Source organism: Pseudomonas sp. GQ91 (genome assembly GCF_059758795.1).
The window spans coordinates 1-56253 of sequence record NZ_JCAXED010000023.1 but is presented as its reverse complement, the minus strand read 5'-3'; the positions used below and the strand labels follow the sequence as shown (position 1 = coordinate 56253).

Annotated in this window: 47 protein-coding genes and 2 pseudogenes; 17 read left to right on the top strand and 32 right to left on the bottom strand. The window is 60.7% G+C overall.

Features of this window, described 5'->3' with window-relative positions; all coding sequences use genetic code 11:
* Positions 1-145: 145 nt before the first annotated feature.
* The 4 genes from AC6CIA_RS25325 to AC6CIA_RS25310 all read right to left on the bottom strand — a co-directional run bounded on the left by AC6CIA_RS25325 (position 146) and on the right by AC6CIA_RS25310 (position 5011).
* Positions 146-1021 (bottom strand): SMP-30/gluconolactonase/LRE family protein, encoded by an 876-nt coding sequence (locus AC6CIA_RS25325; protein ID WP_498315828.1) that lies wholly within the window; start codon positions 1019-1021, stop codon positions 146-148.
* A gap of 62 nt (positions 1022-1083) precedes the next feature.
* Positions 1084-2664, bottom strand: coding sequence for an aldehyde dehydrogenase (NADP(+)) (locus AC6CIA_RS25320; protein WP_498315827.1), 1581 nt, complete (start codon positions 2662-2664; stop codon positions 1084-1086).
* A gap of 10 nt (positions 2665-2674) precedes the next feature.
* Positions 2675-3667 (bottom strand): AraD1 family protein, encoded by a 993-nt coding sequence (araD1, locus tag AC6CIA_RS25315; RefSeq protein WP_498315826.1) that lies wholly within the window; start codon positions 3665-3667, stop codon positions 2675-2677.
* A 21-nt stretch (positions 3668-3688) separates the two neighbouring features.
* Positions 3689-5011: an MFS transporter gene (locus AC6CIA_RS25310; RefSeq protein ID WP_498315825.1), complete on the bottom strand. Its 1323-nt coding sequence runs from the start codon at positions 5009-5011 to the stop codon at positions 3689-3691.
* Positions 5012-5202: 191 nt separating this feature from the next.
* Between AC6CIA_RS25310 and AC6CIA_RS25305 the strand changes: the two genes are divergently transcribed.
* Together AC6CIA_RS25305 and AC6CIA_RS25300 are read left to right on the top strand one after the other, a co-directional pair.
* Entirely contained in the window at positions 5203-6939 is a 1737-nt protein-coding gene (locus AC6CIA_RS25305) for an IlvD/Edd family dehydratase (RefSeq protein ID WP_498315824.1), read from the top strand.
* A 56-nt stretch (positions 6940-6995) separates the two neighbouring features.
* Positions 6996-7718, top strand: a complete 723-nt coding sequence (locus tag AC6CIA_RS25300) for a FadR/GntR family transcriptional regulator (protein WP_339532737.1) — start codon at positions 6996-6998, stop codon at positions 7716-7718.
* 23 nt (positions 7719-7741) lie between these two features.
* Here AC6CIA_RS25300 and AC6CIA_RS25295 read toward each other — a convergent pair whose 3' ends face one another.
* Positions 7742-9811 (bottom strand): TonB-dependent receptor, encoded by a 2070-nt coding sequence (locus AC6CIA_RS25295; protein WP_498315823.1) that lies wholly within the window; start codon positions 9809-9811, stop codon positions 7742-7744.
* Between the two features lie 575 nt (positions 9812-10386).
* Between AC6CIA_RS25295 and AC6CIA_RS25290 the strand changes: the two genes are divergently transcribed.
* A complete protein-coding gene (locus tag AC6CIA_RS25290) occupies positions 10387-12792 on the top strand; it encodes a glucose/quinate/shikimate family membrane-bound PQQ-dependent dehydrogenase (RefSeq protein WP_498315822.1) in 2406 nt (801 codons plus the stop codon).
* A gap of 51 nt (positions 12793-12843) precedes the next feature.
* Here AC6CIA_RS25290 and AC6CIA_RS25285 read toward each other — a convergent pair whose 3' ends face one another.
* A complete protein-coding gene (locus AC6CIA_RS25285) occupies positions 12844-14031 on the bottom strand; it encodes a XylR family transcriptional regulator (protein WP_498315821.1) in 1188 nt (395 codons plus the stop codon).
* 155 nt (positions 14032-14186) lie between these two features.
* On the opposite strand from AC6CIA_RS25285, the gene xylA reads away from it, so the two are divergent.
* From xylA to AC6CIA_RS25265, 4 genes are all read left to right on the top strand, one after another.
* Positions 14187-15503: a xylose isomerase gene (gene xylA / locus AC6CIA_RS25280; protein ID WP_498315820.1), complete on the top strand. Its 1317-nt coding sequence runs from the start codon at positions 14187-14189 to the stop codon at positions 15501-15503.
* Between the two features lie 123 nt (positions 15504-15626).
* On the top strand, positions 15627-16628 hold the full coding sequence (gene xylF / locus AC6CIA_RS25275) for a D-xylose ABC transporter substrate-binding protein (protein ID WP_339532744.1): 1002 nt from the start codon (positions 15627-15629) through the stop codon (positions 16626-16628).
* Positions 16629-16785: 157 nt separating this feature from the next.
* Positions 16786-18330 (top strand): D-xylose ABC transporter ATP-binding protein, encoded by a 1545-nt coding sequence (gene xylG, locus AC6CIA_RS25270; RefSeq protein ID WP_498315819.1) that lies wholly within the window; start codon positions 16786-16788, stop codon positions 18328-18330.
* Complete coding sequence (locus tag AC6CIA_RS25265; protein WP_498315818.1) at positions 18331-19467, top strand: sugar ABC transporter permease; 1137 nt, start codon at positions 18331-18333, stop codon at positions 19465-19467. It abuts the gene before it with no gap.
* Between the two features lie 45 nt (positions 19468-19512).
* On the opposite strand, the gene AC6CIA_RS25260 is transcribed toward AC6CIA_RS25265, so the two are convergent.
* From AC6CIA_RS25260 to AC6CIA_RS25240, 5 genes are all read right to left on the bottom strand, one after another.
* Positions 19513-20814 carry an Nramp family divalent metal transporter gene (locus AC6CIA_RS25260; RefSeq protein ID WP_498315817.1) on the bottom strand — a complete coding sequence of 434 codons (1302 nt, stop codon included), beginning with the start codon at positions 20812-20814 and terminating at the stop codon, positions 19513-19515.
* Between the two features lie 176 nt (positions 20815-20990).
* On the bottom strand, positions 20991-21707 hold the full coding sequence (gene arsH, locus AC6CIA_RS25255) for an arsenical resistance protein ArsH (protein ID WP_498315816.1): 717 nt from the start codon (positions 21705-21707) through the stop codon (positions 20991-20993).
* The gene (gene arsB / locus AC6CIA_RS25250) at positions 21700-22773 is read right to left on the bottom strand and encodes an ACR3 family arsenite efflux transporter (RefSeq protein ID WP_498315815.1); all 1074 of its coding nucleotides are present in this window, start codon (positions 22771-22773) and stop codon (positions 21700-21702) included. The genes arsH and arsB overlap by 8 nt, the downstream gene beginning before the upstream one ends.
* Positions 22774-22790: 17 nt before the next feature.
* Entirely contained in the window at positions 22791-23261 is a 471-nt protein-coding gene (locus AC6CIA_RS25245) for an arsenate reductase ArsC (protein WP_498315814.1), read from the bottom strand.
* 27 nt (positions 23262-23288) lie between these two features.
* Entirely contained in the window at positions 23289-23660 is a 372-nt protein-coding gene (locus AC6CIA_RS25240) for a metalloregulator ArsR/SmtB family transcription factor (protein ID WP_339532751.1), read from the bottom strand.
* A 49-nt stretch (positions 23661-23709) separates the two neighbouring features.
* On the opposite strand from AC6CIA_RS25240, the gene AC6CIA_RS25235 reads away from it, so the two are divergent.
* A complete protein-coding gene (locus AC6CIA_RS25235; protein WP_498315813.1) occupies positions 23710-23934 on the top strand; it encodes a hypothetical protein in 225 nt (74 codons plus the stop codon).
* A 255-nt stretch (positions 23935-24189) separates the two neighbouring features.
* Positions 24190-26226 (top strand): oxidoreductase, encoded by a 2037-nt coding sequence (locus AC6CIA_RS25230; protein ID WP_498315812.1) that lies wholly within the window; start codon positions 24190-24192, stop codon positions 26224-26226.
* Between the two features lie 43 nt (positions 26227-26269).
* Here the strand turns inward: AC6CIA_RS25230 and AC6CIA_RS25225 are convergent, their stop codons facing one another.
* The 13 genes from AC6CIA_RS25225 to AC6CIA_RS25165 all read right to left on the bottom strand — a co-directional run bounded on the left by AC6CIA_RS25225 (position 26270) and on the right by AC6CIA_RS25165 (position 37863).
* A complete protein-coding gene (locus tag AC6CIA_RS25225; RefSeq protein WP_498315811.1) occupies positions 26270-26977 on the bottom strand; it encodes a TetR/AcrR family transcriptional regulator in 708 nt (235 codons plus the stop codon).
* Between the two features lie 89 nt (positions 26978-27066).
* Positions 27067-27738 carry a type II secretion system protein N gene (gspN, locus tag AC6CIA_RS25220; protein WP_498315810.1) on the bottom strand — a complete coding sequence of 224 codons (672 nt, stop codon included), beginning with the start codon at positions 27736-27738 and terminating at the stop codon, positions 27067-27069.
* Positions 27735-28172 carry a type II secretion system protein GspM gene (gspM, locus tag AC6CIA_RS25215; RefSeq protein ID WP_498315809.1) on the bottom strand — a complete coding sequence of 146 codons (438 nt, stop codon included), beginning with the start codon at positions 28170-28172 and terminating at the stop codon, positions 27735-27737. Before gspM ends, gspN begins: the two co-directional genes overlap by 4 nt.
* On the bottom strand, positions 28169-29278 hold the full coding sequence (locus tag AC6CIA_RS25210) for a type II secretion system protein GspL (RefSeq protein WP_498315808.1): 1110 nt from the start codon (positions 29276-29278) through the stop codon (positions 28169-28171). Before AC6CIA_RS25210 ends, gspM begins: the two co-directional genes overlap by 4 nt.
* Before the next feature lie 14 nt (positions 29279-29292).
* A complete protein-coding gene (locus AC6CIA_RS25205) occupies positions 29293-29883 on the bottom strand; it encodes a prepilin-type N-terminal cleavage/methylation domain-containing protein (protein ID WP_498315807.1) in 591 nt (196 codons plus the stop codon).
* Positions 29880-30245 carry a type II secretion system protein gene (locus tag AC6CIA_RS25200; RefSeq protein ID WP_498315806.1) on the bottom strand — a complete coding sequence of 122 codons (366 nt, stop codon included), beginning with the start codon at positions 30243-30245 and terminating at the stop codon, positions 29880-29882. Before AC6CIA_RS25200 ends, AC6CIA_RS25205 begins: the two co-directional genes overlap by 4 nt.
* Positions 30242-30691, bottom strand: a complete 450-nt coding sequence (locus tag AC6CIA_RS25195) for a prepilin-type N-terminal cleavage/methylation domain-containing protein (protein ID WP_498315805.1) — start codon at positions 30689-30691, stop codon at positions 30242-30244. Before AC6CIA_RS25195 ends, AC6CIA_RS25200 begins: the two co-directional genes overlap by 4 nt.
* Positions 30692-30693: 2 nt before the next feature.
* On the bottom strand, positions 30694-31137 hold the full coding sequence (gene gspG / locus AC6CIA_RS25190) for a type II secretion system major pseudopilin GspG (RefSeq protein ID WP_422630809.1): 444 nt from the start codon (positions 31135-31137) through the stop codon (positions 30694-30696).
* A gap of 32 nt (positions 31138-31169) precedes the next feature.
* Positions 31170-32372, bottom strand: a complete 1203-nt coding sequence (gspF, locus tag AC6CIA_RS25185; RefSeq protein ID WP_498315804.1) for a type II secretion system inner membrane protein GspF — start codon at positions 32370-32372, stop codon at positions 31170-31172.
* The gene (locus tag AC6CIA_RS25180; RefSeq protein ID WP_498315830.1) at positions 32372-33820 is read right to left on the bottom strand and encodes a GspE/PulE family protein; all 1449 of its coding nucleotides are present in this window, start codon (positions 33818-33820) and stop codon (positions 32372-32374) included. The genes gspF and AC6CIA_RS25180 overlap by 1 nt, the downstream gene beginning before the upstream one ends.
* A gap of 5 nt (positions 33821-33825) precedes the next feature.
* The gene (gene gspD / locus AC6CIA_RS25175) at positions 33826-35775 is read right to left on the bottom strand and encodes a type II secretion system secretin GspD (protein ID WP_498315803.1); all 1950 of its coding nucleotides are present in this window, start codon (positions 35773-35775) and stop codon (positions 33826-33828) included.
* Positions 35759-36211, bottom strand: a complete 453-nt coding sequence (locus AC6CIA_RS25170; protein WP_498315802.1) for a pilus assembly protein PilZ — start codon at positions 36209-36211, stop codon at positions 35759-35761. Before AC6CIA_RS25170 ends, gspD begins: the two co-directional genes overlap by 17 nt.
* Positions 36208-37863 (bottom strand): bifunctional UDP-sugar hydrolase/5'-nucleotidase, encoded by a 1656-nt coding sequence (locus AC6CIA_RS25165; RefSeq protein ID WP_498315829.1) that lies wholly within the window; start codon positions 37861-37863, stop codon positions 36208-36210. Before AC6CIA_RS25165 ends, AC6CIA_RS25170 begins: the two co-directional genes overlap by 4 nt.
* Before the next feature lie 230 nt (positions 37864-38093).
* Here AC6CIA_RS25165 and AC6CIA_RS25160 point away from each other — a divergent pair, with 230 nt between their 5' ends.
* Positions 38094-40127: a PhoX family protein gene (locus AC6CIA_RS25160; RefSeq protein WP_498315801.1), complete on the top strand. Its 2034-nt coding sequence runs from the start codon at positions 38094-38096 to the stop codon at positions 40125-40127.
* Positions 40128-40408: 281 nt separating this feature from the next.
* On the opposite strand, the gene gspK is transcribed toward AC6CIA_RS25160, so the two are convergent.
* Entirely contained in the window at positions 40409-41374 is a 966-nt protein-coding gene (gene gspK / locus AC6CIA_RS25155) for a type II secretion system minor pseudopilin GspK (protein WP_498315800.1), read from the bottom strand.
* Positions 41375-41535: 161 nt separating this feature from the next.
* On the opposite strand from gspK, the gene tatA reads away from it, so the two are divergent.
* From tatA to AC6CIA_RS25135, 4 genes and pseudogenes are all read left to right on the top strand, one after another.
* Positions 41536-41754: a twin-arginine translocase TatA/TatE family subunit gene (gene tatA / locus AC6CIA_RS25150; protein ID WP_498315799.1), complete on the top strand. Its 219-nt coding sequence runs from the start codon at positions 41536-41538 to the stop codon at positions 41752-41754.
* Positions 41754-41886: pseudogene (gene tatB / locus AC6CIA_RS25145) on the top strand (Sec-independent protein translocase protein TatB); the annotation flags it as partial. The gene tatA and the pseudogene tatB, both read left to right, overlap by 1 nt.
* Positions 41887-42055: 169 nt before the next feature.
* Complete coding sequence (tatC, locus tag AC6CIA_RS25140) at positions 42056-42820, top strand: twin-arginine translocase subunit TatC (protein WP_498315798.1); 765 nt, start codon at positions 42056-42058, stop codon at positions 42818-42820.
* 183 nt (positions 42821-43003) lie between these two features.
* On the top strand, positions 43004-43954 hold the full coding sequence (locus AC6CIA_RS25135) for a DNA/RNA non-specific endonuclease (protein WP_498315797.1): 951 nt from the start codon (positions 43004-43006) through the stop codon (positions 43952-43954).
* A gap of 28 nt (positions 43955-43982) precedes the next feature.
* Here AC6CIA_RS25135 and AC6CIA_RS25130 read toward each other — a convergent pair whose 3' ends face one another.
* The 7 genes from AC6CIA_RS25130 to tssM form a co-directional block, all read right to left on the bottom strand.
* A complete protein-coding gene (locus tag AC6CIA_RS25130; RefSeq protein ID WP_498315796.1) occupies positions 43983-44618 on the bottom strand; it encodes a hypothetical protein in 636 nt (211 codons plus the stop codon).
* Positions 44615-45316: a hypothetical protein gene (locus tag AC6CIA_RS25125; RefSeq protein ID WP_498315795.1), complete on the bottom strand. Its 702-nt coding sequence runs from the start codon at positions 45314-45316 to the stop codon at positions 44615-44617. Before AC6CIA_RS25125 ends, AC6CIA_RS25130 begins: the two co-directional genes overlap by 4 nt.
* A 103-nt stretch (positions 45317-45419) precedes the next feature.
* Positions 45420-46181 carry a phosphate ABC transporter ATP-binding protein PstB gene (pstB, locus tag AC6CIA_RS25120; protein ID WP_218020870.1) on the bottom strand — a complete coding sequence of 254 codons (762 nt, stop codon included), beginning with the start codon at positions 46179-46181 and terminating at the stop codon, positions 45420-45422.
* 76 nt (positions 46182-46257) lie between these two features.
* Complete coding sequence (gene pstA / locus AC6CIA_RS25115) at positions 46258-47151, bottom strand: phosphate ABC transporter permease PstA (RefSeq protein ID WP_498315794.1); 894 nt, start codon at positions 47149-47151, stop codon at positions 46258-46260.
* Positions 47148-48116 carry a phosphate ABC transporter permease subunit PstC gene (pstC, locus tag AC6CIA_RS25110; RefSeq protein ID WP_498315793.1) on the bottom strand — a complete coding sequence of 323 codons (969 nt, stop codon included), beginning with the start codon at positions 48114-48116 and terminating at the stop codon, positions 47148-47150. Before pstC ends, pstA begins: the two co-directional genes overlap by 4 nt.
* A 73-nt stretch (positions 48117-48189) precedes the next feature.
* Positions 48190-49221 carry a phosphate ABC transporter substrate-binding protein PstS gene (gene pstS, locus AC6CIA_RS25105; RefSeq protein WP_498315792.1) on the bottom strand — a complete coding sequence of 344 codons (1032 nt, stop codon included), beginning with the start codon at positions 49219-49221 and terminating at the stop codon, positions 48190-48192.
* A gap of 97 nt (positions 49222-49318) precedes the next feature.
* On the bottom strand, positions 49319-52981 hold the full coding sequence (gene tssM / locus AC6CIA_RS25100) for a type VI secretion system membrane subunit TssM (protein ID WP_498315791.1): 3663 nt from the start codon (positions 52979-52981) through the stop codon (positions 49319-49321).
* A gap of 312 nt (positions 52982-53293) precedes the next feature.
* Between tssM and tssF the strand changes: the two genes are divergently transcribed.
* From tssF to AC6CIA_RS25085, 3 genes and pseudogenes are all read left to right on the top strand, one after another.
* Positions 53294-55060, top strand: a complete 1767-nt coding sequence (tssF, locus tag AC6CIA_RS25095) for a type VI secretion system baseplate subunit TssF (protein WP_498315790.1) — start codon at positions 53294-53296, stop codon at positions 55058-55060.
* Positions 55061-55075: 15 nt separating this feature from the next.
* Positions 55076-55873, top strand: a complete 798-nt coding sequence (icmH, locus tag AC6CIA_RS25090) for a type IVB secretion system protein IcmH/DotU (protein ID WP_498315789.1) — start codon at positions 55076-55078, stop codon at positions 55871-55873.
* A gap of 190 nt (positions 55874-56063) precedes the next feature.
* Positions 56064-56253: pseudogene (locus AC6CIA_RS25085) on the top strand (type VI secretion system tip protein TssI/VgrG); the annotation flags it as partial.

Sequence of the window (56253 nt, the reverse complement as noted above, 5' to 3'; positions counted from 1 at the left end):
GCCAGCAACAGCCCGCTCAGGCTCATGGCCGAGACCGCCACGGCGGCGCAACACAGGGAACGGATACCACGACGACGATTCATACGGTGACTCCTTGTTGTTTTTTTGAGAGTTCGTAGCACTGCGGTAGAGCAAAAAGTGTTTATTACCCGGCAAATCGATGGCAGGTTTTTCCGGCCACATCGACCTCAATCGCCAGTACCGCGCCATCCAACGGGTGATCCAATGGACTGGCGGCGCTGGTGATGTACAAGGTGCTGAGGTTCGGGCCGCCGAATACGCAGCTGGTCGGGCGACTGACTGGCAGCTCGATCACACGCTCGACTTCACCCTCCGGGGTCAGGCGCAGCAAGCAACTGCCGTCCCAGCGCGCGTTCCAGATATAACCCTCAGCGTCCATTGCCGAACCATCCGGACCACCACGTGCGTGCGGCCCGAACCACACTGCCGCGCGGCCAAGTTGGCCGTCGGCATGGATCGAATATTGATACAGCGTGCCGTCCAGGCTGTCGCCGAAGTGCACCTGAGTAGCCTCATCGTTCCAGAGCAAGGTGTTGGGGATCCCCAGACCTTGCAGTAAGCGCGTGACCCGCGCATCGGCATCCACGCGAAACAAGCCACCGGAACGGCGCAACACGGGCAAGTCTTCGCCATGTTCGCCGATGTTGTTCTGCATGGTGCCGAGCCACAGCCGCCCCTGGGCATCGCAGCGAGCTTCATTGCCACGATTGCCCGGTTGCGGGTCGGCCACACACAGCAAGGTCAAGCGCGGCGCGTGTTGCTCCGAGGCCAGATCAAGGCGATACACGCCGCTGCTCATGGTCACCAGCGCATCACCGCTGGCACATGGGATAAACGCCGACGCATGCTCGGGCAGTTGCCAGACCAGCAGGCTGTCGCCGATCAGGCGCAGCGCCTGTTTGCCGGCGATATCCACCCAATACAACGCCTGGCTGGGCGCGTCCCAGAACGGCCCTTCGCCCAATTGCGCGCGATGTGCGGTGACAGCGTTACACGACATGAAGCCTCCTGGATTATTGTTGTTCTCAGGTGCACGTTTTCAAGTAGCGAGTGCGGCCCGCCCTAAAGCGCTTCGCGGCTTGGCACGCCATCCACCAACCGCTGAATGCGCAGCGGATTAGTATTTTTCAACGCGTCAGGCAGCAAGCTGTCAGGGTAGTTCTGGAAGCACACGGGGCGTAGGAAACGGTCGATCGCCAGCGTGCCTACCGAGGTGCCGCGGGCATCGGACGTGGCCGGATAGGGTCCGCCGTGCACCATCGAATCGCAGACCTCGACCCCGGTCGGATAACCGTTGAGCAGAATGCGGCCGACCTTGTGTTCAAGCAAGGGCGTCAGCTCGGCAAATTGCGCCAGGTCCGAAGGTTCACCAATGATCGTCGCCGTCAGTTGACCGTGCAGGCCGTGCAAGGCCGCGCTGAGTTGCGCCTGGTCGGCGACTTCGACGAACACCGTGGTCGGGCCGAACACTTCTTCTTGCAACACTTCATCGCCATTGATCAACAAGCTGGCATCCGCCTTGAACAACTGTGGCTGGGCCTGATTGCCCGCTTGGGCATTGCCGGCCAAGTGCTGGATACCAGAATGCGCCAGGAGTTTTTCCAGGCCCTTGCCATAGCTGTTCAAGGTGCCCGCGTTGAGCATGGTCTGGGCCGGTTGATCACCGATCAGTTGCGCCACCTGTTGGGTGAACGCCGTGAACTGTGGCGAAGCAATGCCGATCACCAGGCCCGGATTGGTGCAGAACTGGCCGCAGCCCTGCACCACCGAGGCGGTCAAATCACGGGCCACGGTTTCCGCCCGCGTCTGCAGCGCCTGCGGCAGCACGATGACCGGGTTGATGCTGGACATCTCGGCAAACACCGGGATCGGTTGCGGACGTGCCGCCGCCATGTCGCACAAGGCACGCCCGCCTTTGAGCGAACCGGTGAAACCGACCGCCTGGATCGCCGGGTGCTTGACCAGCGCTTCACCGACGCCGCCGCCGAAGATCATGTTGAATACACCGTCCGGCATCCCCGTGGCATGGGCCGCACGCAAGATCGCGTCGGCCACCTGTTCTGCGGTCGCCATGTGCCCGCTGTGAGCCTTGAACACCACCGGACAGCCAGCGGCCAACGCGGCGGCGGTGTCGCCACCGGCCGTGGAAAAGGCCAGGGGAAAGTTGCTGGCGCCGAACACCGCCACCGGGCCCAGGCCGATGCGGTACTGACGCAGATCGGGACGCGGCAGCGGCTGCCGCTCAGGCAATGCCTTATCAATCCGCGCACCGTAGAAATCACCACGCCGCAGCACCGTGGCGAACAGACGCATCTGGCCGCTGGTACGTCCGCGCTCACCTTTGATACGCGCGGCGGGCAGCGCGGTTTCGCGGCAGACCAGCTCGACGAAGTCATCGCCCAACGCATCCAGTTCATCCGCCACCGCGTCCAGAAATTGCGCACGTCGCTGCGCACTCAGCGCCCGGTAGGCGGGGTAAGCCACTGCGGCAGCCTTGGCCGCCGCATCCACTTCCTGCTCGGTGGCCTGGTAAAAGACGTGAGGCAAGGTGTCGCCGGTGCTGGCATCGACGCTCTGCAGCGTGACACTGCCCGTAGCGCTGCGTTGCCCGCCGATGTAGTTGTGGCCGAGAAACTGGGTCATATGGGTCTCCTTAAAGCGGATTGACGTTGCCGGGTTCAAACACGGCATCGACAAGCTCGATACCGTTGATCAACGGTGCGCCGAATTCGGCTTGGCTGATTTCGAACACGTCCCCCGGTTGGGTACGTATACCGTCGGCAAATGACAGGGTGGCGGTGCCGAAAAAGTGAATGTGTACATCGCCCGGCTTGAGGAACTGACGGTATTTGAAATGGTGGTACTCGAGGTTTTCCAGGCTATGGCACATGTTCGCTTCGCCACTGAGGAATTCGTTTTCCCAGAGCGTCTGGCCGTCGCGCACAATGCGGCTGGTGCCGGCCAGATGCCGGGGCAACTCACCGACCCGCAACTCCGGACCGTAACTGCAACTGCGCAGTTTTGAGTGAGCCAGGTACAGGTAATTCTTGCGTTCCATCACGTGATCGGAAAACTCATTGCCTACCGCAAACCCCAAGCGGTATGGCTGGCCATCCTGGCCGATCACATACAGGCCGCCAATCTCCGGTTCTTCGCCAGCGTCTTCGGCAAACGGCGGCACCGGGAACGGCTGGCCTGGGCGCACGACAATACTGCCGTCGCCCTTGTAGAACCATTCCGGCTGCACCCCGGCCTGGCCAGGCGCCGGTCTACCGCCCTCCACGCCCCATTTGAAAATGCGCATGGTGTCGGTCATCGCGCTCTCGTCACCGGCTTGCTGATGCATCTTGTCACGCGCCGAGGCGCTGCCCAGGTGGGTCAGGCCGGTACCGCTGACCAGCATGTGCGCAGGGTCCGGATGGTCCAATGGTGGCAGAATTTTCAGCGCGGCCAACAACCCGGCGTAGTCATGACTGTCACCCAGGCCGAGGGTCTGTACTTGCTGCTGCAAACCAACCCCCGCCTCGATCGCCGCCAGCGCCAATTCGCGAGTGCTGCGGGCGTGCTGCACTTCACGCACCAGACTGCCTTCAACTACGCCTACCCGGCGCTCGCCGTTATGCAATTCGAACTGAACTAAACGCATGAATCTTCTCCTGTTAATCGATTAAGTCCGTGTTGCGCCGCGCGCACTGGCGGCAAACTGCTCGGCCGGCAGCACGTGCCTGCGCTCCAACAACCGATACACCACACCGGTCAGCAGCAGACCGAACACCATCACGCAAGACAGGAAGTACAAGCCCGAAGACAGGGAGCCGGTGTATTCCTTGAGCGCGCCGATCACAAACGGACCGATATACCCCCCGAGATTGCCCACCGAATTGATCAACGCAATGCCCGCCGCCGCACTGGCGCCGGCGAAGAAACGCCCGGGCAAGGTCCAGAACACCGCGGTGCAGGAAAACAGCGCAAACGCCACCAGGCACAACGCCGCCAATTGCAGCACCGGCACGCTCAGCCAGGCACTGAGGAACAAGCCGATCGCGCCCAGCACGTAGAGCACCGCCAAGTGTCCATAGCGATCGTTCAGGCGATCGGAACTGCGCGGAATGATCAACAAGCCGATAATTCCGAAGATATACGGCACCGACGATACGAAACCGGTAGTCAAGTCGCTGCCGCCAAACTGCTTGATCAAGGTCGGCAACCACAGCCCCAGCCCGTAGATACTCAAGGTCACCGGCAGATAAAACAGCGCCAGCAGCAACACACGCATGTCCTTGAGCGCATGCAGCGGATTGCCATGTCGAGTCTGGCCATAAGCTTGCAGGTCCTTGCTCAGCTCACCGGCCAACCAATCCTTCTCGGACTGGTTCATCCATTTGACCTGCTGCGGGCCATCCGGCAAGTAACGCAGCACCGGCCAGGTCAGGAGGATCGCCGGCATGCCGATCACGATGAACAACCATTGCCAGCCGTGCAGACCGAGAATTCCGTCCATGCCCAGCAGGCCGCCGGACACCGGCCCGGTGATCATCATCGCGATGGGTTGGGAGAGGATAAACAACCCAAGGATCTTGCCGCGATGGCGCACCGGAAACCATTGGGTGATGTAGTAGAGAACGCCCGGAAAGAACCCGGCCTCGGCCGCGCCCAGCAAAAAGCGCATCACATAGAAGCTATGAGGTCCTTGGACGAAAGCCATGCCGATGGTGATCGCGCCCCAGGTAATCATGATCCGCGCAAACCAGCGGCGGGCGCCGAAACGATCGAGCATCAGGTTGCTGGGGATTTCAAACAGGAAGTAACCAATAAAGAACAGCCCTGCCCCCAGGCCATAGGCCGCGTCGCCGATGCCGACGTCGGCGCCCATGTGCAACTTGGCAAAGCCCACGGCAGAACGATCCACGTAGGCGATCAGATACAGCAAGATCAGGAAGGGAATCAGTTTCAGCGTGATGCGACGTATAAGCCGCAGTTCCTGGCTCATGAGATCGATCTCCGATTGTTGTTTTTATAGAAGCTGCGGGGACGCCTCTCGCGGAAAACCGCCAGGGTCATACCTCAGTCAAAACCGACTATATAGTAATACTATTTACTCAACAACACTTCCAAACCGAAGATTTTGCGCTTATGTTAGCGCCATAGAGAACATATAGTCATACAATAAGAGAGTTGATCATGTCTGATAAAAAAACCGGCCTGCGCTCCGCCCAGTGGTTTGGTACCGCCGACAAAAACGGCTTCATGTACCGCAGCTGGATGAAGAACCAGGGGATTGCCGATCACCAGTTCCATGGCAAGCCGATTATCGGCATCTGCAACACCTGGTCGGAGCTGACGCCCTGCAACGCGCACTTCCGCCAGATTGCCGAGCACGTGAAACGCGGCGTGATCGAGGCCGGCGGTTTTCCTGTCGAGTTTCCGGTGTTCTCCAACGGCGAATCGAATCTGCGCCCCACCGCGATGCTCACCCGCAACCTGGCCAGCATGGATGTCGAGGAAGCCATTCGCGGCAACCCGATTGACGGCGTGGTGTTGCTGACCGGCTGCGACAAAACCACCCCGGCGCTGCTGATGGGTGCCGCCAGTTGTGACGTACCGGCCATCGTCGTCACCGGCGGGCCGATGCTTAACGGTAAACACAAAGGCCAGGACATCGGTTCGGGCACCGTGGTCTGGCAGCTCAGCGAGCAGGTCAAGGCCGGCACCATTACCTTGGACGATTTCCTCGCGGCCGAGGGCGGCATGTCGCGCTCGGCAGGCACCTGCAACACCATGGGCACCGCCTCGACCATGGCGTGCATGGCCGAAGCGCTCGGCACTTCCCTGCCCCACAACGCGGCGATCCCGGCGGTGGATGCGCGGCGTTATGTGCTGGCGCACATGTCCGGCATGCGCGCGGTAGAGATGGTCCGCGAAGATTTGAAACTGTCGAAGATTCTCACCAAGGAAGCTTTCGAAAATGCGATCCGCGTCAACGCCGCCATCGGCGGCTCGACCAACGCGGTGATTCACTTGAAGGCCATCGCCGGGCGTATCGGTGTCGAGCTCGACCTGGATGACTGGACCCGCATGGGCCGTGGCATGCCGACCATCGTCGACCTGCAGCCGTCCGGGCGTTTCCTGATGGAAGAGTTCTATTATGCCGGCGGCCTGCCCGCCGTATTGCGCCGCCTTGGCGAAGCCAACCTGATCCCGCACCCCGACGCGCTGACCGTCAACGGCAAGTCCTTGGGCGAAAACACCGAGCAAGCGCCGATCTATGGCGAGGACCAAGTGATCCGCACGCTCGACAACCCGATCCGCGCCGACGGCGGCATTTGCGTACTGCGCGGCAACCTCGCGCCGCTGGGTGCCGTGCTCAAGCCTTCGGCGGCCAGCCCCGAGCTGATGCAGCATCGCGGCCGCGCCGTGGTGTTCGAGAACTTCGACATGTACAAGGCGCGGATCAACGACCCGGAGCTGGACGTCGACGCCAGCTCGATCCTGGTCATGAAAAACTGCGGCCCCAAGGGATATCCCGGCATGGCCGAAGTCGGCAACATGGGCCTGCCGGCCAAGCTGCTGGCCCAGGGTGTGACCGACATGGTGCGTATTTCCGATGCACGCATGAGCGGCACGGCTTACGGCACGGTCGTGTTGCATGTCGCGCCGGAAGCGGCGGCCGGTGGACCGCTGGCAACCGTGAAGGAAGGTGACTGGATTGAACTCGATTGCGCCAACGGGCGCCTGCACCTGGATATCCCGGAGGCCGAACTGGCAGCACGCATGGCTGACTTGCCACCGCCCGAGCAACTGATCGTGGGCGGCTATCGCCAGTTGTATATCGACCATGTGCTGCAGGCCGACCAAGGCTGTGACTTCGACTTCCTGGTCGGTTGCCGTGGCGCCGAAGTCCCGCGTCATTCCCACTGACAGTCACGGGAGCAATGCTATGATGCGCCGTATTTCGTCAGAGTAACCTCCCAGCTATGGATCACCAGCCGCCCAAGCCACGCAAGAGCATGCATGCCCAGATCGTTCAGGACCTGGGCATGCACATTGTCTCCGGACGCTTCAAGCCGGAAGAACGATTGCCCATGGAGGCGACACTCTGCGAAGAGTACAAGGTCAGTCGCTCGGTGCTGCGCGAGGCGACCCGGGTGCTCAGCGCCAAGGGGCTGGTGTATTCCAAGCCGCGGGTGGGCGCGGTGGTACGTCCGCGCGTGAAATGGCATTTGCTCGACCCGGACGTCCTGTCATGGCTGATGCAGTCGACACCCCACAGCGAGTTCTTCAACACCCTTGCCGGCGTACGCCGCATCCTCGAGCCGGAAATCGCCGCCATGGCCGCCACCACGGCGACCGACGCGGACATCGGCATTATCGAAAAAGCCTATCGGTCCATGGAAACCGCCCAGACCCACGAGGAGCTGTTGCAGGCTGACCTGGATTTCCACCGCGCAATCGCCGACGCGACCCGCAATGACTTGCTCGCGTATATGTGCAACATGCTGTCGTTGCCGCTTCGCGAGTCGATCAACATCACCAACCGGCGCCCCGATATCCAACGCCTGAGCCTGCCCCGGCACAAGGCGATACTCACCGCCATCAAAAACCGCGACGCACTCGGCGCACGGCACGCTTCGCTGGTGCAGCTTGATGACACCCGCGTGGCGCTCGATACGGTCATGAATGTACTGACGCCGCTGTAACGCGGCGTCAGGCACGCCAGGCTCTACAGGTCGTAACGCAACACCATGCCCACGGTGCGTGGCGCGCCGACGTCAATGATGTCGTCGTTACGATTGTTGGTGACATATTGCTTGTCGAACGCATTTTTTACGTAGGCGGACACCGCGACGTTTTGGGTGACTTTGTACTCGGTGTTGAAGTTCACCAGCACATAGTTGTCGCTCCTGCGCTCGTTGACCACCTTGCCACTGGCGTCAAACTCGTACTCCGAGGGCGCAGCGCTCTGGTACGTCACGTCGGAGGCGAACGTCAGGCGATCGTCGAGACGATAGGTGCCCCCCACCGAGACCTTGTATTTAGGCGAGTACAGGAACGACTCGCCGCTCCTGTCCTGCCCATCGCCGGTGACAAAGTCCTTGTATTTGCCATCGGTGTAGGCGCCCCCGGCGGTCAGGGTCAACTGCTCGGTCAGGTCTTTTTCGACGAAGACTTCCAGCCCCTTGATGTCGCTGCGACCGGCGTTGTAGATCTGCGAGAAATTGCTGCCGTCGCGCCGGATATTGACTTGCTGGTCCTTCCAGTCGGTGTAATACAGGTTGGCACGGGTACGCAGGCTTTTGTCGAAGAACGAGCCGCGATAGGACAGCTCGTAGTTGGTGGTGTATTCCGGATCATAGGCCTGGTGACCGCCACCGGCGCGCACGTTGACACCACCCCCGCGATAGCCCTTCTGCACCATGAAACCGAGGTATTGGTCCGCGGCCAGCTCGTGGTCGATGCCGAGTTTGGGCAGCAAGGCATCAAACGATTTGCTGACCTGCCCCGCGCTGGAAAAATCGTCCTGATCAATATCGGTATCGTTGCTTTCGTGGTCGTAGCGCAGGCCAGTGATCAAGGTCCAGCGCGGGGCGAAGGTCCAGTTGATCTCGCCGAACAGCGCCTTGTTTTCGATGTGGGTATCGCCCTTGACCGTGCCGAACAGCGCGTTATCGAACAACAGGCGGTCGTGGAAATTATTGGTGTTATGGCCGTAGTAGGCTCCGACGAAGCTCTTGAGCGTATCCGAGGTGTAATTCAGGCGCAGTTCCTGACTGAAAAGATCGCCGTCCTGCTTGCGCAATGTCACCTGGTTGTCGTCGGCCGTCTGGTCAAAGTCCAGTCGCGCGCTGTAGGTCGTACGGGTGTTGGCGGTGAGGCTGGTGAGCGTCCAGGCGTCGTTCAGGCGATAGTCGACCTTGGCGCTGAGGGTGTCTTGCTTGAGGTTGTCGAAGGCTTTGGTGTTGGACGAAATGTCGTAATAGCTGGGACGACCGTTGACGCGCATCGTCGAGCGGTCGCCCTGGCGGTGTTCACTGTGGGCGTAGGTCAGCAGCACGTCGGTGTCGTCATTGGGCAGAATCAGCAATTTGCCCCGGGTGTTGCTGGTGCGGCGTGGGTTGGCGTCGTCATTGAGCGCGGTGTTGCGGATATAACCGTCGCCTTCAGAATAATCCACGGCGATACGCCCGGCGATCTTGTCGTCGATGATTGCCCCGCCACCGGCCACGGCTGCGCCATGCTCCCCGTAATTGCCGACATTGGTTTGCGCCGAGAAACTCGGTTCGAACGTTGGATTGCGGGTCTGGATAACCACCGCGCCGGCAAGGGAGTTGCGGCCCTGGGTGGTGGATTGCGGGCCGAGAAACACTTCCACCTGCTCTGCATCCCAAAGCGGGACCGGGCTGAGGGTCAGCGCGCGATTCGGCTGCTGGGCGCCGTCTACGTAAACCGAGACCGCACCATTGAGGGTGGCCGGGCCCTGATCGTCAAAACCGGACACTGGCACACCACGAATCCCCCAATTCTCATTGCCGGCCTGGCTATATACGCCGGGGGTTCGAGCAAACACGTCCACCAGGTCGTTGTCGCCGTGTTCACGCAGTTGCTCAGCGGTCACCACAACGACGCTGGACTGAGTCTGTTCCAGGGTACGGTTGATTTTCTCGCCCGTGACCATGACAGGCCCGAGTTCCAACGAGTTGCTCGTACTGGTTTGCTCAGCGGCCCAGACGCAAGGGCTCAACCCCAGTGCCGTGCCTACAGCCAATGCGATTGTGTTCTTTTTGAAATTCACGCCCCGCTCCCCTGCGACAAGTATTTTTAGTTTTTCGGGCTGACAACATGCCGATCGACGCCAGCGGAGCGGAGTTTAATCGCAAAAAACCATTAGATAAACAGATTGATAACAACTCTCATTTACATGCATGTGAAGCCGCCATATATCCGAGTCAAGACACTTTCCCCCTGCGACATAGGTATCTACACAACTATTGGGTACTGCGGTAAATCTGTGGGGAGGAAGCTTGCTGTCGTGGCGAATGCACAGGCGACAGAGATGTATCAGGTGTAAGCATTGCAAATGCGGGCTTGCTCGCGAATGCAGAGTGTCAGTCAGCCTATTCTTCTCTGGCACACCGCTTTCGCGAGCAAGCCCGCTCCCACATTTACCAGGGTGCATCAGGCCGATATCCGACAACTTCAGGCCGTCACGGGAGCACGCTCGCTTGCCACAGGTGCAAGGCCCAACCAAAGTTGTGTAGATACCTATGCCCCTGCACAGAAGGGACGGCTCATCGCAACAATGTACTAACTGGTTACTTATCTTGTTAACATTGCATCTTTGCCCTCTCTCACTCGAGTCCTTTCGATATGAAACGAGCATCGCGCGCCGCTGGCGCCTCTAGATTCTTACTGCTGGGCCTGGGGGTGATCATCGCCCTGCTCGGCGTGGCCCTGGCGGTTGGTGGGGTAAAACTCGTCAGCCTGGGGGGCTCGCTGTACTTCCTGATCGGCGGCATGGCGATGGCCCTCGCCGGCTTGCTGATTGCCCAGCGCAAAGCCGCGGGTGCCTGGTTGTTCGCCGGTTTCCTGATCGGTACGGCCGTGTGGGCGGTAGCGGATGTGGGCCTGGTATTCTGGCCACTGTTTTCGCGACTGTTCATGTTCGCGGTGATTGGCCTGGCGGTGGCGCTGGTGTATCCGCTGCTTTCCCCTGATACGGGGCGCAGCGCGTATGGCATCGCGGGCGTGCTGGCAGTGATGTTGGCTGTGACGGCGGGCAATATGTTTGTCGCCCATCCCAGCGTTGCCCCCACCGGTAATGGCCCCGGCTTGACGCCCGTGGACCCGGCCGATGCGCAGAAAGACTGGGCGCACTACGGCAACACCGAAGGTGGCAGCCGCTTTGCGGCGCTGGATCAGATCAACCGTGACAACATCGACTCACTCAAAGTCGCCTGGACCTATCACACCGGTGACGTGGCGATCAGCGACGGTAACGGCGCGGAAGATCAATTGACGCCGCTGCAGATCGGCAACAAGGTGTTCATCTGTACGCCTCACAACAACCTGATCGCACTGGATGCCGACACCGGCAAAGAGCTGTGGAAGAACCCGATCAACGCCAAGTCAGCCGTGTGGCAGCGCTGCCGTGGCATGGCGTATTTCGATGCCAGCGCGCCGATTGCCCAGCCGACCCAGCCGAACAGCTCGCCGATCATTACGGTCACCGTTCCGGCCGGTGCCCAATGCCAACGCCGCCTGCTGACCAACACCATCGACGCACGACTGATCGCGGTCGATGCCGACACCGGTGAGTTCTGCCAGGACTTCGGCAACCACGGCCAAGTGGATTTGAAAGCAGGATTGGGCAATGTCCCGGACAGCTATTACCAATTGTCCTCGGCGCCCTTGATCGCCGGCACCACGGTGGTGGTCGGCGGACGCGTGGCCGATAACATACAGGCCGACATGCCCGGCGGCGTGATCCGTGGCTTCGATGTGATCAGCGGTGACATGCGCTGGGCCTTCGACCCAGGCAACCCGCAGGACAAGCAGGCACCGGCAGCCGACAGCACCTATGTGCGCAGCACGCCCAACAGCTGGGCGCCAATGTCCTACGATCCGTTGATGAACAGCGTGTTTTTGCCCATGGGCAGCTCGTCCACCGATATCTACGGTGTCGAGCGCACGGCGCTGGACCACACATACGGCGCTTCGGTGCTGGCGCTGGACGCCTCCACCGGCGAGGAAAAATGGGTCTACCAGACGGTTCATAACGACCTGTGGGACTTCGACCTGCCGATGCAGCCAAGCCTGATCGACTTCACCCTGGCAGACGGCAAGAGCGTGCCCGCCGTGGTGATTGGCACCAAGGCCGGGCAGATTTTTGTCCTCGACCGCGCCACCGGAAAACCCCTGACCCAGGTCGCAGAGGTGCCGGTCAAGGCCGCAAACATTCCCAACGAACCCTACTCACCGACCCAGCCTAAATCCGTCGGCATGCCGCAGATCGGTGCGCAGACGCTCACCGAGTCAGACATGTGGGGCGCCACGCCATATGACCAGTTGCTATGCCGCATAGATTTCAAGAGCATGCGCTACGACGGCCTGTACACGGCGCCGGGGACCGATAAATCGTTGAGCTTTCCCGGCTCCCTGGGCGGCATGAACTGGGGCAGTATTTCTACCGACCCGGTGAACGGCTTCATCTTCGTCAATGACATGCGCCTTGGCCTGTGGATTCAGATGATCCCCTCGCAAAACCGGGCTCAGGCCGCGTCCGGCGGCGAAGCGCTGAACACCGGGATGGGCGCGGTGCCACTCAAGGGCACGCCGTATGCGGTGAACAAGAACCGCTTCCTGTCGGTGGCCGGCATTCCGTGCCAGGCACCGCCGTTCGGCACGCTGACCGCGATCGACATGAAGACCCAGAAAATTGCCTGGCAAGTGCCGGTCGGCACGGTGGAGGACACGGGGCCATTGGGTATTCGCATGCACCTGCCGATCAAGGTCGGCTTGCCAACCCTCGGCGGCACCCTGGCGACCCAGGGCGGCCTGATCTTTATCGCCGGCACCCAGGACTTTTACCTGCGCGCGTTCAACAGCGGCAATGGCAAAGAAATCTGGAAAGCCCGCCTGCCCGTCGGCAGCCAAGGCGGTCCGATGACCTATGTGTCGCCAAAAACCGGCAAACAGTACGTCGTCATCACGGCTGGCGGCGCTCGCCAGTCGACTGACCGTGGCGACTACGTGATCGCCTACGCGCTGCCATAACGCCTTCAAGCCACATCCGGGCGGCGCATCGACACCGCCCGGAGATGGCTGCTAATGCGCTACCGCGTGGGCACCTTGCTGATACTCGCGTGGCGTGCAGCCAAACTCGCGCCGAAACACCGTGTGCAGGTACTGCGCCGATTTGAAGCCGCACTTGCGTGCAATATCAGCAATCGCCAGGCCGGTGTCCTCCAGCCCCTTGGCCGCCGCCGCCAGTTTGAAGCGCAGGATCTCATCGTGCACGCTGCAGCCGCGTACCTGGCGAAAGTGCGACTCCAGGGAGGAGCGCGACACGCCCACATACCCCGCCACCTGGGCGGTCTTGATGCCCTGGCAAGCGTATTGCCGGATAAACAGCAGCGCCTGCATCACATAAGGATTGCCCAAGGGTTGATGCAAGCTGGAGGCCTGAACGTTAATTGCCTCCGGCGGCACCAGGATCTGCGTCCCCGTGGCTGGCTTCCCGTGCAGCATCTGGTGCAGCAGGCCCGCGGCGGTGCGGCCCATGGTTTCCGTGCCCTGGATCACTGAACTCAGCGGCACCCGCGTCAGGGTACGAGTCAACGGATCATTGTCGATGCCGATCAACGCGACTTGTTCCGGCACGGCAATTCCGGCGGTCAGACAGGCTTGCAGCAGTTGGCGCGCCCGAGCGTCACTGACGGCGATGATGCCGATGGGCTTGGGCAGGCTTTGCAACCAGGCTATCTGCTGTTCCACCGCGCTGTCCCACAGCGGCGCGCTAGTGCCCATGCCACGATAAACCTCGGCGTGCAGGCCATCGCGCTGCAACAAGTGGCGAAAGGCCTGTTCGCGCTCCTGCGCCCAGCGATTGGCTTGAGCTTCGGGCAGGCTGAAACAGGCAAACCGCGTCAATCCGGCTTCGATCAGGTGCGCGTAGGCCAACTTCATCAACGCTTCATTATCGGTGGCGACATACGGAATGCCCTTGGGGTAGGCGCGTTCATCCTGATACGACCCGCCCACCGCCACGACCGGCAGCTTGATCCCTGCCAACGCCTCGCCGATCAGTGGGTCATCGAAATCGGCAATGATGCCGTCGCCCTGCCAGCGTTCGATACCTCTCAAGCGACAGAGAAAATCCTCCTCCAGGAACAAGTCCCAGGACGCGCGGGTGCTGCTCAGGTAATTGCCGATGCCGGCGATGATGCCGCGGTCGTAGATTTTGCTGCCGTTGAAGAGCAAGGCTATGCGGTGCACGGGCGGTAGGGTTTTCATTGTTGTTGTCCTGGGGCCGGTCTGCACAGACTAGGCCCGCGCACGCCATAGCTCAATACTCAAAATCGCACTACACCCTGGTGGTTTTCATAATCAGCGCCCCCTGAGCCGTTGCTAGTATCCAGACACCGTCAAGAACAATAAGGAAACCGCACATGCCGTACTTCCCCGGTGTCGACAAGATCCGCTACGAAGGCCCCGACAGCGACTCGCCCCTGGCCTTCCGTCATTACGATGCCAACCAACTGGTGCTCGGCAAACCCATGCGTGAGCACCTGCGCATGGCGGCCTGCTATTGGCACACATTTGTCTGGCCGGGTGCCGACATGTTCGGCATGGGCACTTTCAAGCGTACCTGGCAGCACGCCGGCGACCCCATGGAACTGGCGATCGGCAAGGCTGAAGCGGCGTTTGAATTCTTTTCCAAACTGGGTATCGATTACTACAGCTTCCACGACACAGACGTTGCGCCCGAAGGCAGTTCGCTCAAGGAATACCGCAACCACTTCGCGCAAATGGTCGACCACCTCGAACGCCACCAGGAACAGACCGGCATCAAGCTGCTGTGGGGCACCGCCAACTGTTTCAGCCACCCGCGTTTTGCCGCCGGTGCCGCGAGCAACCCGGACCCGGAAGTGTTCGCCTACGCCGCCGCCCAGGTGTTCAGCGCCATGAATGCCACCCAACGCCTCAAAGGCGCCAACTATGTACTGTGGGGCGGACGCGAAGGCTATGAAACCCTGCTCAATACCGACCTCAAACGTGAGCGTGAACAGCTCGGGCGTTTTATGCGCATGGTGGTCGAGCACAAGCACAAAATCGGTTTCAAGGGCGACCTGCTGATCGAACCCAAGCCGCAGGAACCCACCAAACACCAATACGACTACGACAGCGCCACGGTCTTCGGTTTTCTGCATGAATACGGTCTGGAGCACGAGATCAAGGTCAATATCGAGGCCAACCACGCGACCTTGGCCGGGCACAGTTTCCATCATGAAATTGCCACGGCGCTCTCGCTGGGGATCTTCGGCAGCATTGACGCCAACCGTGGCGACCCGCAGAACGGCTGGGACACCGACCAGTTCCCCAACAGCGTCGAGGAGATGACCCTCGCCACCTACGAAATCCTCAAGGCCGGTGGATTCACCCATGGCGGCTACAACTTCGATTCCAAGGTACGACGCCAGAGCCTGGACGAGATCGACCTGTTCCACGGCCACGTTGCCGCCATGGATGTACTCGCCCTGGCGCTGGAACGTGCGGCGGCGATGGTGCAGAACGATCGGCTCCAGCACTTCAAGGACCAGCGTTACGCCGGCTGGCAGCAGCCGCTGGGCCAGGCAGTGCTCGCCGGGGAGTTCAGTCTCCAGTCACTCGCCGAGCACGCGTTTGCAGGCGAGCTGAACCCCCAGGCCGTGAGCGGCCGGCAGGAGATGCTCGAAGGTGTGGTCAACCGGTTTATCTACACCTGATGACGCTGTGACATTTGCGCGACAAATCTATGCGCGCAACGTACGGCGACGCTCTACAGTTCTACCGGCATCGATTCATCGTCAGGCAGTGTCTTTCAAACAACAATAAGAGGACGCACCATCATGAACACGTTAAAACGCACGCTGCTCGCCAGTGCCCTGGCCCTGCTCGCCCTTCCCGTCATGGCCGATCCAGCCCACCCGAAAATCGGTTTTTCCATCGATGACCTACGCCTGGAACGCTGGTCGCGCGACCGCGATTACTTCGTCGCGGCGGCGGAAAAAATGGACGCAAAGGTCTATGTACAGTCAGCCGATGCCAACGAGCAGAAGCAGATATCGCAGATCGAAAACCTGATCTCCCGCGGTGTCGATGTGATCGTCATCGTACCGTTCAACGCCACCGTGCTGACCAACGCCGTCGCCGAAGCCAAGAAGGCCGGGATCAAGGTGGTGTCTTATGATCGGCTGATCCTCAATGCCGATATTGACGCCTACATCTCCTTCGATAACGAAAAAGTCGGCGAGATGCAGGCCAGCGGCGTTTTGCAAGCAGCGCCCAAGGGCAATTACTTTCTGCTCGGCGGTGCCCCCACCGACAACAACGCCAAGGTCCTGCGCGAAGGGCAGATGAAAGTCCTGCAACCGGCGATCGACAAGGGTGATATCAAGATTGTCGGGCAACAATGGGTCAAGGAATGGAACCCCACCGAAGCCCTGAGCATTGTTGAAAATGCCCTGACCCGCAACGACAACAAAATCGACGCTATCGTTGCCTCGAACGACGCCACCGCGGGCGGTGCGATCCAGGCCCTGGCCGCGCAGAAGCTCGCCGGCAAGGTGCCGATCTCCGGTCAGGACGCCGATCTGGCCGCGATCAAACGCGTGATCGATGGTACCCAGACCATGACCGTCTACAAGCCACTCAAACTGATTGCCTCTGAAGCCGCCAAGCTCTCGGTGCAATTGGCACGTAACGAAAAACCTACCTACAGCTCGCAATATGACAATGGCAGCAAAAAGGTCGACACCATCCTGCTGACGCCCACCGCCTTGACCAAGAACAACATCGACCTGCTGGAAAAGGACGGGTTTTACACCAAAGAGCAAATGGCCGGGAAGTAATCCTTCGGTAAATCTCCGTGCCCACCCCCTGTAGAAGCGAGCTTGCTCGCGAAAAACCTGAGCGCAACACGTTTATCCAGGAAGCATGCGTTAGCGTTGACGTTTTTCGCGAGCAAGCTCGCTCCTGCAGGGGACGGCCGTCTTGTGAGCGTCTGCCATGTCCGATTACCTGCTGCAAATGAACGGCATCGTCAAGACCTTTGGCGGTGTCAACGCCCTGAATGGCATCGATATCAAGGTCAAGCCGGGTGAATGCGTCGGTTTGTGCGGCGAGAACGGTGCCGGTAAATCCACGCTGATGAAAGTCTTGTCGGCGGTCTATCCCCACGGCACCTGGGACGGTGAAATTCTCTGGGACGGCAAGCCGCTCAAGGCGCAGTCGATCCGCGATAGCGAAGCCGCCGGGATTGTCATCATTCACCAGGAACTGACCCTGGTCCCCGACCTGTCGGTGGCCGAGAACATTTTCATGGGGCACGAACTGACCTTGCCCGGCGGGCGCATGAACTACCCGGCGATGATCCACCGCGCCGAAGCCCTGATGCGCGAGCTCAAAGTGCCGGACATGAATGTCTCGCTGCCGGTTTCGCAGTATGGCGGTGGCTACCAGCAACTGGTGGAGATCGCCAAGGCCCTGAACAAGCAGGCACGCCTGCTGATTCTCGACGAACCCTCGTCAGCCTTGACCCGCTCGGAAATCGAGGTGCTGCTGGACATCATCCGTGACCTCAAGGCCAAGGGCGTAGCCTGCGTGTATATCTCGCACAAGCTCGACGAGGTGGCCGCCGTGTGCGACACCATCTCGGTGATCCGCGATGGCAAACACATCGCAACCACGGCCATGGCCGATCTGGACATCACGCAGATCATCACACAAATGGTCGGTCGGGAAATGAGCAACCTTTACCCTGCCCTGCCCCATGGCATCGGCGAGGTGATTTTCGAGGCGCGCCACGTCACCTGCTACGACGTCGACAACCCAAGGCGCAAACGTGTCGACGATATTTCGTTCGTGCTCAAGCGCGGCGAGATCCTCGGCATCGCCGGGCTGGTGGGCGCCGGACGCACGGAGCTGGTGTCAGCCCTGTTCGGTGCCTACCCCGGCCGCTACAGCGCTGAAGTCTGGCTGGACGGCCAGTTGATCGATACGCGCACGCCGCTCAAGTCGATTCGCGCCGGGCTGTGCATGGTCCCTGAAGACCGCAAGCGCCAAGGCATCATTCCCGACCTCGGCGTCGGTCAGAACATCACCCTGGCCGTGCTGGATAGCTACTCGAACCTGAGCCGTATCGACGCCGAAGCCGAATTGGGCAGCATTGAGCGGGAAATTTCGCGCATGCACCTCAAGACCGCGAGCCCGTTCCTGCCCATCACCAGTCTGTCCGGCGGCAATCAGCAAAAAGCCGTGCTGGCAAAAATGCTGATGGCCAAACCTCGCGTGCTGATTCTGGATGAGCCTACCCGTGGCGTGGATGTGGGCGCCAAGTATGAAATCTACAAATTGATCGGCGCGCTGGCGGCCGAAGGCGTGTCGATCATCATGGTGTCTTCGGAACTGGCCGAAGTGCTGGGCGTTTCCAACCGCGTGCTGGTGATCGGCGAAGGTCAGTTGCGCGGCGACTTCATCAACCAGGGACTCACCCAGGAACAGGTGCTCGCCGCCGCGCTCAGTCATAACAATAACGATCGGAAGACTGCGTAGATGAATCAGCTCAAACACTTTTTCACCCGCTACAAAATGCTTGCGCTGGTGATTGCCGTAGCGGTGATCTGGCTGTTCTTCAGTTGGCAGACCGAAGGCGGGTTCCTGACCCCGCGCAACCTCTCCAACCTGCTGCGGCAGATGTCGATCACCGGGATTCTCGCCTGCGGCATGGTCCTGGTGATCATCAGCGGCGAGATCGACTTGTCGGTGGGCTCTCTGCTGGGCTTGCTGGGCGGCCTGGCGGCGATTCTCGACGTTGTCTATCAAATACCCTTGCTCGCCAACCTGAGCCTGGTAGCACTGTGTGGCTTGATGATTGGCTTGGCCAACGGTTACATGACTGCTTACCTGCGCATCCCTTCGTTCATTGTCGGCCTGGGCGGCATGCTGGCGTTTCGCGGGATTTTGCTGGGCATTACCGGTGGCACCACTATCGCCCCGGTATCGCCGTCGCTGGTGTATGTCGGGCAAGGCTATCTGCCGCATACGGTGGGCACCGGGCTCGGTGTGCTGTTGTTTGCCTTGACGTTGTTTCTGACCTGGAAACAGCGGCGCAACCGTGCCCTGCATGGCCTGGCGGCGCACTCGCTGATGCGTGACGGCTCGCGCGTGGTGGTGATTGGCGCAGTGCTGGCGGGGTTCGTCTATACCCTGAACAGCTACGACGGCATCCCGGTGCCGGTGCTGCTGCTACTGATTCTGCTGGGCGTGTTCAGCTACGTCACCAGCCAAACCGTGTTCGGCCGTCGCGTCTATGCCGTGGGCAGCAATATGGAAGCCACGCGCCTGTCCGGCATCAACGTACAGGCGGTGAAACTGTGGATTTTCGGCATCATGGGCGTGATGTGCGCGCTCGCCGGCATGGTCAACACCGCGCGCCTGGCAGCCGGCTCACCCTCGGCCGGCAGCATGGGCGAACTCGACGCGATCGCCGCCTGCTTCATCGGCGGCACCTCCATGCGCGGCGGTTCCGGCACTGTATACGGCGCGTTGCTGGGTGCGCTGGTGATCACCAGCCTGGACAACGGCATGTCCATGCTCGACGTGGACAGTTACTGGCAGATGATTGTGAAGGGCAGCATTCTGGTGCTGGCGGTGTGGGTGGATGTGAGCACCCGTACGGGTCGGCGGTAAAACTCGTCGTCGAGGAGGCAGGACGCCCGCCTCGACGACGCGGTTTCAGGCAAACAGATCAACCCCCAGTTGGAAAGCCACCCACAACGCCAGGCCTGTGGCGAACAGCAGCGCGATGTTCTCGAAGAGGTTGTTGCGGTACTTCTTGTCCAGCAGCGACTTCTGGTTGGACATGATCAACAGGCCCAGGGAAATCACCGGCAAACCGACAATGTTCAACGCGCTGACGCCAATGGTCAGGGTCACGAAGTCCGGCATGCCGGGCAATGACCAGATCAACGGCGTGACCAGAATAAACAGCATGAACCACTTGTGCATCGGGTCATGGTGGAACTCTTTGCCGTATTTCTCGCGACGCTCGGGGCGCACGTGTTGGAACGCGTCGGTAATCAGCATCGGGAACGCTGTGGTTTTGCCGGAAATACTCGCGAACAGCGTGGCAAACACGCCGACAAAGAACACGTACCAACCGATCGCGCCAAAGTATATTTCCAGCGCCTTGCCCAGGTCGCTCAGGGTTTTCACCTCGATGCCGTTGGGCCGCAGGATTTCCGCGCCGACGATCCAGATCGCCAGGTTGATGACGATCCCGACAAACACCGCGAACAGCAGATCATTACGTTGAATACGCTTGTGTTGCGGCCCTACCCAGCCCTTTTGGCGCATCACATACGGATGCACGAAATTGGCAATCGAACCGGCCACGGCGCCAATCACCGAGACCGCGACCAGCAAGGCACCGTGCACGCCTTCATCGGGCGGGATGCTGAAGCCAATGGTGCCTTTGACGATGCCGACCACATCCGGCCCGGACATCACCGCCAACGCAATGAACGCCAGGGTCATGATCGCCAGCAGCACCTTCATCACGCCCTCGATCATCGAGTAGATATTGCGGCCGACCAACATCCACACCGCCAGCACCACCGCGAAGGAACATAACAATGGTTGGTCGATTTTCAGCAACATCGCCAACGACTCACCCGCGCCCTTGATCATATAGGCGTTCATCAAGTGCCCCATCAACAAGGCATAGACGAGCATGAACCAGGCGAAAAACGGGTTCAGTTGCGCATAGCCCTGCAGGATGGTCATGCCTTGGTTATTGCACAGTTGGAAGCGCGCAATGATGTTGACGATCAGGTATCTCAACAGCAGAGACACGGCCAGCACCCACATCATGGCGTAACCATAATTGGCACCGGCCACGGATGAAGTGATCAGATCGCCCGCACCCAACCAGGACAACACGGCAATGATGCCGGGGCCCAAGAGCTTGAGTGTGCGGGCAAATCGGTTTTGCGTGGGCGCCGCAGCCTGGCCTTCGGCCGAAGGGATGCTGGTCATAGCGGGTATCTCCGATTATTTTTTTTGTGAGAACCCGCGTAGTCGAACACAGTAGGTACGACGTCGTACAACCATTATTTAAACTAGTTGTGTGGAAATGTTTCAGCTTTGCCCCCGCTGTTTGTTTCGCCAAGCGCGCAGCCTGTGACTGTCCATTGAGATGGGGATCGAACCTGTTAGAGGGCGCGTTGATTGACACGCTGGATGAGTTCTTCCGCCGACTCCTTGCGCTCGGAATAGCGGTCCACCAGATAGTCCTGCCGATCACGCAGCAGCAGCGTGAACTTGACCAACTCTTCCATTACATCCACGACACGGTCGTAGAACGGGGAAGGTTTCATCCGGCCGTCGTCGTCGAACTCCATGTAGGCCTTGGGCACGGAGGATTGGTTGGGGATGGTGAACATGCGCATCCAGCGCCCCAACACCCGCAGTTGATTGACCACGTTGAAGGACTGCGAACCACCGCACACTTGCATGACGGCGAGGGTTTTGCCCTGGGTCGGACGTACAGCGCCCATCGCCAGTGGCACCCAGTCGATCTGTGCCTTGAAGACCGCACTCATGGCGCCGTGACGCTCCGGCGAGCACCAGACCTGCCCTTCCGACCATTGCATCAACTCACGCAGCGCCTGAACCCGAGGGTGATCGACAGGCGCGTCATCTGGCAGCGGCAGGCCTGAGGGGTCGAAGATCCGGGCCTCGGCGCCAAAATGCTGCAGCAGTCGCGCAGCCTCCTCGACCATCAAGCGACTGAAGGAGCGCTCACGGGTCGATCCGTACAACAGCAAAATGCGCGGTTTATGCAGGGAGGTCTTTTCGACACCCAGCTTATCTGCAGATGGAAGATCAACCAGATCGATATCGAGTTGGGGGATTGCGTCATCAAACATAGTCTTTGTCCTGCGCAACGGCGCTCTTGGAGTCATCGAACCAGCGGCGCTTCAACCAGAGGGCAACACCGACCAGGGAAATCAGTACCGGCACTTCCACCAACGGGCCAATCACCGTGGCAAACGCGACCGGGGAAGCCAGGCCGAAGGTGGCAATGGCCACGGCAATCGCCAGTTCGAAGTTGTTGCTGGCGGCGGTAAACGCCAATGCGGTGGTGCGTGGATAATCGGCGTTGAGCAATTTGCCCATCCAGAAGCTGATGAAGAACATCACCACGAAATAAATCGTCAGGGGGATCGCAATACGCAATACGTCCAATGGCAACTGCAGCACCACGTCACCCTTGAGGCTGAACATGGCCACGATGGTCAACAACAATGCCACCAGCGTCAGCGGGCTGATCCTCGGAATGAAACGCTCCTGGAACCAGGTTTCGCCTTTGCGTGCGATGAGTATCTTGCGTGTCAGGTAGCCCGCCAGGAACGGCACGCCCAAGTAAATCAGGACCGACTCGGCAATGCTGATAAAGCTGGTTTCAATCACACTGCCTTCAACCCCGAACAGCGGCGGCAACAGTCCAAGAAAGACCCAGGCGTACACGCTGAAAAACAGGATCTGGAAGATGCTGTTGAAAGCCACCAGACCGGCGACGTACTGATTGTTGCCCCCCGCGATCTGATTCCAGACCAGCACCATCGCGATGCACCGCGCCAGGCCGATCAGAATCAGACCGGTCATGTACTCCGGCTGGTCGCGCAGGAAGATGATCGCCAACCCGAACATCAGCACCGGGCCGATGATCCAGTTCTGGACCAGGGACAACACCAGGATTCGCTTGTCCTTGAAGACCTCGGGCAGTTCTTCATAACGCACCTTGGCCAGTGGCGGATACATCATCACGATCAGCCCGATAGCGATGGGAATGTTGGTTGTGCCCACGGCCAGACTGTTGAGCCACTGCGGCCAACCTTCAAACAGGCTGCCCAGACCGATGCCCAGGGCCATGGCGAGAAAAATCCACAGCGTCAGATAGCGATCCAGGAAAGACAGGCGGCTTTTACCCATGATCATCGCTCCTTTGCTTACAACGTGCCTATCAAGGTCAGCTCAGCCTTGAGCTGTTCTGCACTCAACTGGGAAAGCGGCAATGCCAGGAACGCGTTAATGCGGGTTTTGATCTGTTCCACGGTGGCGTCAAAAGCAGCCTCGATCTCCTCTTGTGTGCCGTGGTACTCGGAAGGGTCCGCCAATCCCCAGTGTCCTTTAACCGAAGGGCCGAAAAATACCGGGCACGCTTCGCCAGCCGCTTTATCACACACCGTAATGACAAAGTCAGGCGCCAGATTTTCGTGTGCATCATTGGCTTTGCTGAACAGGCCTTCGGTGGAAATACCGGCTTTATTCAGGGTCTTGAGGCTGAGCGGATGCACCTCCCCCTTCGGCTGACTGCCGGCACTGAAAGCGGTCATGCCGGGTGGCGCCAGATGATTGAATAGCGCCTCGCAGAGAATGCTGCGGCAGCTGTTGGCAGTGCATAGAAACAGGATCTTCATCGGGAGGTCTCGTAGTCGAAGGAGGAATCAGGCGTCGCTGCTTTCACAGCAAGTTGTGGCGCGCTCGGGGCGGCCAGCCATTTCATCAAGGCGTTTGGCATCGGGGCTCAACCAATGTTTGTTGGTATCAAGAACCACGCTCAGCACCTGATACACCCAGTCGGGGAGATTCGGGTGCAGCCGGTAATAGACCCATTGACCTTGCCGACGATCTGACAGCAAACCGCATGTGCGCAACTGCGCCAGGTGCCTGGAGACCTTCGGCTGACTTTCATTCAACGCGCAGGTCAATTCGCAGACGCATAACTCGCCCTCTCGGGCAATGAGCAGCATCATGCGCACCCGATTGTCATCAGCCAGGCATTTGAAAACGGTGGTCGGGGTCAGGTGGTCAGCCATTGCAGTTCTCAGTGTCTGGTTTCACCCAGACAAACATCTCGATGCGATCATGGATTTCGTGAAGCCTGTGCCGGAATGCCTCGGAAACGCTTCAGCTCATACAGGTCAAAATGAATATATGATTTTCCGCATATCACTGCAACACACCACCTCACTTTTATTTGAAGAAATCAATCAACAAGAAAAAACATTCAGCATAATCCCCTATAAAACTGCTGCTCGTCACCTGGAAGCACCAGCAACACCTGACAATCAATACATATGGATAATGTAATAAACCTATCATCAATCTTGCCCCCGAGCTTTTCTCATGCCTCTGGCTTGGATCGATTGTTTGAGGTGATCTTCAAGAGCGGTATTGGCTGGCAGCAGATATGCCTATCCCTGCCCCCGCTCCGAGCCGAGATCTGCGCTATTTTCTGATTACGCCCTCAAAATGTACATTCACGTCACTCACATTGACACACATGTACATTCTGCATATTTTCATATCCACACACGCCTGATGTTCTGTTCCCGGAGCAACTAAATGTCCAGCGATCCCTTGCTGCAGCCCTATAAGATCAAGAACCTGGTCCTCAGAAACCGGATCATGACCACCTCCCATGAGCCCGCTTATCCTGTCGATGGCATGCCGAAGGAGCTGTACCGCGCTTATCACGTGGAACGCGCAAAGGCCGGGGTGGCGCTGACCATGACCGCAGGCTCCGCCGCTGTTTCCCGCGACAGCCCTCCGGTGTTCAACAATGTGCTGGCGTACAAGGACGAGGTGGTCAAATGGATGAAGGACTTGACCGACGAGTGCCACGAACACGGCGCGGCGGTGATGATTCAATTGACTCACCTGGGCAGGCGCACGCGCTGGGACAAATCTGACTGGCTCCCGGTCGTATCACCTTCGCACCGCCGCGAAGCTTCTCACCGGGCCTTTCCGAAAAAGCTGGAAGACTGGGACATCGACCGAATCATCAAAGACTACGTAGACGCCGCCGAGCGCATGAAAGCGGCGGGCCTCGACGGTTTGGAGTTGCAGGCATACGGTCATCTGATGGACCAATTCTGGTCGCCCCTGACCAACGATCTCGACGGCCCTTACGGGGGCTCGCTGGACAATCGGTTACGTTTCACCTTTGATGTGTTGCGCGGCATCCGCCAGCGCTGCGGCGAGGACTTCCTGCTGGGAGTTCGCTATACCGGTGATGAAGACCTGTCGGGTGGTTTCGATGCCAAGGACGGCATACAGATTTCCCATAGGCTCAAGGACAGTGGCCTGGTCGACTTCCTCAACGTTGTTCGCGGACATATTGATACCGATGCCGGACTCACGGATGTGATTCCGATCCAGGGCATGCGTAATTCTCCGCACCTGGATTTTGCCGGCGAGATCCGCTCGGCCACCGGTTTTCCGACTTTCCACGCCGCCAAGATTCCGGACGTGGCCACGGCACGCCATGCCATCGCCTCCGGCAAAGTCGACATGGTCGGCATGACTCGGGCGCACATGACCGATCCGCACATCGTGCGCAAGATCATCGAAAAGCGCGAAGAGGACATTCGCCCCTGCGTCGGCGCTAACTACTGCCTTGACCGTATCTACCAGGGTGGCGCGGCGTATTGCATCCACAACGCCGCAACCGGGCGCGAAACCAGCATGCCCCACGAGATCCCCAAGGCGCCCACCAAGCGCAAGGTGGTGGTGATCGGTAGCGGCCCGGCGGGCCTCGAGGCAGCCCGGGTTGCCGGTGAGCGCGGCCACGAGGTTACGGTATTCGAAGTCGCCGACCAACCCGGCGGGCAAATCCGCCTGACCGCCCTGAGTGAGCGTCGTCGCGAGATGATCAGCATCATCGATTGGCGCATGGCGCAATGCGAACGCCTGGGGGTGAGGTTCCACTTCAACACCTGGGCCGACGCCGAGACAGTGCTGGCTGCAGAGCCGGATGTAGTGATCGTCGCGACCGGCGGCCTGCCGCACACCGAGGTTCTCAAACAGGGTAATGAACTGGTGGTGTCGACCTGGGATATCATTTCTGGCGACGTCAAGCCCGGCAACACCGTGCTGATTTTCGACGACGCTGGCGACCACGCGGCACTCCAGGCTGCCGAGGTCATCGCCAACAGCGGCGCGACGCTGGAAATCGTTACGCCTGACCGCTCGTTTTCGCCGGAAGTGATGGCGATGAACCTGGTGCCGTACATGCGCAGCCTGCAAGACTTGAACGTTACCTTTACGGTCACGTATCGGGTTGACTCGGTAGAAAAACGTGAGGGTCGGTTGGTGGCACATTTCGCTAGCGACTATGGGCCGGTGCACAAACAGAGAGTGGTCGATCAGGTGGTGGTCAACCACGGCACCCTGCCCCTGGACGAGTTGTACTTCGACCTGCGCGCCCATGCGAGCAACAACGGCGCGGTCGACCAGCAGGATCTGATCGCCGGAAAGCCGCAACATATCGTGAGCAACCCGCAAGGCCGCTTCCAGTTGTTCCGGATTGGCGATGCGGTGTCGGCGCGCAATACCCATGCCGCCATCTACGATGCACTGCGACTACTCAAAGACATCTGATGTCATGCTTGAGAGGCTCCGGGTTATCAAGCCTTAAACCGCGTCATTGAGCCTCGGTGGATGTCTCATCGAAGGTGTCCAGCAGCGGCACAAACACCCCAGGCTCTTTTTCGGCGTAACCGAACTTCCCGTAGAAGCGATCCAACTCGCGCGGCTTGGGTACTTTCCCGGTGAAAATACTCACGTAATGCGGAATGCGCTGAAAACGCACCGTGATCAGCTCACCGGTGTTCATGGTGATATAGCCGATCTGGGTCAGGTAAATCGTTCGGGCCCGGGTATCGGCGCCTTGGCTGTCATAACCAAAACGCTTGAACATACTCGCCAAGGCGCTCATGCGCTGTTCGTCAACGACCGAGACTTCTCGGGCGACCTCATCCGACTGCAACGCCCAGCTGCGCACGGCGAACTCGAACGGCGAATCGAACAATTCAGGGTTCAGCCAGCACTCGAAAACATTCAGGATCGCCTCGGAGATGCTTTCCGCATAGCTTTCGGTTTGCCGGATCAGCCCCCCTGTATTGGTCTCCCGCCAGCGCGCCAGCAACGCGGCCAACAACTGTTCGCGATCCTCGAAAAACCAGTAGAAGCTGGTGCGTGACAGGCCGAGGCGCTTGGCCAGCGGCATCACCCGGACCGCATCGATACCCGACTCTTTGAGGGCATCATAAGCGGCCTCCAGCCAGCCCTCGGCAGATCCCCGCCAACCGGCCTCCTGAGCCTTACCTCGTGCCTTCCCTAACTGGGGCATCGCGCTTACCTTGTTCAAAAATGCGTAGCGCGAATGTAGCCCGGCGAGCGCAAAATGTACATCCAAGTACAGTTTACTGACGTTTTGCCTCAGCGTTTGCCTAGCACCTTGCTGAAGCTCTGCTCAGGTGGCTGCAACCAGCGCGCCTGCACCAACAGCGGTGTCACCGCTGCGTCCGGTTCGACCTGCCCATCCACCTGCAAGCGCTGGCGCTGCAGGTCGGCTTCGATCTGGAACTGGTGCTCAGCCGGTAATTGCAGGCTCGCCGACAACCGCAGCCCGTCCCGACACTTCAGCTCAAGTCGGGTGTTTCCGAGGTTGAGCGTCCACGGGCTCAGTAGCGCCAGATCGCGCCCCAACAGCTCGCCCTCCGCGCTGCGGCAGGTGCGCCCTGCTCCGCTGACCTGCAAGTGTCCCGCCCAACTGCCATCCAGCACGAACATCGACGGGGGCATCGTGTTGACCGCCTGGGGCGCCAGCGTCGCCTGCCAGTTCCAGGGCCAGCCGTGAATCGACAAGGCCCAGATTCGCTGCTGAAAGCCCAGGTTCAATTGCGCCTCTCGCGTCCAGGGCCGGACCGTCCACTGCACCGGTCCAAAGGCGCCGAGCCGGAGGGCACGGCCATTCCACAGGCTGCCGGAGATTCCGACAGGCTGCCAACCGGAAGGCCAAGCCAACTGCCGTGCGACAAAAGCCGCCGGCACGTTCAGCAGCAAGGTCAGGACAAACACCAAAGCTCCCCATGCAATGACGCGACTCATGGCCCAACCGCCCCATTCGCCACTTCCAGGCTGAACGCATAGCCTTGGCCGCCCTGCGTCAGGCTCCACTGCAACGGCCGTCCGCCTTGTTCCTGCACGGTGCGTAGCAATTGCTGCAAGGCCTCGGGCCCAGGCAGTTCGCCTTGCAGTTGCCACCGGCCGTCCCGCTGTTCGACATGGGTCAGTACCCACTGTCGCGACGCCGCCAGCGCCTGCCATTGCTCGTTGGAAAACACGGCGGGCGGCGCCAGTGCGTGGGCCTGTTGCGCCAAGGCCTGCCATTCCCGCGCGTCCTGCCAGGCCGCCAGTAGCGGCCGTGTCATAAGTACCAGCAGCAACAGCAGGACCATTGACCAGCCTGCCAGCAGACAATAGCGACGCACTCGCGGCAGTTGCTTGAAATGGGCCAGGTACTCAAGCAGCCGGGCGTTCATGGTTGCTCTCCCAAATCGAAACTCAACTGCAAATCAGCAGCTCCGCCCTGCGGCTCGCCACTCAATTGGGCACCGGCGGCCTGGGCCATTGCCTGCCACTCGGCTGCCGCAGGTCGAGGCCCGCTGCCACTCAGGCCGAGACGCCATAAGCGCCCGTCAAAATGATTGCTCGAGACTGACCAACCGGGCTGTTGTTGCAGCCACGCCGAGAGCGCCTGCTCCATGGCCACCACTTGTTGCTGACGCACCCGCCAGTCGGTCTCCTGGCTCTTCAGGCGCGCGAGCGCCACGCGGGCCTGAGACAGGTTATTGGACGCGCCGGCCACGACCCGGACCTGGGTTTTCCAGGCATCCAGCTGGCGCAGTGTGTGGAATAAATAGACGGCACTCCAGCAGCTCGCCAGTAATGCGCAACCGAGCAGCAAGCGTCGCTGCACGCGGCTCACCGCCGGGACACGACGCTCGCGTGTGCGCACCGGGCGCGCATCTTCGAGCACGCTGGGCAGCTGTTCCAGGCGGGCCAGGCGCGATGGCCAGGACCCTTCCATCTGTTCGACAGGCCATTCACGCCAGGCCTGGGGCAAGCGTTCACCGAGCACCTGCGGCCACACCAGCCATTGTCGGGGATGCGCCTTCAGGCACAGCAACCGTTCGCGTTGCCAGCGGATGGCATGCCCGGGCTCGGGTTGCGCCAACAACTGCAGTTCCGCCCAGCCGTGGCTGACCTGCAGCCCAAGCGCTGCACACTCGGCCAGCCAATCCTGCACTTGCTGGCGCTGCATCACCAGCAGCTCAAGGTGCCCGGCCTCGCGGGACAGGCAGCTGACCAGCAACGCTTCGGCGGGCTGTTGTGCGTACTCTTCGAACAGTTGCGGCCACTCATGGCGCTTGAGCCCTGGCGGCGCCGGCAGACAGAAATGACTGCAATCGAGCGCCGGAATGATCAAGGCCGCCGGCAGCGCCAAATACGCTGCCGGCGGCGGCCAGGTGCCGTTGGATTGAGCGCGCTGCGCGGCATAGTGCAACCATTGCCATGCGCCTTCGGGCGTGGCCGGCGGACGTACCAGCAACCACTCGCGCGGTGTCGCCCGCAAACGCTCAAACATGCGCGCGCTCCGACTCATGGCTGGGTATCGGGCAAGACGAAGGTACAGACATACGGTGCTCCATGGTGCTCGAACTCGATCCGCACGCCGCGATTGGGCTGGGCGGCAACAGTGGAAGGAAAGGCCAGCCAGCGCGTGCCCTGATAAAAACTGAAAACGGCATGCTCGATAGGCGCCAGTGACTCCCTGAGTTCCCAGCGCGGTTTCCCGGCGGCATACAGGTCCACTGAAGTAAACAGGCTCAAACGCCCTTGCCGGGCATCAAACAGCAGGCGCTGGCGTTGCTCCCGCGAGTGGGCCTGCGCTGGCGGCCAGGCCGTCAACGCGACCCATTGCAATTGCCCGGACGCGGGTTGCCAATCCAGCCAGGCGAGTTTTTCCGGCAGACGCTGCTCGTATAACTGGCGCAACACCAGCGCGTCGAAACGGCGCTCCAGGGCCAGGCAAAACTCCAGCACCTGTGGCTCGCTGCCGGGTTCGTCAAGACGCTCGCGAACCTTGACCCAGCCATTGACCAACGCCGCCAGCAACACCCCGATCACCGCCGTCAGCGCCATCGCCACCAGCAATTCGATCAGGGTCAAACCACGCTGCGCGGTCTTCACGGGCGCACCAGGAACAGACTGAACTGGCCCAGCGGGTGGCGCTGCTGGGGATCGGCGAACAACGACAACTCGCCACGCCGCAAGCGACTGACGCCGGTGTTGCCCAGTTGCAAATACCAGTGACAGGTGGTGTGCCCCTGCCGCAGTTCCCCCGCCACCGCATTGATCTGCGGCCAGTACCGCTCCACGCCAAACCGCGCTTCCAGTTCCCGCGCGCACAGATTGCCAATACGGTGTTGCGCTACCGCCTGGTGAGTGGCGATGCGCTGCCGCAATAGCTGGCTGACCATCACCGCCATCAGCGCGGCGATTCCCAGGGCGACCATCACCTCCAGCAAGGTGAACCCACGTTGGCGCTTCATGGCGAGGTCACAATCTGCAGCGTGTTGTCCGTATGCCATTGCCAGCGCTGGCGGCCTTCGGCCCAGTGCCAGGTCACCGAAACAGGCTGGGCCAGCCCCGCGGGTGTGAACATCACCTGCGGCGCTGCGCTCACCGGCCAGTCAGGCTGCAGCCCCGCTGGCCAGGACAACGCACGCGACGACTCGAGCCGCCACGTCGGTCGCCCACGCTCCGATTGCCAGCGCACGAACTCCGGCTGTCGGCCGTTCCAGCGCATGCCCAGCACTTGCCCGCTATGCCGTGCCACAGCAGCGTGCGTGCGGGCCTCGTTGGCCAGCTGTGCCAAGGCTTGGTGCATTGGCGCCTGGCCCGCATCCAGCGAAGCCACGCCCAGCGCGCTGAACAAACCGACGATCAACAAGACCACCAGCATTTCCAGCAGCGAGAATCCATGGCAGCGCTGCATGCCTAGAGGTCCCAGTTACCGATGTCGGCATCGGTGCCTTCGCCACCTTCCTGACCGTCAGCGCCCAACGAAAAGATATCCACCCGGCCATGCTGACCCGGTGTGCGATAGCCATAGGCATTGCCCCACGGATCTTCAGGCAGGCGGCGAATGTAGCCGTCGGCGCGCCAGCTGCGGGGCAGCGGTTCCACGCCCGGTTTCTTGACCAAGGCCTGCAAGCCCTGGTCGGAACTGGGGAAACGCAAGTTGTCGAGCCGGTACATGTCCAGCGCCTGTTCCAGGGTCGCCAGGTCAGCCAGGACTTTCTGGCGCATGGCTTTGTCCTGGCTGCCGAGCACGCTGGGCGCAACCACGGCAATCAACAGGCCGATGATAAAAATCACCACCATGATTTCCATCAGGGTGAAACCGCGCTCACGACGCTTGGACATACGCTTGCCGGACATGGCTTGGGTCTCCATTTTCAGGTTCTCTACTTTCAAAAGCTGAGGCCTTGGTTGAGTTGCATGATCGGCAGCAGCACCGCCAATACGATAAACAGCACCACCGCGCCCATCAGCAGAATCATCAAGGGTTCGAACAACGCCAGCAGCAGGTCGACCTGCCGCGCGAAACCGCGCTCCTGGTTGTCGGCAACTCGCTCGAGCATGTCAGGCAAGGTGCCGCTGGCCTCGCCACTGGCGACCATGTTCAACAACATGGGCGGGAAGTGCCCGCTGGCGCTCAACGCGCGGTACAGGGTCACGCCGCCTTCCACTTGCTCGCGCACCGTATCCAGGGCCTGGTGGATCTGGCGGTTACCGACAGTCGCGGTCGCGACCTCGAGTGATTCGAGCAACGGCACACCGCTGCCCAGCAAAATCGCCAGGCTGCGCGATACCCGCGCGCTTTCCAGCACGGACAACAGCGCACCGATCCGCGGCAGGCGCAAAGCCAGGCGGTCGCGACGCAAGCGCCAGATCGTCTGGCGCAGCAACAACCGAGCGACCAGCCCCGACAGCATGCCCAATGCCAACAACCACGGACCCAGCAGCACCAAGCCTTCGCTGGCGCCGATCAGCACGCGGGTGATCAACGGCAGACTCTGTCCGGTATGGCTGAACTGTTCGGTGAGCTTGGGCACGACAAAGGTCATCAGGCCGATCACCACGGCCATCGACACCAGGATCAGCACCGCAGGGTAAATCAGCGCGGTGCGGGCCTTGTGCCGTTGTTTCTGGACTTGTTCCAGGTGCTCGGCCAGTCGCTCCAGCACCGGCGCCAATTTGCCGGAGCGCTCCCCGGCCTCGACCAGCGCGCAATACAACGTGTTGAACTGCCCGCCCTGGCGCCGCAGGCTCTGGGCCAGGCTCAAGCCTTCACCCAAGGCGCCGCGTACCGCCACCAGCAAGTTGCGAATGGCAGGTTCCGCCAGTTGGCGTTCGAGGGTAGCCAGGGCATCCACCAGCGGAATGCCGGCACTCAATAAGGTGGCGAGCTGGCGCGTCAATTCACACAGTTGTCCGTGGTTCAAGCGTTGCCCACGCGGGCTGGCCAAGCTTGCGTCTTGCACCTGTAACTCGCGGGCAAAGAGTCCCTGTTCGCGCAGCAATTGCCGGGCATGGCGCTCGCTTTCGGCCTGGATGCTGGCTTTGCGGCGGCGCCCGAGCAGGTCCAGCGCCTGATAGCGATACGTCGGCATCAGTCGCGCACCGCACGCAGCACTTGCTCAAGGCTGGTTTCGCCACGGCGCATGCAATCGGTGGCCATGGCGGTCAGGCTCTGGCGCTTGTCCGCCAGGTATTCATGCATGGCCATCTCGCTGGCGCCGTCGTACAGCAGGCTGATCAGCCCGGCGTCCAGGGTGATGAATTCGTAGAGCCCGATGCGCCCGTTGTAGCCCGTGCCCTGACAGTCGTCGCAGCCCTGGGGATGAAAGCTCTGCTGCAGTTGCTCCAATTCCGGCCACAGCTGACGCTCGGCCGCCTGCAATGGAGCGGGCGTGGCGCAATGGCACAAGCGCCGCACCAAACGCTGGGCCATCACACCCTTGAGGCTCGAAGCGATGAGGAACGGCTCGATGCCCATGTCGCGCAATCGGGTCACCGCGCCCACCGCGCTGTTGGTGTGCAGCGTCGACAGCACCAAGTGCCCGGTAAGGCTCGCCTGCACCGCGATCTGCGCGGTTTCCTGGTCGCGGATTTCCCCGAGCATGATCACGTCCGGATCCTGACGCAGAATCGCCCGCAGTCCGCTGGCGAAGGTCATGCCGGCGCGAGGGTTGATCGCGGTCTGGCCGATGCCGGTAATCGCGTACTCCACCGGGTCTTCGACGGTGAGGATATTGCACGAACCATCGTTCAACGCATTGAGGCTGGCATACAGCGTGGTGGTCTTGCCCGAGCCGGTCGGCCCGGTGCTCAGCAAAATCCCGTTGGGCCGCGACAGGCAGGCACGCAAGGCCTGCTCGACTGCGGCGGGCATGCCCAGGTTGCTCAGATCCAACAGGTTGGCCTGCTTGTCCAGTACACGCATCACCACCCGCTCGCCGTGGATGCCGGGCAAGGTCGAGACGCGAATATCCACTTCCCGGCCGCCCGAACGCAGGGTGATGCGCCCGTCCTGAGGCTGACGCTTTTCGGCGATATCCAGCCGTGCCATGACCTTGATCCGCGACACCAGCATCGCCGACAAGGCTCGCGGCGGACGCAATATCTCGCGCAGATGACCATCGACCCGCAGGCGCACCACCAGGCTCTGCTCGAAGGTCTCGATGTGAATATCCGAGGCGCGCAAACGCAAGCCCTCGGCGAACAGCCCGTTGATCAGACGGATCACCGGCGCTTCGTTGTCGCTTTCGAGCAAGTCTTCGATGCGTGGCAGTTCGTTGATCAGGCTGTCGAGGTCGACCTGCTCGCCAATGCCTTCGATCAAGGCCGCAGTGGCCGACTCGCCAGCCTGGTACAGGCTACCCAGGCGCAGTTCGTACTGGGCCGTGTCGAGGTGCTCGACCGCCGACGGCAGGCCGTGGACCCGCAGCACTTCCTGCAAGGCATCGGTGTCGACATCCTCGCGCAGCCACAAGGTCCAACCTTCCGGGCCCGGCGCCCGCGCCAATCCCGCCTGACGCGCCAGCCGATAGGGCAACAGCGTACTCACCACGGGCCCTCGCCCAGACGCTCGCGACTGGCAGGAAACAACTGCAGCAAGCCGTTGCTCTCCGAGAGCGCCGGCAACGCCAGTGACGAGTTGGCCTTGATATTGCGGTACTTCTCGTTGCTGAGATTGGCCAGAGAGTCTCCGTCGCGCACGATTCGAGGGCGGATAAACACCATCAGGTTCTGTTTGGTGCGCTGGCTGTTGGTGGAACGAAACAGCCGGCCCAGACCCGGGATATCGCCGAGCCACGGCACGCGCTGGTCACCGGTCTTGGCCTCGTCACCGATCAAACCGCCGAGCACCACCAGGCCGTTGTCTTCGACCATGACCTTGGTCTTGATCTCGCGCTTGTTGGTGATCACATCGCTGGCACCGCTGCTGTCGGCGATCGACGAAACCTCTTGAACGATGTCCAGGCGCACGGTGTTGTCGATATTGATCTGCGGTTTGATTCGCAGCTTGATCCCGACTTCCTTGCGCTCGATGGTCTGGTAGGGGTTGGTGTTGTTTTGCGTCACCGAACCGGTAACGAAAGGCACTTCCTGGCCCACCAGAATCGACGCCTCGGCGTTGTCCAGGGTCAGCAAGGTCGGGGTCGAAAGCAGGTTGAAGCCACTCTCGCTTTTCAACGCATTGAGCAGCGCGAGGAAGTTCAGGCCGCCGCCGTTCAGGTTGCCGACGCCGGCGGTCACTCCCGGCACCGCCGCCAGCAGTTTACTCAAGCCTGCGGTGTCGTTGCTTGACGCGGCCGCCGCCAGGCTGGTGATGCTCGCACCGCTGTTGGTGAAGTTGACCGTGCCGCCGCCAAAGGAGTTGCCCATGAACAGCCATTGCACCCCCAACTCCTGGGCGCGGGTATCGGAGACCTCGGCAATGATCGCTTCAACCACCACCTGGGCGCGACGGATGTCCAACTGTTCGACGATGGTTCGGTAGGCGGCGATTTCGCTGTCCGGCCCCACCATCACCACGGCATTGGTGCCCTCCTCCGACTCCATGCGAATCCCCGAGGAACTGGTCGCGACCGGCTTTTGCTCGCCCTCGGCCGCGATGCCGTCGGCTGCTGCCCCCATCGAATCCTGACTCAAGCCACGCAGCACCTTGACCACTTCGGCCGCGTTGGCATGGCGCAGATACATCACCACCGTGTTCGAACTGCGCAACGCACTTTGCGGTTGATCCAATTGTTTGAGCAACGTACGCACCCGCTGGCGACTGTCGGCGCTGCCACGCACCAGCAACGCGTTACTGCGTGGATCGGCGATCACTTGGGCACCATCGGCGCCCTGCTCGCGGGCCAGCAGACGGGTCATCAATTGTGCCGTGTCGTTGGCGCTGGCGTTGGTCAGGGGCAACACCTCCAGGGGTTCCTGACTGACCTGGTCGAGCTGCAGCAGCAGGCTGTCGATACGGTCCAGGTTGCTGCGCCAGTCGGTGATCACCAGCAGGTTGGCCGACGGATAGGGCGTAATCACTCCGACACGGGGATCGATCAGCGGCTTGAGGATATTGAGCATCTGTTCGCTGGCGGCGTTGCGCACACTGAATACACGGGTGGCCATGCCGTCATTGGTCTGTGCATCCTGGCGCGAGGATTCCACCGGCACCGGCTCCAGGCGCGCGGCCTGGTCCGGTACGATCTTCACGCTGCCGTTGGGCAGGTCGACCGCGGCGAAACCCTGGGCACGCAGCTGGGCAAGAAAGATGTCGTAGATTTCTTCGCTGCCCAGCATCTCGATGCTGCGCACCGTGACCTTGCCCTTGACCCGCGGGTCGATGATGAAGGTGGTGTTGGTGATGCGCGATACGCTGTCGATAAACTCCGTCAATTCGGTGTCGATGAAATTGACCTCGTACAGCGCCTGCTCGTCTTCGGCGCCGGCCGGGGTAAAGCTCAAGGCCAGGTAGAGCGCCGTCAGGCCCAGGCATTTATTGATCATGTGCATAGTCGGTTGATTCCTGGCGCTTGAGACCGATTACCGGCCGCCGCGGCGGCCACGGCAGGCGCTCGTGCTGTCCTTGATTGTCGAAAATCAGCCCGCGCTCATCGATGTCGTGCAAAACGATGCCCGGAGCCAGGCGCTGACCCAGGGTCAGCGTCCGTTCTTGTTGTTGGTAACGCAGCACCACCACCGTGGCGCGTAACTGGCTGGCTTTGAGGCTGCCCAGGTAATCGACTTTGAGCGAGGTCAGCGGCAAGTCATCGCTCAGCGCCCGACGCGGCGTCCAGTGGCCACTTAACAGGGCGGGCACCGGTGCCGCTGCCGGGTACGGCTCAATCGGCTGTGCAACGCCGTGCCAGAGCTGCAGCACACAGCGCGCCGCCAGCCAGGCAAAAAGCGTCACCAGCAATAGGTTGAACAGGCCGCCAGCACGACTCAACTGACCAGGCTCCGTGGATGCCATCCAGGATGCCCCAGCACGTAGCGCACCTCGGGCAATTGCAACGGCGGCAGTTGCCAGTCTGTCGGCTGCTCGCGCAACCAACCCTCCACGTGCTGCCACAGCGGCTGCCCGGCATTCGCGTCAAAGCCCAGGCTAAAGGTGCGACACGTGCCGACCGGTTCGGCAAACTCACCGACCCGCTTGCCACCCGGGCTATACGTGACTTGCCAAGGCTGGCCGAGCCAGCGCGGCAAGTCCTGGCTGTTATCCAGCAGCAACGGTTCGCCGAACAATTGCTCGGCGGCGTTCTCCAGCACCTGGCGCACTTGCTGCGCGGGTACGTCAACCACCGGCGCCGGGTAGCTGGCGCTCAGGCTGATCAAGTGTTCGCGGGTAATCATCTGGCCACGCGCCAACGGACTGTCGTAGCGCAACCCGGGCAGCAGCACCGCACTTTCGGGCTCCCGGGCCAGGGCCTGGTGCAACAAACGGTCCCAACTGCCGGCGCGCACATCGCGGCGCCAGAGGTTTTCCGGGGCGCGGGCCAAGGGTTGATCCAACCAGCCCGCATGGGCCGCACGTTGTTGTTGCAAGGGTTGTTGCAGACGCTGGGCATGGGCTTGGCCGGCGGCATCCAGGGCAACGCTCTGGGCCGGATAAAAACGTGCATCAAAACGCCAATGCCCGGCTTGCGCCTGGCAGCGGATGCGAAACGCGCCGCTGGCCCGGGTCCCGCCCAGCACCACCGGTACCCGTTTCCCTGAACTTTGCAGGATTTCGACCGGTTGCGGCCACAGGTCCTGGCCGCGCGCGCAGAGCACCAGGTCGACCTGGCTCATGCGCTCGGCCAGCCAGAACCCGGGGCCCGTACCGACGTCTGCGAGGGCCACCACCAGGTCGGCTTCCGCCCGAGCTTGAGTCAGCACCGGCTGCAGACTGTGCAGCCATTGTTTCAAGGAAGCTTTTTGATCTCGCGCATAAGGGTCGGTGATACCGACCACAGCGATGCGCACGCCGCCGCGACGGAACACGCTCATGCCAGGCGTGGCCAGGCGTTGCGCGCTGTCGCTGGCCAACCCGGCGCCGAGCACCGGATGCCCGAACTGCTGGTACAACCCCTGGCATTGCTCCGGCCAGAGCACGCGTTCATCGCTGCTGACCCGCACTTCGCTGCCAAGCATCTGGCTGCCCTGAACCCCGGACAGACCTCGAGTCAGGTACGCCAGGCCGCTGCCGTTCCAGCATTGGCCGTTTTCCAGGGTCAGACTGTTGTCCTCGCCTGCCGCATCCCGCAAACGTTGCAGCACCGCACCGAGCACCGCGTAGCCGCCGGTTTCCACGGTGTCACTCAGGGTCGAATCGAGCAAACCATCCAATTGGCTGCCATCGACTTGACGAAAACGTGCATTGGCCCCGGTGATCCAAGGCGCCTGGCCGATCCGCGTGGCCGGTCCCAGGCGTGTGGCGGGCACCACCGGGCGACCTGGCTGGCGCGCATCGAGGGTGTCGGCGATATACAACAGATCCACCGGCTGGCTGTCGCTCGGCCCCGCTGCCGCCCCCAGGCTGGAGCAGCCGGCAAGCCAGGGCGCGCAGGCGCCCAGCGTCATCCATCCGAGTACATCGCGCCGCACCATTGAAACCATTATTCCCTCACCCTGAAGCTAACTCTGCACAGGGGCGGCATAGTGGGGGGCAATTAATGACAGTTTAATGTCAGTTTTTTAACGCTCGTGTAATGCAGGGTTCTGTAACAAAAGGAAATAAAAGAAATGCACTTAAATCCATTTTTAACAAAACCGCCAAAGAATCATCACACTTGCCTCTTACAGTTCCGGCTCCTTTCAAACCAATCGTGATCTAAAAAGGACCTGATGAAATGAGTCGAGAGACTGGCGACAACCAGAATCGCAACCTGAGCCTCAACGAACCGATGGAGTCGGTACTCACTACCTACCTGAGCCGACGCAGTGTGGTACGTGGCGGGCTCGGCGCCGCGATCGCCATGATTGCCGGTACCGGACTGACGGGCTGCTTTGACAGCGGCGGCGGTTCAGACGACCCCGCCCCTACTACTCCGCCCAAGCCTGCGCTGAAGCTGGGCTTCAACTCGATCCCCGGTTCCCTCACCGACGCCTGCAGTGTGGCGGCCGGCTATACCGCCCATGTCCTGGCACCTTGGGGCACGCCGCTGAACAGCAACGCCGCCGCCTGGAAAAGCGACGGCAGCAATACCTCGACCGATCAGGCCAACGCCGTTGGCATGCACCACGACGGCATGCACTTCTTCCCGATCAATGGCAGCTCAACGGATGGCCTGCTCGCGATCAACCACGAATACATCGACGCGTCGGCACTGCACCCGGCGGGCCCGACCCTGGTTGGCGGCGTTCGCCCGGCCGAGGAAGTGCGCAAGGAAATCAACGCCCACGGCGCTGGCGTGATGCGCGTGAGCAAAGTCAACGGTCGCTGGCAGGTGATCGAAAATGATCCGTTGAACCGCCGCTTCACCACCGCCTCGGTCATGGACCTCGCGGGGCCGATGAAAGGCACCGATCACGTCAAGACCAAGTTCTCGCCGACCGGCACCCAGACCCGCGGCACCAACAACAACTGCGGCAATGGCTATACACCGTGGGGCACTTACCTCACCTGCGAGGAAAACTGGCCAGGGATTTTCGTCAACAAAAGCGGGAACCGCCCGGCAGACCAAGTGCGCATCGGTGTAGGCACCGGCAACGGCAACTATCGCTGGGAGACTGCCGCTGGCGACCCGAGCGAAGTGAACGACGAATTCAGCCGTTTCGACGTGACACCCACCGGCGCCACGGCGACTGACGACTACCGTAACGAAGCCAGCACCTATGGCTACATCGTCGAGATCGACCCCTACGACGCCACGACCCGCGCAGTAAAACGCACCGCCCTGGGTCGTTTCCGTCACGAAGGCTGCTGGCCAGGCCTGACCACCGCCGGCAAGCCGGTGGTGTTCTACAGCGGTGACGACTCGCAAAACGAATACCTGTACAAGTTCGTCTCCACCGCAATGTGGGACCCGGCCGACGCCAATCCAAGCGATCGCCTGGCGACGGGCGCCAAGTACATGGACAGCGGCAAGCTCTACGTAGCGCGCTTCAATGCCGACGGTAGTGGCGATTGGCTGCTGCTCGACGTAGCCAGCAGCACCACCGACGGCAGCACCCTGGGTGCGAAGTTCACCGACCTGCCGGGAATCATCCTCAACACCCGTGGCGCGGCCGACGCCGTGGGCGCCACACCGATGGACCGTCCGGAATGGACATCGGTCAATCCACTCACTGGCGACGTCTACCTGACGCTCACCAACAACACCAGTCGTACCACCGCCAACGCCGCCAACCCGCGCGTCAACAACAAGCACGGTCACATCATTCGTTGGCATGAAGCCGACAGCCAGGCGTCTTTCACGTGGGACATCTTCGTCTTTGGCGCCAACGCCGCCGGCACTCCCGACCTCAACCGTTCCGGCCTGACCGAGCTGAACCAGTTCGCCAGCCCGGACGGCATGAGCTTCGACAGCCGTGGTGTGATGTGGATCCAGACTGACAATGGCGAATCGACCATCACCAGCTACACCAACGACCAGATGCTGGTGGTAATCCCCACCAACCTGGTCGATGCCCAAGGCAAGCAGGTGCCGGTCAACGCTCAGAACCAGGCCGATCTGCGACGCTTTTTCGTCGGGCCAAACGGTGCGGAAGTGACCGGCGTAACCTTTACCCCGGACAACAAGACGGTGTTCATCAACATCCAGCACCCGGAGAACTGGCCGTCCACCGACGTGGCCACCGACGTCACCGTCGGCACCGTGCGCCCGCGCGCGTCCACCGTGGTGATCCAGCGCACCGATGGTGGTGAACTGGCGATCGGCTAACACCCGGCAATCAACAAAAGCCCCGACTGGTTCGTAATGCTGTTCAGTTAAGAAAGTCGCGTGCCGAACACCGCCTGTGGCGAGGGGGCTTGTCCCCCGTTGGGCTGCGCAGCAGCCCTGAAACCTGCCCCCCGGTTTGACTGGACGACCGGGGAGGCCTTTGGGGCTGCTACGCAGCCCAACGAGGGACAAGCCCCCTCGCCACACAAGCGGTATCAGGCGCTTCACTTGCTTAACTGAACAGCATTGCGACTGGTTCGGGGCTTTTGTTTGTCTGCAGTCTAGAGCGGCAGCGGCTCGCGCGAGCGCAGCAGCATGCCCTGTGCGGGTACCCGGGCGTGCCATTTGACCACGCCCTGGGCCTCGACCTGGTACTGGCTGCGAAACCGCTGGCCGTCCAGATCAATGTCCAGTTGCAGCAGGAAATGATCGCCGTTGAGCTGCAGACCTTCGCTCAAACGCTCGAACGTCGCGTCATCCAGCGCTCCCAGCGCCTGGCGCAGGTCGCTGGCGTCGCGATAACCGCCCGCAGGTCGCGCACTGACCAGGCGCGTCAGCAACGAGCGTGACACCTCGCCTTCATACAACGCATCCAGCAGCGGCAACATATCCAGGCTCAGCGCATTGGCGTTGAGGCGCCAGCCGGAGGTCTCGGCCAGGCTGCATAGCTGCGGATAGCGCAAGGCCCGAACGGCGTCGGGGGCCGATAACAGGTTCAACTCGCTGATGTCGCGCATCAGTTGATTGGCCGCCAGGCGCGGCGGCGACTGGCGCAGGTACTCATTGCTTTCCGCACCTTGCAGGCGCGTTTGCTGATCGGCGTCCAGCCAATCGGCCAGGGTCTGGGTCAAACGCTCGGCGGCCATGTCGGCACCCAGCAGATGCACCAACTGGCGTTGCGCACGTTCGGCTTCTGGGCCAATCAGCGCGTTGACGTTGAAACAGCTGTGCAGGTCGCGAATACGAATACTCGCTTTGCCGCCCTTGAAGTCATAACTCAAGGGTTGCCCGCGCATGGCTTGCCAGAACAGCGGGCTCGCGCGCCACAGCGGATCACGCAGCGCCTGTTCGGTAAAGGCCAGCGCCGCCCGCTCGATCGCCCGCGCCTGCACCCGCTGCTGGACCAAACGCACGCTGTCGACCTCCTGGCGTCCTTGTTCGACCATCCAGGCCATGCCGCCCGCCAGCATCGCCAGGGCCACCAAGACCATCAACAATGCCGCCCCTTGCTGTCGCTTTCTGAACATTGCCACGCCGCTTGCGTTAAAGAACCAGACAACATTCAACAGAGTGGATGTTTCAGCCAAGTGGCAGGCTCACACAAATTGCCCGAAATCGTCACCGCAGCGTCATAAAGCCTCGGCAAACTGCGCCCTCATATTTCAAATCAATGGCTTGGAGTGTCGGTATGGGTGGTATAGGGATTTGGCAACTGGTCATCGTGCTGTTGATCGTGGTCATGCTGTTTGGCACCCGACGCCTCAAAGGGTTGGGCTCCGATGTAGGCGAGGCCATCAAGGGGTTTCGCTCCTCCATGGGCAGTGAACCCAACGCGCAGCCAGACCCGACGAAATCCAGCCTCGAGGCGGATCTCGCCCACACCCGATCCGCAGAAAGCAAACACTGATGTTCGATATCGGCTTCAGCGAACTGCTGCTGGTCGGCCTGGTGGGACTGTTGGTGCTGGGCCCTGAGCGCCTGCCGATAGCCGCGCGCAACGCTGGCCTGTGGTTGGGCCGGGCGAAGCGCGCGATGAACATGCTCAAGGCCCAGGTGACCCAGGAGCTGGACAACGAACACCTGCTCAAGGGCCTCGATCAACCGCCACTGCGTCAACTGGAACAGCAACTGCGCGACGGTATCCGCCTGGAGGTCACCCCGCCCTCCACGCCGCAGCCAGAGAGCAGCACCCCACCTGGACAAACCTCATGAGCGACCTGCCCCTGCCTGCCCCGCCCCTGTCGGTGACCACGCACCTGACCCGGCTGCGCTCGCGCCTGCTGCGTTGTGCCCTGGCGATTGTCTTGGTGTTTGGCGCACTGTTTCCGTTTGCCCAACGCCTGTACAGCTTCGTCTCCCAGCCGCTGCGCGAGTTCCTGCCCGAAGGCGCCAGCATGATCGCCACCGGAGTGACCTCGCCCTTTTTGGCGCCGCTCAAGCTGACGATGATGCTTGCCCTGTTTATCAGCATGCCGTTGTTGCTGCATCAGGCCTGGGGCTTGATCGCGCCGGCGGTGTATCGCCAGGAACGACGGATTGCCGCGTGGTTGCTGGCGGTCAGCGTGCTGCTGTTTTACGCCGGCATGGCGTTTGCGTTTTTCCTGGTGTTTCCGATGATGTTCGGCTTCTTTACCAGCGTCACGCCGGACGGCGTGGAGATGATGACCGATATCGCCCTGTACCTGGATTTCATTCTTGCGCTGCTGCTGGCGTTCGGCCTGGCCTTTGAAATCCCGGTGGCCACCTTCCTGGTGATCTGGGCCGGTGTCACTGACGTGCAAACCCTGCAAAAAAGCCGACCCTATGTCATCGTCGGCTGCTTCGTAGTGGGCATGATACTGACGCCACCCGACGTGTTCTCGCAAACCATGCTGGCGGTGCCGATGTGGCTGCTGTTTGAGCTGGGTCTGTTGGCCAGCAGGTCGGTCAGCAAGCCACGTACGCAGGAGTCGGCTACGCAAGCCGTGGGTTGAAAGGCCGCCGAAGCGGCTGCTCGGCCTGTTCACTGCGCCCGTGATGACCTAAGGCCTCCACCGCTAGCGTAAACACTGGACCGCTCCATGAATTGGCGCCACGTATAAGTTCATATACGGGGTATCAATTGTCATGAATCGGTGGTGCAGTAGTGTTTATCCGAGGCCTGTGAGGAACGTCCAATGTCAGCACGTAAAGCCAGAATCGACCTTTTGCACCGTCCCCGGCTTGCCGATCTCAAACCATTGGCACCGGCCCATCCGACGGTGACGATCATGGAGGCCAGAGCGGCGACGAAAAAAGTCACCTCGGCCGCAGACCTCGAAGACCGGCAAGGCTACGTTGAGGATTTCCTGGGCGGCTTCGTTGTTCCCTGGCCAACGGTTGATGCGTCAATTGCCGATGACGTCCAGGAGTTGCTCGGTGGCGGCGACCGTCTGGACTACACGCACTTCTCTATCAGCATGTCACGTTCTCGGCGACTGGCCCTCTACGTCGGGGTCAATATCGAGGGTGGCCTGGGTGTGGATGTTCCCCGGAACAACGACAGCTGGTCGTACGATGGACGCCTGCCCATCAGCACGCAGGTTGGCGAGGACTTATATGCCAGCAATGGCCTGGATCGAGGCCATCTGGTCCGCCGACAAGATCCAAACTGGGGCGAAGAAGCGCACCTCGCCAACTTCGATACGTTCCACTTCACCAATTGCTCGCCGCAAATGGGCGCATTCAATCAGAAGACCTGGCTGGAACTGGAAGACTACATTCTTGACCACACGCAAAGGTGGAAAGCGCGAGCGACGGTATTTACCGGTCCGGTGTTTGCTGACGATGATCGTATGTACCGTGGAGTTAAAATCCCAAGCGCCTTTTGGAAAGTTGTCGCCTACCTGAATGACGACGGCAAGCCATCCGCGAGCGCCTACATGATTGATCAAAGTCGTGAACTGGGTCAGTTGGAGCTGGTCTTTGGCCAGCTACGAACCTACCAGCGGAGTGTGATCCAGATTGAACAGTTGACGAACATTCGCTTCGGGAATCTTGCCGATTACGACGGGTTCAGCAACGAAGAGCGCGCCACGGGAACGCGGATTGAAGCGCTGATCAAGGGCCCTGAAGACATTCGCCTTTGACTACAGGGCTTGGGATCGCCCTTGAGCGTCAGGAAGAAAAAACGCCTGAGGGCTGTGGCACCGGCGCCTTATGTTTGAGCGGCTGCTGCCAAGCCAACTGCGCCTGGACTTCAGCGACTGCATCGAGGACTCTCTGCGCCCAGAGTTCATCATCCGGACGCACTACAACCACGCGAAAACCGTGATCATAGCCTTCACTGCGCACCCCTTCGGAATCATCGACATGCAAGTCGATATCGAATGCCGGGGGAAATTTCGAGGGGGATTTCGAAAGCCCATGTTCCGCCAACGCGCGGTTATGCAGAACACTGTTGACCACACCGTCGACACGAATGCCGTAGAGCATCAGCCAACGCTTGATGTAGGACGGCGTCCGGCCGGACGACGTATAGACCCAGATGCTGCAGCCCCGCCGCCGCAACTCTCGGGTCAGGGAGCGCGTTCCACTCCGCAACGGCTCGCCCAGCCAGCGATGAACACATGCCGGCAGCCGGCTTTGCTCGGTCGCGCAGTGGTGGAGTTGACAGGCCAGCGTGTCATCTATGTCGAACGAAATACGTAATGGCTGACGCTTGAACATGTGTACGGGAACAACGCGCTTGATGGCTCGCCATACCCGACTTCGGGCAACACGGTGGTTGTCGCGCGTCAGATACTTTTTCATCGAGGGCGACCTGGATAGACGGGTAATTGTGTGTCGCTGAGGAAAAATTCCATTGGGTCGGGGGCCTTTTCTTCCAGGAACGCTGCATATTTTTTCTTGATCTTGGGCAGTTCGTACAATGCCTTTACACCATGCTTGGCGGAGTTGCGTATGACCGATGACGGGTTGAAGTAGCCCTCGGCATTATCCAGCGTCAGTACAAATGGAGGAAGCCCCGCGCGCATAAGCAAATAGCTGACGATGAGTGACCCACTGCGGTTATTGCCTTCAATGAACAATTGCGGCTTGCTGAGGATTCGGACATACACACCGGCCGCGCGCTTCCATACCGACTCACTGCGGTACGCGCAGTACCAATTGTATAAATCCTTGATCCCACCCTCTACGTTGTTGAAAAAATGCTCTTCCGTGGCGGCAAGGTGTTGAGCGAACTCCAGTCGGCGCGCCGGGTCTCGACCGCAGAGCACCGTAGCATTGATCTCCAGCATCAGATTCACTTGCTGAAGATCAAACAGGTCGACATCACGTGCGACATAATCGTCAATCAGCGCGTAGCCCTCAAGCACATTCTGCAGCACCTCGTCGGTCAAGGGATCGCGCGGCTCGGTAAAGTGTCTGCTGAGCTCGGCAAAGCGGCTCTGCACATTACGCAGTGCACGTTCAATCGCAGGCAAATCAAGGCGACGCTTTACAGACATTGGCAATCCTGATGAACGGTGTGTGAAAAAGCCAAAACGACCGGATACACGCCAAGGCAGTCTAGCCCTTGGCGGTATGCGGTCTTGATCGGACGGCTGTTGATTAGCTGAACTTCCCGCTGATGTAATCCCCCGTCATTTGTTCGCGAGGACTGTCGAAGATCTGCGTAGTCGGGCCCATTTCAACCAGATAACCGGTGCGCGTGCCCTGGGAAATATCCACCGAGAAAAAGGCCGTCGTATCAGCGACACGGATGGCCTGTTGCATATTGTGGGTTACCAGAGCGATGGTGTAGTCCTTCTTCAACTCGACCATCAGTTCCTCGACCCGCCGGGTAGCGATCGGGTCAAGCGCCGAGCACGGCTCGTCCAGCAACAGAACTTCCGGTTCGGTGGCGATGGCACGGGCGATACACAGCCGTTGCTGCTGGCCGCCGGAAAGGGACAAGCCGCTGACCTTGAGCTTGTCCTTGACCTCATCCCACAACGCGGCGCCTTGCAAGGCGTGCTTTACCCGATCGCCCATATCACCCTTGTAGCGATTGAGGCGCAGGCCAAAAGCGACGTTGTCGAAAATGCTCATCGAGAACGGGTTCGGCTGTTGAAACACCATGCCGATATAGCGACGTACGACTACGGGATCAACACCCTTGCCATAAACGTCCTGGCCGAGGAAATGCACATGCCCCTCGAAACGGAAGCCTTTCACCAGATCGTTCATCCGATTCAGGCTGCGCAGCACAGTACTCTTGCCGCAGCCGGAAGGACCAATGAAGCCGGTGATCTTGTTTTTTTCAATCGGCACATGGCTGTCACGTACCGCCATGAAGTTGCCATAGAAAATCTTGTCCAGCTTGCAGTCCATGACCACAGGCGCCTGGGTGGCAAACGGGGCAGATTCTTGCGCAGATAGTACGTTCAAAATTCAGGTGCTCCCATTCTCAGAACTTGGGCTTGCCGAAAATACGGCTGACAATATTCACGACCAGCACGATCATCACCAGCACCAGCGAGGCCGCCCATGCGAGCTCGAGTTGGTTGTCGAACGGCATCCCGGAAAAGTTGTAAATCAGTACGGCAAGCGACGCCGTCGGATTCATCACTTCGAGACTGCCTTCGTGGTAGATCCAGTAGTTGCTGAACAACGCGGTAAACAACAAAGGTGCGGTTTCGCCCGCTGCGCGCGCCACGGCCAGCATGACACCGGTCAGGATCGCCGGCATGCCGGTGGGCAATACGATTTTCCAGATGACCTGCGAACGGGTGCAGCCCATGCCGTAGGCGGCGTCCTTCATGATCTTGGGCACCATCTTCATCGACTCTTCAGCCGTAAGCACCACGATCGGCAGCATCAGCACGGCCAGCGCCACACCACCCGCCGGTGCCGAGTAGGTACCGGTGGTCATCACCACCAAGGCGTAGGCAAAAACCCCGGCCAGAATCGAAGGCAGGCCCGTGAGGGTCTTGGCGGCAAAGCGTGCGGCGTTGGCCAGCTTGCTGTCCGGGCCCAATTCAGCCAGGAAGATCGCCGCCATGATGCCGACCGGCACCGCGATTGCAGCGGCGATACCAACCATCACGAAGGTACCTGCCATCGCATTGCCGAAGCCGCCGCCCGTCTCGAAACCGGTCGGCGGCAGTTCAGTGAACACCTCCAGGCTGAGGCGAGCACCACCGCGCGTGATCAGCATGTAGAGCACGGAAATCAACGGCACGCTGGCCAGCAGAGCGCCGCCCCAGACCAGTGTGGTCAACACCAGACTGCGCAAGGCGCGGCCTTCGAACTTGCGTTGCAAGCTGGGTAAGGCACCTGTACGAGAAGTGAGGTCACTCATTGTTTTGTGCCTCGCTGGGCATAGACCATGATCATCGATCCGATGATGTTCACCAGTAGCGTGATCAACATCAGAACCAGTGCGGCGTACATCAACACCTCAATCTCGCTCGGCCCAGCTTCGGGGAAATTCAGCGCCAGCAAGGCCGCCAAGGTATTGGCCGGGGCAAACAAAGAAAGCGAGATATTGTTCGCGTTGCCTACCAGCATCGCCAAGGCCATCGTTTCACCCAGCGCCCGGCCCAGACCCAATACCAACGAACCAAAGATGCCGGTGGCAGCGGATGGCACCATCACCTTGAGAATCGCTTCCCAGTGCGTGGTCCCCATGCCATAGGCGGCCTGCTTGGTTTTCATTGGAACCCCCGTAAGGGCATCCTGTGAAACAGCGGCAATGGTCGGCAGAATCATGATCGCAAGCACCAACGCGGCAGGTAACAGTCCTGGTCCGCTCAAGGACGTGCCGAAAAACGGAATCCAGCCGAGTTCGCTGTGAAACCACGCCGTCAGGGGCCGAATCGCCGGGATCACCACGTAGATCCCCCACAGGCCGTAAACGACGCTGGGGATGGCCGCAAGCAGTTCGACAACGGTGCGAAAGACCGCTGCAAGTTTGGCGGGCAGGAAATCCTGGGTCAGGAAAATCGCCATGCTGACGCCGAAGAAGCCGGCGATCATCAGCGCGATCAGGGCACTGTAGAGCGTGCCCCAAATGGCCGGCAGAATGCCGTACTTGCCTTGGTTAACGTCCCAGACGCTGCCCAAAAGGACATCCAGGCCGTGCTTTTCCATGCCTGGAAAGGCCTTGCGGCCGACTTCGAATACCAGCGCAAATACCAGCGCCAGCACCAGAACCACCCCCACACGCGCTAGCGCACGGAAGGTGCGGTCAACCATGAAATCCTTGGTGGAAGGTGGTTGACAGGCAGAATCCGGATTGACCGGCACGACAAAAGGTTTGTTCATTGGCGAGTTCCGGAACTAGGGGAAACTCGCTCGGCGAGGCACGCAGCACACGCCGAGAGAGGACTTCCAAGCGTTACTGGATGTTGGCGGAAGCTTTGCGAACCGGCTCGATGACTGCTTGTGGCAGTGGGATGTAGCCCATCGAATCGGCAATTTTCTGACCCTCGGTCAGGCCGTACTCGATCATTTCACGCATGGCCTTGGCCTTGGCCGGGTTCTCGTTCTGCTTACGGAAGATCATCCAAGTGTAGGAAGTGATCGGGTACGACTTGGCACCGTCTGGATCAGGCAGCCAAGCCACCAGGTTTTCCGGCATTTTCACCGCGGCCAAAGCTTCGGCACCGCTTTCCGCGTTCGGTACGACGTAATGACCGGCCTTGTTTTGCAACTGAGCAAAATCAACCTTGGCCAGCTTGGCGAAGCCGTACTCGATGTAGCCAATGGCACCCGGGGTCTGGCGTACGGTGGCCGTTACACCATCGTTCTTCGGCGACTTGATGAATTTGTCGCTGGCCGGCCAATTGACCGTGTTGCCCTCACCCAGCGCTTTATCGAATGCTGGATTGATGGCCGACAGGTGCTTGGTAAATACCGCGGTGGTGCCGCTGGAGTCTGCGCGCACGACAACGGTGATCGGCATATCGGGCAACTTCAGCTCCGGGTTGGCCTTGACGATCTGCGGATCGTTCCAGTGGGTGATCTTGCCCAGGAAAATATTGGAGTAAACGTCACGCGGCAATTTCAGCCCCTTGGGACTGTCCGGCAGGTTATACGCCAATACGATTTCACCCGCGGTCATCGGCAGCAATTGCACGCCTTCGGCGACCTTGGCAATGTCTTCGTCTTTCATGGCCGAGTCACTGGCCGCGAAATCAACGGTATTGTTCAGAAAGTCCTGTACACCTGCGCCGCTGCCCTTGGACTGATAGTCCACGGTGACGCCGGAGGTTTTTTTACTGAAATCCTTGAACCAGGTCAGGTAAATCGGTGCTGGAAAACTGGCGCCAGAACCTGTCAGTCGGACGCTTTCTTCAGCGAAAGAGACTGAGGTGGCACACAAAGAAATCGTAACGGCGAGCGCAGCAGACTTCATAAAGCTTTTCATCAAAGGGACTCCTCGTGATAGCGGGCTCCCGAACTCTGCAGTAACTTTGTGAAGCTTTTATGAAAGCCACCTGATAAACAGCTCGGCCACGCCTGACCTACCTCTCCGCCAGCCGTTGTGCCAATGACTCACGCAACAACGTACGTGGCAACTTGAAGCCCTTGAACGGCTGCCGAGTGAACGGGTTGTTGGCGCCTTCGGCGTACACCTTGTAGCGCATGACTCCGCTGACCACCGACAGACTCAGGTCGACGCTGGTGACGGTGCGCGCATTGAGCCGGGCGCGACTGAGCAGACGATAGAACGACCACGGCCCGCGGAAACCCAGGCTGACGGTGGTGCCGTCCCGCTTCACCAACGTCAGGCGGCTGTCGCTGCTCTCGCCCTGCGCGCCCGGCCAGCTCATCGCGATGCCTCGGACCGGGCCGTGGGAGTAAATGTGCAACTGGCCGTCGATGCTCAAGGCGCTGTTCAGGTGATCGCTGCTTAATGCGAGCGGCTCCAGGGTAAACGGCACGTTGAGTACGCCGCGGTTATCAAAGAAGGTGTCGCGGATCTGCTCGACGGCCTTGAGCTGGGTGATGACCTCGGGGCGGATCAGGTAGTCCTCCTGGCTGTCGGAATACAAGGCGTCGAGGTTGTCCTTGAGGAACACTTTCAGGTACTGGTCGTGGAAACGCTGTACCAGGCCGGCAGGGCCGAAAAAAGCTTCGAAATCCTTGAGTGAGACATCATGCTGACTGCCGCTCAAGGGGTAGCGCGAGGCCAGGCGCTCTTTGTAAAAGCTGTAGACGTCCGCTTCCCAACGTTGTTCCAGCTCACGCAAGGCCATCACCATCAACACCTGCGCGGTCTGGTCGGCCAAGTGTCGCACCTGCTGGTTCAGCGGCTCCGGCAGGCCGGCGGCGATACGTTGCAGGTTACGGATCGGGTCGGGGTCGGCTTGCGAGAACCGCGCCAGCACCACACCGAGGGCAGCCTTGCCTCGGTTGGGGTGGTCCTGGACCGCTTTGGCATGGTCGTAGACGGCATTGATCGCACGCAGGGTCTCTTCGTAGTAGGAAGGTTTGTCCTGCTCGGCATTGAGCAAACCGGAAAGGCCGGCGAACGCCCGGTGAATGCCCAGCGCCTGTTGCCGTCCCGCCGCATCGTCGGGCGGCACCTCGTCCTTGGCGATAGCCGGCGGGTAAATCAGTGTGTTGTCGCGCACGGTTTCCAACAAGCGGCGCAAAGGCGCGGCGGGACCGGTAACCTGCCCCAACACTTCCAGGGCTTGGGCCAGATCGGTGAAGTCTGTGACGGTAAACTGGTTCAGCGCACGACGCCAGCTGTCGACATAGTCGGCGCTGTACAAGGTCCGTAGCCGTTCGCTCAACACCCGACGGTCCGCCTCGGAATAGTCCAGGCTGCGGCGCTCGCCCAGCACCCATTGGTCGATCAGCGCCAGCTCGGTGACGTCCTGGCTATTGGCTGCAAAATAGTCGCGAAAACCCCGTGCGGTGAGCAATGGCGGCAGGGTCAGGTTTTCATCCAGCGCCGTGCCGCTGTCACGCTCGCTCAGGGACCGATAGACCACGTCGAAGGCCGGGCCGATCTCATTGCGCAGATCCAGTTCACCCTGCAAGCGCTCCCGCGCCTGTTGCCGCAGGGTCATATACACCCGCTGCGCCATGGGCAATTTGCGTAATTGCTGCTGGGTTTGCGCGATCAGTTCACGGTGTTCGGGCAGTTCGACATCGGCATAGGCCAACGCGTAAGTCAGGTGGCGCATCAAGGCCGCCTGGCGCAGGCCCTGCCCCGGATAAGCCTGCTGCCATTGTCGGGCCATCCATTGCGCGACAATGTCCGGACGGCGATTGTCGCGGTCCTCGATCATGCGGTGCACGCGCAAGGCGGCAAGCTGTTCATCGCTGCCCGGTTCCGCGCGGCGGATGACCTCAATCGCGCCGCCGGCGATCGCCGGCAGAAAACGTCGGGACAACAGGTTCAGATAAGCCTGGTCGACCATGGGCCCGATAGCCTGGCCCTGATACAACCCCATGTCGGCCAACCGCGGCCACGTGGCCCGATAATCGCCATACACCGTGACCGCTGCACGGATCTCGTCCAGCGGCACCAGCAGGTCGAGCCCGGTGGGATCGGCCTGCAAGTCGCTGGCCTTGGTGCTGAAGGCCTGGCTTTTGGCCAAGACCTGATCGGCCTTATCATGATTGATGCCGTAGTAGTACCACCAGCCACCGACCAGCAATGCACTGCAGAGCCCAGCCAGCACCGAACCACTAAGCAATAACCGACGTTTGCGGCGCGCCACCTTGAAGTTGTCGCCCGCCAGCCCGGCCTCCGGGTAGACCACCCGCTGCAACAGGTGCTGGGCGAAGTAGACCACCGAATGCCCTTGGGGTTTGGCTGCGCTGACCGGCGCGGGAAACCCGTAGGCCCGCGCTGACGCCTCGACAAACAGGTTGGCCACCAGGCCGCGCTGGTACACCGAAGCCAGGTACACGCCGCGCACCAATGCCGGAGTGGTGTAGCGATCACTGCCCAACACGTCGCCGAGAAATCGCAGCAGGATCTCTCGCGAGCCGCTGAGCTGGCGCATCAGGCAGAACAGGCGCTCCCGCACCGGCGGGGATGCGGGCTCGCCCATCGCCCGCAATACTTGCATGTTCAACGCGTCGATGAAGCGGTCGTAGGCGGCACTCAGTTCATGCAGCCAGGCATCGAAATCCTCGACGGCATCAAGGCTGAAGGTGAAGCCCTGCACTTCTTCCCGCGCCGACGCGGGCAGCTTGGCGAACAGTTCTTCAAAGCCGTCGAGCAAATCGAACTTGCTCAGCACCACGTACAGCGGCAGGCGCGTGCCCAGTTCATGACCCAGCTCATTCAAGCGGGCCCGCAGCAGATAGGCCAGATTGCGGCGCTCGTTGGGTAGGCGCTCGAACAGGCTGACCATGTCCACCACCAGCACCACGCCATTGAGCGGACGGCGGCTGCGGCTACGCGCCAGCCAATCAATCAGGTGATGCCACAGGCGTTTCTCGGCGCCAGCGGGCAACCCGTCGGGTTGTTCGGCCGGGGTCACAAGGGGCTCGGCGGTCGCGTCAGTGTCCGCCGCCGCAGGCTCAGTGACCGCGACTGGAGCCGGCGCCGGCGGCGGTTGCCGCTCAGGCTGGCTAATGAACTCGCCGGGCGGGTCGATCAGCACCGCCTCATCGCCAATCCACCAGTCAATCTCGAATGCCAGGTCTGGGTCCGAGTCAGCCTGCGCGGCGCCACTGCGCGCGGTACGGGTCAGGGCGAAGCTCTGGCTGGAACGGCTGATAAAGCTGGATTTGCCCGCCTTTTCCTCCCCCAGCACCAGGTACCAGGGGATCTGATCCAGGTGGCGGCCCTGATGGTTGTCCCGTACCCGCCCCAGGTGGTTTTCCAGTGACCGCTCCTGGGCTTGCAGGTAAGCCAGGCAGGGATCTTGCACTCGTTGTGCCTGTTGCTGACGTGCCTGCTGCGCGCGTCGCTGGCGCCGGTGTACACACCCGGTCCACGCCAACAGCGGCAGTACCAGCAGCACCACGCTGAGCGCCAGGCGCAGCGGCCAGGGCGCCAGCGGTTGCTCGTCGCGCCAGGTCCAGCCCGGCCCCTGCCACCAGAGCCAGCCCAACGTCACGGCCATGGCCAACACCCCGGCGGCAATGACGATAAGCGCCCTACGGCGCTGAAGGGCGTAATACCCGCGAGCCAACGTGCCCAGCCTCTTGTCCATTATTGTTCGCCCCTGAACTTACAAATATGAAACAGTCTCCGCCAGATTGCGAAAACACTGTTTGACTTGAATATTTCCAATCTTGATTTCGGGCGAACAGTACCAGCGCGCACAAACTTATTTCAATGCACAACGCAAACGAAATAAATATTTACACCTGAACTTATCAATTAACTTGACGAAGCAAGCCCGCCACCAGAAATATCCACCGATATTTACCCAACTCATTTAGCCGAACTCACCTATAACTTACTTACAGAACTTTCCCACAACTAACCCATAAAATTTAAACACACCAGACAGGCCCGAGACATGTCACTAAAAGATCGTTTTTCAGAAGAACTCCGCTACTTGCGGGAGTTGGGGCGCGAATTCGCTGAAGACGATCCGCAACTGGCGCCATTCCTGGGTGACCAGGCTTGGGATCCGGGTGCCGCGCACCTGTTGGAAGGGTTCGCGTTTCTGACGGCCAAGCTGGCACTGAAGATCGAAGACGACCTGCCGCAGCTTACCCACCCGCTGCTGCAACAGATTTACCCCAACTACCTGCGCCCACTGCCCAGCCTCACACAGGTGCGCTTTGACCCTGTGGTACACGCCCTCAGCGGAACGCAGACGATTGCCAAGGGCACCCAGCTGTTTTCGTGCCCGGTGGACGGCGTCAGGTGCACCTTTCGCACCTGTACCGACGTGACGATTTATCCGTTGCAAATGAGTGCGGCGAGCGTCTCCCACAGCGTGCAAAAGTCGGTGCTGAACATCGAACTGCAGGCCTTGTCGGATCAACCGTTGAGCGAGATGAACGGTGACCGCCTGGATTTTTACCTGGGCGGCGGCGACCTCAACGCGCTGACGCTCTACCAATGGCTGGCCCAACACCTGGATAAAATCGTGTTGTGCCTCGACGAGCAACGGCTAGCCCTGCCCCCGGACGCCCTTGGCTTTCCCGGTTTCGAGCCACACGACGCACTGTTGCCCGGCCTGGGTCAGCAGTTAGAGGGTTATCGCCTGCTACAGGAATATTTCTACTTCCCCCAGCGTTTTCATGGTTTCAGTGTCGCCGGGCTGCGCCGCCTGTGGCCACAGGCAACGGTGAAGCAGATTCGCCTGGAGTTGCATTTTTCCACGCCCTTGCCGGCCATCGTCCAGGTCAACCCAGAGACGCTCTGCCTGTACTGCACCCCCGCCATCAACCTGTTCGAACACCCGGCCGAACCGATCCAACTGGATGGCGAGGCATTGCAGGAGCCCGTGCAACCGCGCGGCCCACACGCGCAAGCCTACGAGGTCTTCAGTATCGACCAGGTCAGCGCCCGACGTCGCAACCCACAAACCCCGGCAAACAAATACCGTACCGACTTCGCCCCCTATGAGTCGTTGCAACATCAGGTGGAAACGACCGGGCAGCGCACGGCGCGCTATTACAGCCACACCATAGAACCAGAGCTGCTCAAGGATCGCGCCAAGCACAGCCTGCGCCTGATCCACGCCGACCAGAGCCCATACCTGGGCGAGCGCGAAGTGCTCAACATCGGGCTGATCTGCACCAACGGCGACCTGCCTGGGCAGTTGCAGGTAGGCGACCTCAGCCTCGTCACCCAGACCACCCCCTCGTTCGCCACCTACCGCAACCTCACCCGGCCGACCCGCGCCTACCCACCGATGCTCGACGGGCAGACGCAGTGGGCACTGATCTCCAACCTGGCCTTGAACAACTTGTCGCTGTCGTCACCGGCGGCGCTCAAGGCGGTACTGCAGGTCTACGACTTCATCGCGGCCCACGACCTGCCCCACCGCCGCGCCACACAACGCCGTCTGGAAGGTATCCGTCAGGTCGGCAGCGTCCCCGTCGACTGGCTGATCAAGGGCCGGCCCGTACGCGGCAGCCGTACCACCCTGAACATGGACCCCGCCGCCTTCAGCAGCGCCGGCGACCTGCACCTGTTTGGCAGCGTGCTCTCGCATTTCATGGCGCTGTACGCCAGCACCAACGCCTTTCACCAACTGGAGTTCGTCAACGCGACCGACGGCACATCCTTCATCTGGCCGATGCGCACCGGCCAGCAACCGATCATCTAACCCACGGAGACCTGTATGCCGACACTGAACCCCACCACCACCTTTTCCAGCGCCCATGGCGACGCCCGCGACGGCCCGCCCGAGAGCGAACTGTTCTGTCATCACGACCCACTGGAGTTCCAGTTGCGCGGGCACAGCTTCAACCCGCTGGTGGATGTCGCCATGCCACTGTTCGGGTTGGTGATCCGTCTGCGCAGGACCGAGGTCTACGGGTCGGTGGAACACTTACATGGGCATCTCACCAACCAGATCAAGGTGATGCTCGAAGAACTGCGCCAGCACGCCTACAGCGAGGTCGAGTTGCGGGTGTTCTCCTACGGTTTGTGCGTGTTTGTCGATGAAGCGGTACTCGCCACGCCTTGGGGCTCCGGGTCGATGTGGCAGGCCAAGTCGCTGCTGAGCAGCTTCCACCAGGAAACCTGGGGCGGCGAGACGTTCTTCACGTTGCTGACTCGCCTGCAGGAAACCCCGGAAAAATACCGTGATGTGTTGCTGTTCATGTACCTGTGCCTGTGCCTGGGCTTCAAGGGCCAGTACAGCATGCAGACCCAGGGCGACCAGTCCTTGCAGCACCTGATTACCCGCCTGCGGAGTGTGCTCGGGGCGTTGCAAGAACCAGCGCCTGCACGACTGACTCGCCCGCTGGACAACGTTGCGCCGCGCCACTACCAGATGAACCGGCAGTGGCCGTGGTGGACACCGTGGGTGGCGGCCACTGCGATCTGCCTGGGTGCTTATGGGTTCTTCGCAATACGCCTGCACAGTACGACCCAACAAGTCATGCTCTCGCTGGAAGCCCTTTTATTGCGTTAACGGCTGCGCGCCTATTCGCTGTTTTGCGTAATAACCAGCGCACTAGCGATCCGAGAAAAATGAACCTTAGGTGCAACTAAAAGAAACATCCCACAACACACGCGGAAAGTGTGAAGGCGACATCCAGATAGTGCCTCTCTAAAGTTCAAGCTCTTTAACCTGCCACTATGGATCGCCCGCAGGAGTTGCCATGCCTCATCCGCGTGATGTGCGCTTTGCCTTCAGTTCAACCGCCCACATCAACTTCGATGTCGTCTCATTTGAACTGACCGAAGGGCTTTGCGAACTGTATTGCCTGACGATTGACTTGGTCAGTACCTCGGCCGATGCCAACTTCGCGCAACTGCTGGATCAACCCGCAACACTGACGATCTGGCAAG

Coding starts and splice junctions, on each gene's coding strand:
- AC6CIA_RS25325 (WP_498315828.1), bottom strand. CDS start 1,021: ATGTCGTGTAACGCTGTCACCGCACATCGCGCGCAATTGGGCGAAGGG.
- AC6CIA_RS25320 (WP_498315827.1), bottom strand. CDS start 2,664: ATGACCCAGTTTCTCGGCCACAACTACATCGGCGGGCAACGCAGCGCT.
- araD1 (WP_498315826.1), bottom strand. CDS start 3,667: ATGCGTTTAGTTCAGTTCGAATTGCATAACGGCGAGCGCCGGGTAGGC.
- AC6CIA_RS25310 (WP_498315825.1), bottom strand. CDS start 5,011: ATGAGCCAGGAACTGCGGCTTATACGTCGCATCACGCTGAAACTGATT.
- AC6CIA_RS25305 (WP_498315824.1), top strand. CDS start 5,203: ATGTCTGATAAAAAAACCGGCCTGCGCTCCGCCCAGTGGTTTGGTACC.
- AC6CIA_RS25300 (WP_339532737.1), top strand. CDS start 6,996: ATGGATCACCAGCCGCCCAAGCCACGCAAGAGCATGCATGCCCAGATC.
- AC6CIA_RS25290 (WP_498315822.1), top strand. CDS start 10,387: ATGAAACGAGCATCGCGCGCCGCTGGCGCCTCTAGATTCTTACTGCTG.
- AC6CIA_RS25285 (WP_498315821.1), bottom strand. CDS start 14,031: ATGAAAACCCTACCGCCCGTGCACCGCATAGCCTTGCTCTTCAACGGC.
- xylA (WP_498315820.1), top strand. CDS start 14,187: ATGCCGTACTTCCCCGGTGTCGACAAGATCCGCTACGAAGGCCCCGAC.
- xylF (WP_339532744.1), top strand. CDS start 15,627: ATGAACACGTTAAAACGCACGCTGCTCGCCAGTGCCCTGGCCCTGCTC.
- xylG (WP_498315819.1), top strand. CDS start 16,786: ATGTCCGATTACCTGCTGCAAATGAACGGCATCGTCAAGACCTTTGGC.
- AC6CIA_RS25265 (WP_498315818.1), top strand. CDS start 18,331: ATGAATCAGCTCAAACACTTTTTCACCCGCTACAAAATGCTTGCGCTG.
- AC6CIA_RS25260 (WP_498315817.1), bottom strand. CDS start 20,814: ATGACCAGCATCCCTTCGGCCGAAGGCCAGGCTGCGGCGCCCACGCAA.
- arsH (WP_498315816.1), bottom strand. CDS start 21,707: ATGTTTGATGACGCAATCCCCCAACTCGATATCGATCTGGTTGATCTT.
- arsB (WP_498315815.1), bottom strand. CDS start 22,773: ATGGGTAAAAGCCGCCTGTCTTTCCTGGATCGCTATCTGACGCTGTGG.
- AC6CIA_RS25245 (WP_498315814.1), bottom strand. CDS start 23,261: ATGAAGATCCTGTTTCTATGCACTGCCAACAGCTGCCGCAGCATTCTC.
- AC6CIA_RS25240 (WP_339532751.1), bottom strand. CDS start 23,660: ATGGCTGACCACCTGACCCCGACCACCGTTTTCAAATGCCTGGCTGAT.
- AC6CIA_RS25235 (WP_498315813.1), top strand. CDS start 23,710: ATGGATTTCGTGAAGCCTGTGCCGGAATGCCTCGGAAACGCTTCAGCT.
- AC6CIA_RS25230 (WP_498315812.1), top strand. CDS start 24,190: ATGTCCAGCGATCCCTTGCTGCAGCCCTATAAGATCAAGAACCTGGTC.
- AC6CIA_RS25225 (WP_498315811.1), bottom strand. CDS start 26,977: ATGCCCCAGTTAGGGAAGGCACGAGGTAAGGCTCAGGAGGCCGGTTGG.
- gspN (WP_498315810.1), bottom strand. CDS start 27,738: ATGAGTCGCGTCATTGCATGGGGAGCTTTGGTGTTTGTCCTGACCTTG.
- gspM (WP_498315809.1), bottom strand. CDS start 28,172: ATGAACGCCCGGCTGCTTGAGTACCTGGCCCATTTCAAGCAACTGCCG.
- AC6CIA_RS25210 (WP_498315808.1), bottom strand. CDS start 29,278: ATGTTTGAGCGTTTGCGGGCGACACCGCGCGAGTGGTTGCTGGTACGT.
- AC6CIA_RS25200 (WP_498315806.1), bottom strand. CDS start 30,245: ATGAAGCGCCAACGTGGGTTCACCTTGCTGGAGGTGATGGTCGCCCTG.
- AC6CIA_RS25195 (WP_498315805.1), bottom strand. CDS start 30,691: ATGCAGCGCTGCCATGGATTCTCGCTGCTGGAAATGCTGGTGGTCTTG.
- gspG (WP_422630809.1), bottom strand. CDS start 31,137: ATGTCCGGCAAGCGTATGTCCAAGCGTCGTGAGCGCGGTTTCACCCTG.
- gspF (WP_498315804.1), bottom strand. CDS start 32,372: ATGCCGACGTATCGCTATCAGGCGCTGGACCTGCTCGGGCGCCGCCGC.
- gspD (WP_498315803.1), bottom strand. CDS start 35,775: ATGCACATGATCAATAAATGCCTGGGCCTGACGGCGCTCTACCTGGCC.
- AC6CIA_RS25160 (WP_498315801.1), top strand. CDS start 38,094: ATGAGTCGAGAGACTGGCGACAACCAGAATCGCAACCTGAGCCTCAAC.
- gspK (WP_498315800.1), bottom strand. CDS start 41,374: ATGTTCAGAAAGCGACAGCAAGGGGCGGCATTGTTGATGGTCTTGGTG.
- tatA (WP_498315799.1), top strand. CDS start 41,536: ATGGGTGGTATAGGGATTTGGCAACTGGTCATCGTGCTGTTGATCGTG.
- tatC (WP_498315798.1), top strand. CDS start 42,056: ATGAGCGACCTGCCCCTGCCTGCCCCGCCCCTGTCGGTGACCACGCAC.
- AC6CIA_RS25135 (WP_498315797.1), top strand. CDS start 43,004: ATGTCAGCACGTAAAGCCAGAATCGACCTTTTGCACCGTCCCCGGCTT.
- AC6CIA_RS25130 (WP_498315796.1), bottom strand. CDS start 44,618: ATGAAAAAGTATCTGACGCGCGACAACCACCGTGTTGCCCGAAGTCGG.
- AC6CIA_RS25125 (WP_498315795.1), bottom strand. CDS start 45,316: ATGTCTGTAAAGCGTCGCCTTGATTTGCCTGCGATTGAACGTGCACTG.
- pstB (WP_218020870.1), bottom strand. CDS start 46,181: ATGGACTGCAAGCTGGACAAGATTTTCTATGGCAACTTCATGGCGGTA.
- pstA (WP_498315794.1), bottom strand. CDS start 47,151: ATGAGTGACCTCACTTCTCGTACAGGTGCCTTACCCAGCTTGCAACGC.
- pstC (WP_498315793.1), bottom strand. CDS start 48,116: ATGAACAAACCTTTTGTCGTGCCGGTCAATCCGGATTCTGCCTGTCAA.
- pstS (WP_498315792.1), bottom strand. CDS start 49,221: ATGAAAAGCTTTATGAAGTCTGCTGCGCTCGCCGTTACGATTTCTTTG.
- tssM (WP_498315791.1), bottom strand. CDS start 52,981: ATGGACAAGAGGCTGGGCACGTTGGCTCGCGGGTATTACGCCCTTCAG.
- tssF (WP_498315790.1), top strand. CDS start 53,294: ATGTCACTAAAAGATCGTTTTTCAGAAGAACTCCGCTACTTGCGGGAG.
- icmH (WP_498315789.1), top strand. CDS start 55,076: ATGCCGACACTGAACCCCACCACCACCTTTTCCAGCGCCCATGGCGAC.